The 56,776-nt window shown below is 73.6% G+C and carries 51 protein-coding genes (1 of these 51 running past the window's edge); 27 read left to right on the forward strand and 24 right to left on the reverse strand.

The features are described from left to right. The 8 genes from HF995_RS10475 to HF995_RS10510 all read right to left on the reverse strand — a co-directional run. Window positions 1-51: the start of a DNA glycosylase AlkZ-like family protein gene (locus HF995_RS10475; protein WP_168447750.1), read on the reverse strand. Its footprint begins 1,116 nt before the window's first position; the window shows 51 of its 1,167 coding nt (coding positions 1-51); it begins with the start codon at window positions 49-51; its stop codon lies beyond the left edge, outside the window. Window positions 52-107: 56 nt separating this feature from the next. Continuing rightward, entirely contained in the window at window positions 108-512 is a 405-nt protein-coding gene (locus HF995_RS10480; protein WP_168447751.1) for a FluC/FEX family fluoride channel, read from the reverse strand. Then, a complete protein-coding gene (locus tag HF995_RS10485) occupies window positions 509-922 on the reverse strand; it encodes a fluoride efflux transporter FluC (protein ID WP_168447752.1) in 414 nt (137 codons plus the stop codon). Before HF995_RS10485 ends, HF995_RS10480 begins: the two co-directional genes overlap by 4 nt. A 47-nt stretch (window positions 923-969) precedes the next feature. Next, entirely contained in the window at window positions 970-1,983 is a 1,014-nt protein-coding gene (locus HF995_RS10490; protein WP_168447920.1) for a LacI family DNA-binding transcriptional regulator, read from the reverse strand. Between the two features lie 166 nt (window positions 1,984-2,149). Further along, the gene (locus HF995_RS10495; RefSeq protein WP_168447753.1) at window positions 2,150-3,061 is read right to left on the reverse strand and encodes a carbohydrate ABC transporter permease; all 912 of its coding nucleotides are present in this window, start codon (window positions 3,059-3,061) and stop codon (window positions 2,150-2,152) included. Next, window positions 3,058-4,062, reverse strand: a complete 1,005-nt coding sequence (locus tag HF995_RS10500) for a carbohydrate ABC transporter permease (protein ID WP_168447754.1) — start codon at window positions 4,060-4,062, stop codon at window positions 3,058-3,060. The genes HF995_RS10495 and HF995_RS10500 overlap by 4 nt, the downstream gene beginning before the upstream one ends. A 137-nt stretch (window positions 4,063-4,199) precedes the next feature. Next, a complete protein-coding gene (locus HF995_RS10505) occupies window positions 4,200-5,522 on the reverse strand; it encodes an ABC transporter substrate-binding protein (RefSeq protein ID WP_350308843.1) in 1,323 nt (440 codons plus the stop codon). A gap of 314 nt (window positions 5,523-5,836) precedes the next feature. Next, a complete protein-coding gene (locus HF995_RS10510) occupies window positions 5,837-6,343 on the reverse strand; it encodes a DUF2505 domain-containing protein (RefSeq protein ID WP_168447756.1) in 507 nt (168 codons plus the stop codon). 105 nt (window positions 6,344-6,448) lie between these two features. On the opposite strand from HF995_RS10510, the gene HF995_RS10515 reads away from it, so the two are divergent. Continuing rightward, window positions 6,449-7,909 (forward strand): sensor histidine kinase, encoded by a 1,461-nt coding sequence (locus HF995_RS10515; RefSeq protein WP_168447921.1) that lies wholly within the window; start codon window positions 6,449-6,451, stop codon window positions 7,907-7,909. A gap of 45 nt (window positions 7,910-7,954) precedes the next feature. On the opposite strand, the gene HF995_RS10520 is transcribed toward HF995_RS10515, so the two are convergent. Then, entirely contained in the window at window positions 7,955-8,689 is a 735-nt protein-coding gene (locus HF995_RS10520; protein WP_168447757.1) for an alpha/beta fold hydrolase, read from the reverse strand. A gap of 87 nt (window positions 8,690-8,776) precedes the next feature. Between HF995_RS10520 and HF995_RS10525 the strand changes: the two genes are divergently transcribed. Continuing rightward, window positions 8,777-9,487 (forward strand): helix-turn-helix transcriptional regulator, encoded by a 711-nt coding sequence (locus HF995_RS10525; RefSeq protein WP_168447758.1) that lies wholly within the window; start codon window positions 8,777-8,779, stop codon window positions 9,485-9,487. A 101-nt stretch (window positions 9,488-9,588) separates the two neighbouring features. On the opposite strand, the gene HF995_RS10530 is transcribed toward HF995_RS10525, so the two are convergent. Further along, a complete protein-coding gene (locus HF995_RS10530; RefSeq protein WP_098458591.1) occupies window positions 9,589-9,837 on the reverse strand; it encodes a WhiB family transcriptional regulator in 249 nt (82 codons plus the stop codon). A 221-nt stretch (window positions 9,838-10,058) separates the two neighbouring features. On the opposite strand from HF995_RS10530, the gene HF995_RS10535 reads away from it, so the two are divergent. Continuing rightward, entirely contained in the window at window positions 10,059-10,484 is a 426-nt protein-coding gene (locus tag HF995_RS10535) for a hypothetical protein (protein WP_168447759.1), read from the forward strand. Between the two features lie 44 nt (window positions 10,485-10,528). Here HF995_RS10535 and HF995_RS10540 read toward each other — a convergent pair whose 3' ends face one another. The 5 genes from HF995_RS10540 to HF995_RS10560 form a co-directional block, all read right to left on the reverse strand. Further along, complete coding sequence (locus HF995_RS10540) at window positions 10,529-14,506, reverse strand: FtsK/SpoIIIE domain-containing protein (protein ID WP_168447760.1); 3,978 nt, start codon at window positions 14,504-14,506, stop codon at window positions 10,529-10,531. Between the two features lie 106 nt (window positions 14,507-14,612). After that, window positions 14,613-17,207: an ABC transporter permease gene (locus HF995_RS10545; RefSeq protein WP_168447761.1), complete on the reverse strand. Its 2,595-nt coding sequence runs from the start codon at window positions 17,205-17,207 to the stop codon at window positions 14,613-14,615. Then, a complete protein-coding gene (locus HF995_RS10550) occupies window positions 17,204-18,028 on the reverse strand; it encodes an ABC transporter ATP-binding protein (RefSeq protein WP_098458594.1) in 825 nt (274 codons plus the stop codon). The genes HF995_RS10545 and HF995_RS10550 overlap by 4 nt, the downstream gene beginning before the upstream one ends. A 175-nt stretch (window positions 18,029-18,203) precedes the next feature. Next, a complete protein-coding gene (locus HF995_RS10555) occupies window positions 18,204-18,920 on the reverse strand; it encodes a response regulator (RefSeq protein ID WP_168447762.1) in 717 nt (238 codons plus the stop codon). Beyond that, the gene (locus HF995_RS10560) at window positions 18,917-20,275 is read right to left on the reverse strand and encodes a sensor histidine kinase (RefSeq protein ID WP_350308844.1); all 1,359 of its coding nucleotides are present in this window, start codon (window positions 20,273-20,275) and stop codon (window positions 18,917-18,919) included. Before HF995_RS10560 ends, HF995_RS10555 begins: the two co-directional genes overlap by 4 nt. Window positions 20,276-20,461: 186 nt before the next feature. Here HF995_RS10560 and HF995_RS10565 point away from each other — a divergent pair, with 186 nt between their 5' ends. Both HF995_RS10565 and HF995_RS10570 read left to right on the forward strand, forming a co-directional pair. Next, window positions 20,462-21,145, forward strand: coding sequence for a response regulator transcription factor (locus HF995_RS10565; protein ID WP_168447763.1), 684 nt, complete (start codon window positions 20,462-20,464; stop codon window positions 21,143-21,145). A gap of 2 nt (window positions 21,146-21,147) precedes the next feature. After that, window positions 21,148-22,485 (forward strand): sensor histidine kinase, encoded by a 1,338-nt coding sequence (locus tag HF995_RS10570; protein WP_168447764.1) that lies wholly within the window; start codon window positions 21,148-21,150, stop codon window positions 22,483-22,485. A 12-nt stretch (window positions 22,486-22,497) separates the two neighbouring features. Here the strand turns inward: HF995_RS10570 and HF995_RS10575 are convergent, their stop codons facing one another. Beyond that, complete coding sequence (locus HF995_RS10575) at window positions 22,498-23,001, reverse strand: GtrA family protein (RefSeq protein ID WP_168447765.1); 504 nt, start codon at window positions 22,999-23,001, stop codon at window positions 22,498-22,500. Window positions 23,002-23,071: 70 nt separating this feature from the next. On the opposite strand from HF995_RS10575, the gene HF995_RS10580 reads away from it, so the two are divergent. After that, complete coding sequence (locus tag HF995_RS10580) at window positions 23,072-24,274, forward strand: 5-(carboxyamino)imidazole ribonucleotide synthase (RefSeq protein WP_350308845.1); 1,203 nt, start codon at window positions 23,072-23,074, stop codon at window positions 24,272-24,274. A 35-nt stretch (window positions 24,275-24,309) separates the two neighbouring features. Further along, a complete protein-coding gene (gene purE / locus HF995_RS10585) occupies window positions 24,310-24,843 on the forward strand; it encodes a 5-(carboxyamino)imidazole ribonucleotide mutase (RefSeq protein WP_168447767.1) in 534 nt (177 codons plus the stop codon). Window positions 24,844-24,885: 42 nt separating this feature from the next. Here purE and HF995_RS10590 read toward each other — a convergent pair whose 3' ends face one another. The 3 genes from HF995_RS10590 to HF995_RS10600 all read right to left on the reverse strand — a co-directional run bounded on the left by HF995_RS10590 (window position 24,886) and on the right by HF995_RS10600 (window position 27,538). Then, on the reverse strand, window positions 24,886-26,274 hold the full coding sequence (locus HF995_RS10590; protein ID WP_286189526.1) for an LCP family protein: 1,389 nt from the start codon (window positions 26,272-26,274) through the stop codon (window positions 24,886-24,888). A gap of 166 nt (window positions 26,275-26,440) precedes the next feature. Continuing rightward, complete coding sequence (locus HF995_RS10595) at window positions 26,441-26,854, reverse strand: DUF2304 domain-containing protein (protein WP_168447768.1); 414 nt, start codon at window positions 26,852-26,854, stop codon at window positions 26,441-26,443. A 6-nt stretch (window positions 26,855-26,860) separates the two neighbouring features. Next, window positions 26,861-27,538, reverse strand: a complete 678-nt coding sequence (locus HF995_RS10600) for a glycosyltransferase family 2 protein (protein WP_286189527.1) — start codon at window positions 27,536-27,538, stop codon at window positions 26,861-26,863. 163 nt (window positions 27,539-27,701) lie between these two features. Here HF995_RS10600 and HF995_RS10605 point away from each other — a divergent pair, with 163 nt between their 5' ends. From HF995_RS10605 to HF995_RS10650, 10 genes are all read left to right on the forward strand, one after another. After that, window positions 27,702-28,301, forward strand: coding sequence for an acyltransferase (locus HF995_RS10605; protein ID WP_168447770.1), 600 nt, complete (start codon window positions 27,702-27,704; stop codon window positions 28,299-28,301). Next, window positions 28,298-29,416, forward strand: a complete 1,119-nt coding sequence (locus HF995_RS10610) for a DegT/DnrJ/EryC1/StrS family aminotransferase (RefSeq protein WP_168447771.1) — start codon at window positions 28,298-28,300, stop codon at window positions 29,414-29,416. The genes HF995_RS10605 and HF995_RS10610 overlap by 4 nt, the downstream gene beginning before the upstream one ends. Then, on the forward strand, window positions 29,416-30,405 hold the full coding sequence (locus HF995_RS10615; RefSeq protein ID WP_168447772.1) for a Gfo/Idh/MocA family protein: 990 nt from the start codon (window positions 29,416-29,418) through the stop codon (window positions 30,403-30,405). Before HF995_RS10610 ends, HF995_RS10615 begins: the two co-directional genes overlap by 1 nt. After that, on the forward strand, window positions 30,402-31,676 hold the full coding sequence (locus tag HF995_RS10620; RefSeq protein WP_350308846.1) for a glycosyltransferase: 1,275 nt from the start codon (window positions 30,402-30,404) through the stop codon (window positions 31,674-31,676). The genes HF995_RS10615 and HF995_RS10620 overlap by 4 nt, the downstream gene beginning before the upstream one ends. Further along, window positions 31,673-33,487 carry an ABC transporter ATP-binding protein gene (locus tag HF995_RS10625; RefSeq protein WP_168447773.1) on the forward strand — a complete coding sequence of 605 codons (1,815 nt, stop codon included), beginning with the start codon at window positions 31,673-31,675 and terminating at the stop codon, window positions 33,485-33,487. Before HF995_RS10620 ends, HF995_RS10625 begins: the two co-directional genes overlap by 4 nt. Continuing rightward, the gene (locus HF995_RS10630) at window positions 33,477-34,628 is read left to right on the forward strand and encodes a glycosyltransferase family 2 protein (protein ID WP_168447774.1); all 1,152 of its coding nucleotides are present in this window, start codon (window positions 33,477-33,479) and stop codon (window positions 34,626-34,628) included. Before HF995_RS10625 ends, HF995_RS10630 begins: the two co-directional genes overlap by 11 nt. Window positions 34,629-34,641: 13 nt before the next feature. Then, window positions 34,642-35,889: a hypothetical protein gene (locus HF995_RS10635; RefSeq protein ID WP_168447775.1), complete on the forward strand. Its 1,248-nt coding sequence runs from the start codon at window positions 34,642-34,644 to the stop codon at window positions 35,887-35,889. Window positions 35,890-35,965: 76 nt separating this feature from the next. Continuing rightward, window positions 35,966-37,111 (forward strand): glycosyltransferase family protein, encoded by a 1,146-nt coding sequence (locus HF995_RS10640; protein WP_350308847.1) that lies wholly within the window; start codon window positions 35,966-35,968, stop codon window positions 37,109-37,111. Continuing rightward, the gene (locus HF995_RS10645; protein WP_168447777.1) at window positions 37,108-38,244 is read left to right on the forward strand and encodes a glycosyltransferase; all 1,137 of its coding nucleotides are present in this window, start codon (window positions 37,108-37,110) and stop codon (window positions 38,242-38,244) included. The genes HF995_RS10640 and HF995_RS10645 overlap by 4 nt, the downstream gene beginning before the upstream one ends. Window positions 38,245-38,285: 41 nt before the next feature. After that, window positions 38,286-38,591: a hypothetical protein gene (locus HF995_RS10650; protein ID WP_168447778.1), complete on the forward strand. Its 306-nt coding sequence runs from the start codon at window positions 38,286-38,288 to the stop codon at window positions 38,589-38,591. A gap of 7 nt (window positions 38,592-38,598) precedes the next feature. Here the strand turns inward: HF995_RS10650 and HF995_RS10655 are convergent, their stop codons facing one another. Together HF995_RS10655 and rocD are read right to left on the reverse strand one after the other, a co-directional pair. Next, window positions 38,599-39,450, reverse strand: coding sequence for a hypothetical protein (locus tag HF995_RS10655; protein WP_168447779.1), 852 nt, complete (start codon window positions 39,448-39,450; stop codon window positions 38,599-38,601). A gap of 165 nt (window positions 39,451-39,615) precedes the next feature. Beyond that, window positions 39,616-40,806, reverse strand: a complete 1,191-nt coding sequence (gene rocD / locus HF995_RS10660; protein ID WP_350308848.1) for an ornithine--oxo-acid transaminase — start codon at window positions 40,804-40,806, stop codon at window positions 39,616-39,618. Between the two features lie 150 nt (window positions 40,807-40,956). On the opposite strand from rocD, the gene HF995_RS10665 reads away from it, so the two are divergent. Together HF995_RS10665 and HF995_RS10670 are read left to right on the forward strand one after the other, a co-directional pair. Continuing rightward, window positions 40,957-41,196: a helix-turn-helix transcriptional regulator gene (locus tag HF995_RS10665; protein ID WP_245854807.1), complete on the forward strand. Its 240-nt coding sequence runs from the start codon at window positions 40,957-40,959 to the stop codon at window positions 41,194-41,196. Further along, window positions 41,193-42,455, forward strand: coding sequence for a HipA domain-containing protein (locus HF995_RS10670; RefSeq protein WP_168447781.1), 1,263 nt, complete (start codon window positions 41,193-41,195; stop codon window positions 42,453-42,455). The genes HF995_RS10665 and HF995_RS10670 overlap by 4 nt, the downstream gene beginning before the upstream one ends. Before the next feature lie 30 nt (window positions 42,456-42,485). On the opposite strand, the gene wecB is transcribed toward HF995_RS10670, so the two are convergent. Then, entirely contained in the window at window positions 42,486-43,577 is a 1,092-nt protein-coding gene (gene wecB / locus HF995_RS10675) for a non-hydrolyzing UDP-N-acetylglucosamine 2-epimerase (protein ID WP_168447782.1), read from the reverse strand. Between the two features lie 71 nt (window positions 43,578-43,648). Between wecB and HF995_RS14155 the strand changes: the two genes are divergently transcribed. The 4 genes from HF995_RS14155 to HF995_RS10695 all read left to right on the forward strand — a co-directional run bounded on the left by HF995_RS14155 (window position 43,649) and on the right by HF995_RS10695 (window position 49,429). Beyond that, on the forward strand, window positions 43,649-44,806 hold the full coding sequence (locus HF995_RS14155) for a glycosyltransferase (RefSeq protein WP_168447783.1): 1,158 nt from the start codon (window positions 43,649-43,651) through the stop codon (window positions 44,804-44,806). Next, window positions 44,803-45,969, forward strand: a complete 1,167-nt coding sequence (locus tag HF995_RS10685) for a glycosyltransferase (RefSeq protein WP_168447784.1) — start codon at window positions 44,803-44,805, stop codon at window positions 45,967-45,969. Before HF995_RS14155 ends, HF995_RS10685 begins: the two co-directional genes overlap by 4 nt. A gap of 83 nt (window positions 45,970-46,052) precedes the next feature. Further along, complete coding sequence (locus tag HF995_RS10690; RefSeq protein WP_168447785.1) at window positions 46,053-47,354, forward strand: nucleotide sugar dehydrogenase; 1,302 nt, start codon at window positions 46,053-46,055, stop codon at window positions 47,352-47,354. After that, window positions 47,351-49,429, forward strand: coding sequence for a DUF6541 family protein (locus HF995_RS10695; RefSeq protein ID WP_168447786.1), 2,079 nt, complete (start codon window positions 47,351-47,353; stop codon window positions 49,427-49,429). Before HF995_RS10690 ends, HF995_RS10695 begins: the two co-directional genes overlap by 4 nt. Before the next feature lie 27 nt (window positions 49,430-49,456). On the opposite strand, the gene HF995_RS10700 is transcribed toward HF995_RS10695, so the two are convergent. Next, complete coding sequence (locus HF995_RS10700; protein ID WP_168447787.1) at window positions 49,457-50,224, reverse strand: TIGR03089 family protein; 768 nt, start codon at window positions 50,222-50,224, stop codon at window positions 49,457-49,459. 108 nt (window positions 50,225-50,332) lie between these two features. Here HF995_RS10700 and HF995_RS10705 point away from each other — a divergent pair, with 108 nt between their 5' ends. The 3 genes from HF995_RS10705 to HF995_RS10715 are packed head-to-tail and all read left to right on the forward strand — an operon-like array spanning window position 50,333 to window position 55,792. Next, entirely contained in the window at window positions 50,333-50,659 is a 327-nt protein-coding gene (locus HF995_RS10705; RefSeq protein ID WP_286189564.1) for a WhiB family transcriptional regulator, read from the forward strand. Window positions 50,660-50,708: 49 nt separating this feature from the next. Continuing rightward, window positions 50,709-54,059, forward strand: coding sequence for a glycosyltransferase (locus tag HF995_RS10710; RefSeq protein WP_168447789.1), 3,351 nt, complete (start codon window positions 50,709-50,711; stop codon window positions 54,057-54,059). Next, entirely contained in the window at window positions 54,056-55,792 is a 1,737-nt protein-coding gene (locus HF995_RS10715; RefSeq protein ID WP_168447790.1) for a DUF5719 family protein, read from the forward strand. Before HF995_RS10710 ends, HF995_RS10715 begins: the two co-directional genes overlap by 4 nt. Window positions 55,793-55,799: 7 nt before the next feature. On the opposite strand, the gene HF995_RS10720 is transcribed toward HF995_RS10715, so the two are convergent. Beyond that, window positions 55,800-56,312, reverse strand: a complete 513-nt coding sequence (locus HF995_RS10720; RefSeq protein ID WP_168447791.1) for a metallopeptidase family protein — start codon at window positions 56,310-56,312, stop codon at window positions 55,800-55,802. A gap of 82 nt (window positions 56,313-56,394) precedes the next feature. Here HF995_RS10720 and HF995_RS10725 point away from each other — a divergent pair, with 82 nt between their 5' ends. Then, a complete protein-coding gene (locus HF995_RS10725; protein ID WP_168447792.1) occupies window positions 56,395-56,772 on the forward strand; it encodes a DUF3499 domain-containing protein in 378 nt (125 codons plus the stop codon). The last annotated feature ends 4 nt before the right edge of the window (window positions 56,773-56,776 follow it).

Here is a 56,776-nt window from a genome sequence, read left to right on the forward strand (position 1 = left end):
CGCGACGCGGAGCCTCATCACGTCCGCGCGCGTCAGGGTCAGTGTCCCCATGCACAACTCCTCGTCGAGTCGTCGGACCTGCACCATATCGCGCGCCCTGCGCGAGGTCACACGATGGTGCCGAGCCGATACCCGATCGTGGCGCAGGCGAGACCGAGGACGACGTGCGCGGCCAGCAGGAGGGCGAGCCGAGCCCGTGCGCGGTCCCGGACGAGGTCGACAACCTCGACGCCGAGCGTCGAGAACGTGGTCAGCCCGCCCGCGAGGCCCGTGCCCAGTGCGAGCAGGCCCGTGGTGCCGAGCGCGCCGACGTCGTACCGCCCCGCAGCCCAGCCCAGGAGGACGGTGCCGACCAGGTTGACCGCGAGCGTCGACCAGCCGGGGGAGAGGTACCAGCGCTCACCGCGCCGCGCGAGAGCGTGCGCGAGCACGACCGCCTGCACCCGCTCGGCGAGCGCCCGGAGCACTGCGCCGACGGCCGCTCCCGCGGCAACCACGAGCAGGGCCGTCACCGCGCCCGCCTCGCGATCCTCGACCCGGCGACGCTCCCAGCGGCGGCCGACGCAACACCGACGACGAACGACAGGCCCAGGTATGCGAGAGCCGTCCCGGCCGAGCCCGAGCGCTCGAGGCCGGCGACCGCATGCATGACGGCGGAGAACGTCGTGAACGCCCCGAGGAACCCGGTGCCGATCAGCGGCCGCCACCAGCGCGGGGCGAGGCCGGGACGCACCCACCCGGTCAGGAGGAGACCGAGGGCGAAGCAGCCGACGACGTTGATCGCCCATGTCGTCCACGGGAAGCCGCTCCCGTCGGCGAACGCCTGCGTCAGTCCGTAGCGTGCGCTGCCGCCGGCAGCGCCACCGAGAGCGACGAGGGCGAGCGACCAGCCGAGAGGCAGGTCAGGACGGGGGCGCAGCACGTCGCAAGGGTACGCCTGCCGCAGCGGAGGCGGAGACGCGGAGGCGCTCAGGCGCTCAGGCGCTTGACGAGGCGGGCCGGGAACACGACCGGCGGGACGTCGTCACGCACCGACGAGTGCGTGCCGCTCTCGAGGAGCGCGAGGAGCTGCTCGACCGCGCTCGAGGCCATCTCCACGACAGGGTTCCGCATGGTCGTCAGCGGGGGGATCGCGGTGGCCGCGAGGCCGAGGTCGTCGTAACCGATCACCGCGACGTCGTCGGGGATTGACTTGCCCGCCGCGCGCAGCACGCGCATCGCACCGATCGCGAGAGCGTCCGACGCCGCGAAGACAGCGTCGATGTCCGGGTGAGACTGCAGCAGGCGCGCCATCGCACGCTCACCCTCGGGGACCGAGAAGTCCACCTCGACGGACGCGTCCGTGCGCAGGCCCGCCTCGGTCAGCACCTCGAGCCAGCCCGTGCGCCGGTCGATGCCCGCAGCCATGTCCTGAGGGCCCGCGATGTGCGCCACGCGGCGCCGACCGAGCCCGAGGAGGTGCTGCGTGGCCATCCGGCCGGCCGAGACGTTGTCGACGTCCGTGTAGAACAGGCGGTCGGCGCTCTCGAACGGGCGGCCGACGAAGACTGCCGGGACCGGCGACGTCTCGAGGGTCTTCTCGAGCCCGTCCTCACGGTGGTGCGAGACGATGACCGCGCCGTCGACGTGTCCCGAGCGCAGGTACCGCGCCACGCTCGCGGCACCCTCACCCTGCCGGGCGATGAGCAGCACGAGCTGGAGGTCTGTGTGGGCGAGTGCCGCGCTCACGCCGCGCAGCGTCGCACCGATGAACGGGTCCGTGAGCAGACGCTCGTCGGGCTCAGGGACCACGAGCCCGATCGAGTCGGTGCGCCTCGTCACGAGGGACCGCGCCGCGCGGTTGGGGACGTACCCGAGCTGCCGCGCCGCGTCGTCGACCGCTGCCTGCGCCTCGGGGGAGACCCGGGCGCCGCCGTTGAGGGCGCGCGACGCCGTCGAGCGCGACACGCCCGCCGCCGCAGCGACCTCGTCGAGCGTGGGCATGGAGGAGTCGTTCGCCGTGACCAGAGTTCGAGTCGTCACTGGCTCCTGCTTCCGGTGCGGTCTCCGTCGAGCGGATGTCGACGGCAGGGTAGCGCGTCAGGCGCCCACCCTCAGAATCGGCCAGGTGCTGCGGGCGGTGCGGCAGGTGCCGCACCGCCCGGAGACCTCAGCCCTTGACGGCGCCGGCCATGATGCCGGCGACGAGCTGCTTGCCCGCGATCACGAAGACGATGAACAGCGGGAGGGTCGCCAGGAGCACGCCCGCCATGATGAGCGAGTAGTCCTGGAAGTACGACGCCTGCAGCTGACGCACCACCATGGGCAGCGTCGGGTTCTGGTTCGTCAGGATGATCGACGGCCAGAAATAGTTCGTCCACGAGCCGATCGCCGTGAACAGCGCGAGCATCGCCGCAGCCGGGCGAGCCGCGGGAAGCGCGACGTGCCAGAACGTGCGGATCATCGACGCGCCGTCGACGCGTGCCGCCTCGATCAGCTCGTACGGCAGGGCGTTCTCGAGGAACTGGGTCATCCAGAACACGCCGAACGCCGTGACGATGCCCGGCAGGATCACCGCGCGCAGGTCGCCGGACCAGCCGAGCTCCCGCATGACGATGAACAGCGGGACGACGCCGAGCTGGGTCGGGATCGCCATCGTCGCGATGACGAACACGAGCAGCGGGCCACGACCGCGGAAGCGGAGCTTCGCGAACGAGTAGCCGGCGAGTGTCGAGAACATCACGACGCTCGCGACCTGGACCACCGCGACGATGAACGAGTTCACCAGACCCTTCATCAGCGGGATGTCGCTGTCGAAGACGCGCTTGATGTTCTCAGCCAGGTGACCGTCCGGCACGAGGTCCGGCAGCGGCGACTGCGAGATGATCTCCTGCGTCGACGACGCGAGCAGGATGACGTAGTACAGCGGGTACGCCGAGATCAGGATGACCGCACCGAGCAGGAGGTACGTGACCCAGCCCGGGCGCTTGTTCGCGCCACCGACGTTGCGGTTGCGCTTGCGCGCGGCGGCCTTGGCTGCGCCGGGGCCGGCGCTCTGGGCGATGGTGGCGACGGAGCTCATCGCTTACCCCCGATCTTCTTGCGGGACTTCTTGACCATCTGGTCGGAGGCCGCGATGCGGTTGGACAGTGCGAAGTTGAGGATGCCGATGATCACGATCACGAGGAACAGCAGCAGCGCGACCGCGGAGGCGCGGCCCAGGTTCTTCTGGTTGCCCCAGCCCAGGTCGTAGAGGAAGAGCGTCACGGTCAGCCACTGGCCGTCGGCGCCGCCGCGGCCGGTCGAGTCGAACACGCGCGGCTCGTCGAAGATCTGCAGGCCACCGATCGTCGAGGTGATGACGACGAAGATGATCGTGGCCTTGAGCTGCGGCACGGTGATCGAGAAGAACTGGCGGACGCGGCCCGCGCCGTCGATCACTGCGGCCTCGTAGAGGTCGCGCGGGATGGCCTGCATCGCAGCGAGGAAGATGAGGGCGTTGTAGCCGGTCCAGCGGAAGTTGACCATGCTCGCGATCGCGAGGTGCGACGGGAGCACCTCGGCGTGCCACGCGATCGGGTCCATGCCGATGAGGCCGAGCAGCTCGTTGATCGCGCCGTACTGGTCGCCGAAGAGGCGGGAGAAGATGAGGCCGACGGCGACGGGGGCGACGATGTAGGGCAGCAGCACGCCCATGCGCCAGAACGTCTTCATCCGCAGGTTCGCGTCGAGGACGGCGGCGATGAGGATCGCCGCGATGACCTGCGGGACCGACGACAGCAGGAAGATCGAGATGGTGTTGCGCAGCGCCAGCCAGAAGTTGGGCTGCTCCATGACGGACGTGAAGTTCTCGAACCCGACGAAGTCGCCCTGCCCGCTCAGCAGGTTCCACTCGTGGAGGGAGACGTACCCCGTGTAGATGAGGGGGAACAGGCCCGTGATGGCGAACAGGATGAAGAACGGCGAGATGTAGAGGTAGGGCGAGACCTTGACGTCCCACCGGCCGATCTTCTGGCTGAACGCGACTCGCCGCGGGGGGCGCGCGGGCGCGTGCGCGGGCTTGTCTGGTGCGAGGACTGACATGGATTTCCTTCGGAGCGCGGGGGGCACGTCGGCGGGCGTGACGCTGATCAGCCCCGGATCGTGGGGTGCGTCGCCCCCGCCCGAGGGCGGGGGCGACGCGTGCGGCTAGGCCGCGGTGTGGCAGGTGAGACGACGGATCAGAGGCCGAGGGCCTTGAAGTCGCTCAGAGCCTTGTCCCACGACGCCGCAGCGTCCGTGTTCTGGTTGACGTCCACGCGGTCGATCGCGTCCTGGACCGTCTGGTGGATCGCGAAGTAGTTCTTGCCCTTGAACGGCTGCGGGACGCCGTCGATGGCCTTCGCGCGGGCGGAGAAGATGGCGCCGACGGGGGCGTCGTTGAAGAACTCGTTCTTGGCGTCGAGCAGGTCCTTCGAGGACTGCGCCTCGATCTGGCTCGGGAAGGTGCCGGCCGAGTTGAAGGCCTTGATCTGGACCTCGGGGGAGGTCAGCCACTGAGCGAGCTTCTTCGCCTCGTCGACGTTCTTGCCGGAGGCGGGGACGGTCAGGAAGGAACCGCCCCAGTTGCCGCCGCCACCGGGGAAGACGTCAGCGACGTCCCAGCCCTCGACGCCACCGGAACGCTCCTCGATCGGACCCGTCATCCACGCGGGGCACAGCATCGTCGCGAAGCCGTTCTTCTGGAACGCGGTGTCCCAGTCGCCCTGCCACTGCTTGAGGTGCGCGGACAGGTCCGGCGCGACGGCGAGGATCTGGTCGTACAGGCCCTTGACCGTGGTGTTCGACGCGAGGTCGGTGGGCTCACCGGTGGCCGGGTCCTCGTACGGGGCCTCGACCTGGCCGATCATGCCCTGGAGGATCGCGTTGGAGTCGTCGTACCAGGCGGAGTCGGACTTGGCGACGAACTGCTTGCCGACCTCGAAGTAGTGGGCCCAGTCGCCCTCGAGGAGCTTCGCAACCTCTTCGCGGTCGGTCGGCAGGCCGGCCTCCTTGAACAGGTCAGAGCGGTAGCAGACGGCCTCGGGGCCGATGTCGGTGCCGTAGCCGATGAGCTTGCCGGACGGCGTCTTGCCCTGGTTGAGCTTCCACTCGAGCCAGCGGCCGTCGACCGCGGCGTCGGTGAGGTCCGCGAAGGCGTCCTCGACCTGCGAGAGCTCCGGCATCCAGTCGATCTCGATGGCCTCGATGTCGGCGAGGCCGTCGCCGCCCGCGGCGATGCGGGTGGTCAGGTTGGCGCGCGCGTCCTTCGACTCGGCGGCCTTGGTGTGGACGACCTTGATGCCGGGGTTGGCGTCCATGTACTCCTTGAGGAGCTCGTCCGTGTAGCCGAAGTTGTTGAACGTAGCGACGGTCAGGGTGATGTCCTTCGCCCCGCCGGAAGTGCCGCCGCTCGCGCCCGGGGTCGCGGGCGTCTCCGTGTCGTTGCCGCCGCATGCCGAGGCGAGCAGCGAGATCGAGGCGATCCCCGCTACAGCGACCCACTTCTTGCTGTTCTTGCGCACTGTGACTCCTTCGTCCTGGCAGGCGTCGTCGCCGTGCCGTCCGCGTGCCTGCCCCTGATGGTCCGACACGATGTCCGGCGGCCCCGGTCCGGGTGAACCGAGGTGGAAGCGCTCCCACATGCAGACCTGCGCGGGTCTGACTCGAGTGTGGAAGCGTTCCCATGCCGCTGGTGTCATCGTGGCTTTGGTGTGGGAGCGCTGTCAAGGCGGGGTGTGACCGGTGCCTCGTCGTCTGTTGCCGAAACAGTGAAACTGCAGGTCAGAGCGTCGCGACGAGCGCTCGTGTTGCGGAATCGTTATGGATACGGAAGCGCTCAGGCGCTCTCGCGCGCCCCGCCGAGCCAGGCGCGGACACGCTCCTCCTCGGCGTCGAGGACCGACCTCAGGGTCGTTGCCGCGGCCTCCTCGACTGCCGCGCCGAACACGGGGAGGGATGCCGTGACGGTCCCCTCGTAGGTGACGGTGCAGCCCTCGGGAGTCTCCGCGAGCGAGACCGTGCCCGACATCCGCACAGGCGTGCCCGTGATCTCGACCGCGACCGTCCCGAACCAGCGGCCAGGCTTCGGCGGCTCCCACACCTCGACGTGGCGCACCTCGAGGCGTGAGCCCACGAACGCGCGCACCTGCACGGGGATCTGCGTCGTGGGCATCGTCCTGCGCAGCGTGATCCGCAACGAACCGTCCGCCGCAGGGTCGACGACGCTCCCCTCGACGGTCGTCGACTCGACCGACGCGCGGAACACGACGAACTCCTCGTCGCTCATGAGCGTCATGAGCTCGTCCGGACGGACGGGAAGGCTCTGCTCGACGGACAGCCGCACGGTCGCTCCTCGATGCTGGGTCTCGGTCAGCACCGAGCCTAGTGCGTAGATCCCTGCGGGGCACGGGGCACCGACCCGTCTCGTTAGGCTGGGCGCGTGTCCACGATGAGCGACCTGATCTCCCACCACGGCGACCTCGACCCGGCCGACGTCGACTGGCTCCACCTGCTCGTCGGCGACTGGCAGGTGATCTCCGACCTGGCGTTCGCCGACCTGGTCCTGTGGCTGCCGACCCGGGAGGGCGACTTCGTCGCGATCGCGCACTGCCGCCCCTCGACGGGGGCGACGGTGCACTACGACGACATCGTCGGGTCGCGGCCCCCGGCAGGACAGGTCGCGTGGCTGCGGCGCGCGCTCGACGAGGTGCGGTCCCAGCGCGAGCGTGAGCCCCGCTGGCTGGGCGCCTACGCCGTGCGCGAGGAGGCGGTGCCGGTCGTGCACCGCGGCCGCCCGCTCGCCGTCCTCGTCCGCCAGACCTACCTCGGCTCCGGCCGGACACCGAGCCGCCTCGAGCTCAACTATGTCGAGGCTGCCGACGGGCTGCTCGGCATGATCCCGCGCAGCGAGTTCCCCCACCCCGACTCGGCTGCAGGCCCCCGCCGTGGCGCGCCGCGCGTCGGCGACGGCCTCGTCCGCCTCAACTCTGAGGGCGAGGTGCTCTACGCGAGCCCCAACGCGCTCTCGTGCTTCCACCGGCTCGGCGTGCTCGGCCCGCTCGTCGGCGAGTCCCTCGTCGAGGTGACCGCCGAGCTCGTCGAGCAGAAGGCTCCCGTCGACGAGTCGATGCCGCTCGTGATGATGGGGCGTGCGCCGTGGCGCACGGAGCTCGAGTCCTCGACCGTGTGCCTCTCGGTGCGCTCGCTGCCGATCACCGAGGACGGCCGGCGCATGGGCGCCGTCCTCCTGTGCCGGGACGTCACCGAGGTCCGTCGTCGTGAGCGCGAGCTGCTCACCAAGGACGCGACGATCCGCGAGATCCACCACCGCGTGAAGAACAACCTGCAGACCGTCGCGGCGCTGCTGCGCCTGCAGGCCCGCCGCATGAACGTCCCGGAGGCGCGAGCCGCGCTCGAGGAGGCGATGCGGCGCGTCGACACGATCGCGCTCGTGCACAACTCGCTGTCGCAGACGATCGACGAAGAGGTCGAGTTCGACGACATGCTCGGCCGCGCGCTGCGGCTCGCCGCGGACATCGCGTCGGCGGACACCTACGTGCGCACGGTCTCGACCGGGTCGTTCGGCAAGGTCTCCGCCGAGGACGCGACGGCGCTCGCGCTGATCCTCACCGAGCTCGTGACCAACGCGGTCGAGCACGGGTTCGTCGGGCGGTCGTCGGGGACCGTGACGATCGACGCGCAGCGCGAGGGCGCGCACCTCGTGGTGCGCATCGCGGACGACGGCGTCGGGCTCGAGGGCGGCACCGCCCCGGGCTCGGGGCTCGGCACGCAGATCGTGCGGACGCTCGTCAGCAACGAGCTGCGCGGATCGATCGACTGGCACGGCCGCCCCGAGGGTGGGACCGAGGTCGTCGTGTCGGTCGACCTGCGCGGCGCACGGCAGGACTAGGCCGGACGGCGCGTTCACGCGCGAGCCGCCCGGCCGGAGCCTGCGTCAGGGGCAGGCTGCGACGTCCGCGACGACGCGGGCCAGGTCCGCGGGCCTGCTCCACATCGGCCAGTGGCCCGTCGGGAGGTCCACCACGTCCACGTTCGTCAGACGTCCCACCTCGGCGAACATCGGGTGCCCGCCGCTCGCGAGCTGGTGCACCTGCTCGCCGGAGATCGAGCAGCACACGAGGGTGGTCGGGACGTGGCGGCGGGCGTCGTCCGTCAGGGCGACGGGAGTGCGGATCGCGGCAGCAGGTTGCGGGACGGAGCGGGCCCGGAAGCGGGCGAGGGTGGCTGCGTCCAGCCCGTCGAGGCTCGCTTGCGCCCCGAGGACGTCGAACGGGGGCAGCGGCACCTCGGCCACCCCCTCGGGGAGGTCGGGAGCGGGGGTGGTGCCGGGCGTCACTGGGCCGCTGTCGACCCACACCACGTGGCTGATCGATCCCGGGTGGCGATCGAGGGCGACGCTCACCGGGGCGTTGGCCCCGCTGTGGGCCACGACGACGGGAGCCGTTCCTTCCTCGCCGGCGGCGCGGACCGCAGCCTCGATCGCGGCGACCTGGTCGTCGAGCGTCCGCCCGCACCGCTCCGGGTCGTCGCCGTCCAGGCCCGGAAGGGTCAACGGCACGGGTCGGTGACCCAGGGTGGTCAGCTCGGCTGCGACCTCGTCCCAGGCCCAGGCGCCGAGCCAGTGGCCGGCGATCAGCAGGATGGTCGGTGAGCTCGTGTGCGTCGTCATGGGTCGATGCTCGCAGCGCCCGGCGACAACGGTATGTCACCATCTCTGACATGATCATCGGACGCGGAGCATGAGGACGAGCACGCGGTGAAGCGGACGGAACGGCTGCACGCGCTGTCCGAGACCCTGCGCCGCAGCGGCCCGCGCGGATGCACGGCGCAGCGCCTCGCCACGGACCTCGGCGTCTCCGTCCGCACGATCAAGAGGGATCTCGCGGCTCTCGACGCCGCCGGTACGCCCGTCTGGTCGCGGCCGGGGCCGGGCGGCGGCTACGGGCTGGCCGCCCGCACCAGCCTCCCGCCCGTGAGTCTCTCGCCCGCGCAGGCGGTCGCGCTCCTCGCCGCGGTGTCCGCCGCGCGCGACGCCCCGTTCGCCGACCTGGCCGCGACCGGCGTCCGCAAGGTCCTCGACGTCCTCGACCCGGTGTCGCAGGCGCGGGCCGAGCAGCTGGCAGGACGCATCTGGGTGGACTCCGCCCCGGCGTCGCGCCGGACCTGGTCGGCGCTCGAGCAGGCGATGGCGGAGCGGCGGGTGGTACGGATCCGCTTCGTGGCGCGGGACGGCGCCGTCACCACGCGGGACGTCGATCCAGTCCTCTTCGCTCAGGCGGGCGGGAGCTGGTACCTGATCGGTTGGTGCCGCCTGCGGCGCGCGATGCGCTGGTTCCTCGTCGCGCGGATCGCGCGGGCGAGCGTGACGTCGACCCCGTGCGACGAGCATGCCGTCGCCGACGTCGGCGTCCCTCCGGCAGGCGCGCGGCCCGTGCACGAGGGACCGCACGTGCCAGGGGCCGTGTAGGGGACCCGGGGGAGGGCCGGGGCCTGCTCCGCAGACCCCGACGACGGACGAGGCCGGCCCCGCCATGCGGGACCGGCCTCGTCGGACGTCGTGCGGAGGGCTCAGCCAGCGCGGCGAGCGCGCGCCGTACGGCGCTTGAGCGCGCGGCGCTCGTCCTCGGACATGCCACCCCAGACGCCCGCGTCCTGACCGGACTCGAGCGCCCACTTGAGGCACGTGTCGACGACGTCGCAGCGACGGCAGACCGCCTTCGCGTCGTCGATCTGAAGGAGCGCCGGACCGGTGTTGCCGATGGGGAAGAAGAGCTCGGGGTCCTCGGTCAGACACGCGGCGCGGTGACGCCAATCCATGGGTACTCCTCGGGATGTGGACGCTCCTGGGCACAGTCCTGCCCGGGGATCCATCGGTGGGGGAAAGTTGCGGCGACGAAAAGTCGACCTCATCAAGGTTCACACCGCAACGCCCTGATGACAAGAGTGTGACGGTGACTATCTCGAAGAATGGCGTGAGGGTTTTGTCACAGGCCACAAGCCTTTACAGCCGCGCTCGTGCGTTCGCCTAGGGTGGTGGCGTGCATCGATCCCCGCTGGACGAGTCCCCTGCCCCCCCCGTCGTGCCGCAGGCGCTGCGCGTCGTGCTCGCGGCCGTGGTCGTCGAGGTCGTCGCTCTCGTCGCGGCTGGCGGGTTCACGCTCATCGAGCTCGTGCGAGGCAACGGCTCGGCCGGCATCAACATCTTCCTCGCCGCGTTCGCGTGGGCGCTCGCCGCGGTGCTCCTCGCAGCGGTGCGCGGTCTGCGGGACGGTCGGCGCTGGGGGCGGTCGCCCGTCATCACCTGGCAGCTCTTCCAGGCCGTCATCGCGATCACGTGGCTCCAGGCGGCGCTCAACCCGTTCGCTGTCGGGCTCCTCGTCCTCGCCCTGGGGATCGTCGTCGGGCTTCTCCTCCCGCCCGTCGTCGAGGCGACGACGCGCGACGCGCGCACGCCCGACGCCTGAGCACGCCCCACCCGGACGACCCACCCGCTGGGTTCGCGGCGTCCTCACGGCTCGACGAGCTGGACAGGCTCGACCAGGCGGCCGTGCACGAGAGCGCCGCGCCCGGGGGCGCCGGGACCAGGCTCGGTCGCACGGCCGAGCGGGCTGCCGAGCACGTCGACGCTGCCCGGCCGCCCCGGGTCCAGGACGATCCCCGTGCGGCGCGCCCGCGCGGTCGCGAGCGGCCCGCGCACGGCGCCGAGGGCGGCACCGGTCGTCGCCGTGAGGATCGCCCGCGTCACGGCGGGCACCGCCAGGAGACGCTCGAGCTCGACCGGGGCGCTCTGCGCGAGGAGCGGTACGTCGTCCACGACGACCACGAGGTCCTGAGCCTCACCTGCTGACGCCGCCTCCTCGATCTCCGCCGCGAGCCGGACGAGGTCGGACGGCGAGCCGTCGACCGCGTGGTGCGCCGCCCCGGAGGCGGCGAGCGGACCGTCGAGCGCGACGGTCACGACGCGCCCGGCTCCGTGCCGGGCGACGAGCAGCCCGGCCAGGTGGGCGGCCGCAGTCGAGCGACCCGCGCCGGGCGGGCCCACGACGAGCGCTCCGCGACCGACGTCGAGGAAGCGCACCCCGCCGTCGTCCCCACCCATCCCGACGGGGAGGTGCCACGGTCCGGGCGCCGGCCGGCCCTCGCGGTCTCGCCAGGCGGCGAGCGCGTCGTCGAGGTCGCGTCGGCGGACGCGCCCAGGGACGGGCGCGAGCCGCAAGGGCGGCGTGCGGGCGACCGTGTCACCGGCACGTGCCAGAGCAGCGTGGTCGTGGGAAGCCCCGAGGTCCGGGGAACCGTCGACGAGCGCAGGCCCCCCGAGCGGGGCGACCGCGGGGTTGGTTCGCGGTCCCGTGCCGGGCAGCAGCACCTGCGCGAGGAGCGGGCCGTCCGGCCCGAACCACACGGCGCGCCCCGGAGGGCCCCCGAGGCCTGCGAGGGCGGTCGGGACGCCGCGCGCGACGTCGGCGGCCTTGCTCCGGTCCCCGAGGACGACGCGCGAGCCGACGTGGGCGAGCAGCGTGCCCGGCAGGGCCCGCGCGGAGGCGAGCGCGAGGTGCACGACCGTGCTGCGCGCGAGCGCGACCAGAAGGTCCGGTCCTACGCCGCGGTCCACGAGCGCGAGCGCTGCGAGCACCGTCTCGAGGTCGTCGACGAGCAGGAGCGTCGGGTGCGCGTCCCGTGCACGCGCCAGGCGGTCGAGGAGGTCGGCTGCGCGGCGGGGGTCGCGCGCGTCGACGACCGTGCCGAGCCCCGGCGCCGGCGTGCCCGCGAGGACCTCGCCAAGGGTGTGCACGTGCCACCCGCGCGCGAGCGCCGCGAGTCCGAGCAGGCGCAGCGCGCTGCTCCGTCCGCTCCCAGGCCCGCCCTCGACCACGAGGTGCCCGTCGCGCGCGGGGTCCCACCGGACGAGCGTGCGCCGCTGCTCCGCGGGCACGTCAGCGAGCGCGACCGCGAGCCCGGGACGTGGGTCGCTGACGCCCTCGACGTCGCCGAGCGTGACGCGTGCGGGCAGGCCGGGGAGCCACGGACGCCGCGGGCGAGCCTGTCCCGTGGCTTCCGCCGCCGCGCGGGCGGCGGTGACGAGACCGCGCAGGACGTCGTCGGGCGAGGTGTGCAGCCCGAGCGCGCGTGCCGTGCGGGTGCCCCACGCGGGGATCCGTCGGGCGTCGGGCGTGTCCACGGGCGCTGCGCTCGCGGCGTGCGCCACCTGCACCGTGCGGGCGCCGCTGCGGCTCGTGACGACGACGGCGCGCCCCGGCGCGTGCGCGGGCAGGTCGGCGGCCTGGGGAGTGTCGACGACGTCGCGCGACTCGGCGGGGTCGTTGACGCGCAGCGCGACCCGCAGCCCGAGGTTCGCGCGCATGTCCGCGTTGACGGCGCCGCCCGGCCGCTGCGTCGCGAGCACGAGGTGCATGCCGAGCGAGCGGCCCTGCGCGGCGAGGCGCAGGAGGGACGGGACGAAGTCGGGGAGGTCCTGGGTCATCGAACGGAACTCGTCGACGACGACGAGCAGCCGGGGGACGAGCTCGTCTCCCGGCCGGGCGAGCGCGCGGTGCTCGTCGAGGGTCGTCGCGCCCGAGGCGGCGAACAGGGCCTCGCGGCGGCGCATCTCCGCCTGCAGCCCGGTGAGCGCCCGCGCGGCGAGGCCGCGTTCGAGGTCGGTGACGATCCCGACGACGTGCGGCAGCCCGGCGCACGCGCCGAACGACGCGCCGCCCTTGTAGTCGACGAGGGCCATCGCGAGGTCCGACGGCGGGTGGGTGAGCGCGAGGCCGCACACGAGCGTCTGGAGGAGCTCGGACTTGCCCGCACCCGTCGTCCCCGCGACGAGACCGTGCGGTCCGTCCCGGGTGAGGTCGAGCTCGAGGACCTCGGGCGGGCCGACCCGGCTGGCGGCGAGCCCGAGCGGGGTGCGCAGACCGCTCGGAGGGACGCTCCAGCGGTGTGCGACGGCGTGGGCGACGGCGCCTTGGTCGCTCGTGGCGGGCAGCCCGAGCAGGGCGGCGAGCGGCACGACGGCGGGGAGCGCGCCACCTGCCACGGCGCGGGAGGCGAGGTGCCGGGCGACGTCGTCGGCCCACGGGACGTCGACGCCGGGGCCGCCGACGCGGTCCGCGCACCACGCGGGGACGTCCGGCTCGTCGGCCACGAGGAGCAGGGACGCGGTGGGAGGGGCGCCGGCCCACCACCGGCTGAGGACGCCGTCGTCGAGGTCGCCGACCCGCACGACGACGAGCGCCAGGTCCTCGCCGTCGAGCGGTGACGCGCCCGTGACGAGGACATCGGGGCGGGTGATCGTGGCGCCGGGCACCCACCGGCACCAGGACCAGGCGCTCGCGGCGTCTGCGGTCGCGACGACGACGCGTCCGTGCGGGTGCGCCGCCGCCCATGCGCACACGTGCGCCCTGGCGCGCCGCTCGGCGCCGGGGCCGGTCGCGGCGGTCGCGCGCGGGGCCGTGCTGGCCGCGGTGCCGCGAGCGCCACCGTCGCCAGGGGTGCGCAGGAGTGCGTCGAGCAGGGTGGCTGGTCGGTCCCGCAGAGAGGTCCAGTCGACGCCGCCCAGGTCGACGTGGCCGCCTCCCGGCCGCGGCTCGGACGCACCCTGGGTCCCGTCGGTGCGGGCCTCCGGGAGCCCGCCGCCGGACGACCCTGCGGGCTGGGCCCGTCCGGAGAGCGCCGGGGGCTGCGTGGCCGACCGTGAGCGCACGAGGCTCTGCAGCCCGAGCGTGAGGGGCCCGGCGAGCGCGAGCAGCGCGTAGGCGGGACGTCCGGTCATCGTCGCGAGCGCGAGGCCCGTCAGGGCGGGGGCGACGAGGAGGGCCCACGGCGGGCCCTGGCGGTTCGGGTCGGTCGCCGGCACGCGCGACGTGACGACGGCGACGTGGCTCGCGCCGTCCGCCTGCCACACGAGGGCGCAGCCGGGCCGCAGCAGCAGGGGACGGCCGCTCCAGCGGCGCACGCGTCCGCGCGCCGTGCGGATGCGCACGGTGCGGGCGTTCTCCCGGGGGAGCGTGGGGCGTCGCCGCACGGTCATGCCGCGCGGGCCTGGGGCGGCCCGCAGCCGTGGCCCACCCAGGACCGTCGGGAGGGCGTCGGCCGCGAGGACGAGCCCGGCGTGCGGGCCGTCGACGACGTGCCACACGAGGGCGTCGTCGCGCGTGCGCCGCGCGAGGTCGACGGGACCGAGGCGGTGCGGACCGCGCCGCGCGTCCGTGCCGCTCGCCTCGATGCGCGCGCCGTCGAGCAGCGGCGCGTGCCCCGTGAGGGCGTCGGCGTCGAGCGGGGTGGCTCCGCAGCGGAGCGGCACGTGCAGGAGGTCGGAGCGGCCGAGGGTCCGCGCGAGCGTGGGCCGCAGGTCGGCCAGCCGGATCCCCGCGCGGACCTCGACGTCCTCGTCGGGTGCGAAGGTCAGGCGGACGTACGACGGCGAGGGCCCGGACCGCGGGGGAGCGGGACGGCCGATCGGCGAGAGCGGTGAGCGTGGCACGGGACCTAGCGTGCGTGCCGGTCCCGGGCGCGACGACGCCGGGCCTGCAGCCGGTGGACGAGGTCCACCGGTCCACAGGCCCGGCGTCGTGCGGTGACGGCGTCCGTCAGTCGACGGCGAGCGCCTCCACCGGGGAGGTGCGGGTCGCGCGGCGCGCCGGGAGGACCGACGCGACGAGCCCGGCGAGGACGGCGACGACCAGGACGAGCCCGAGGTCGCGCCACGGCACCGCGAGAGCGATGTCGCCGATCGTGCCCAGCGCGGCGGCCGAGCCGGCCCAGCCGTACACGGTGCCGAGCACCACGCCCAGGCCGGTGCCGACCAGGGCGATCAGCAGGCCTTCGACCGCGAGGGTCAGACGCAGCTGCTTGCGGGTCAGGCCGATCGCACGGAGCATCGCGTTCTCCCGTTGCCGCTCGAGGACCGACAGGGACAGCGTGTTGGTCACGCCGATGAGCGCGATGAACACGGCGACCGCGAGGAGGCCGACCACGACTGCGAGCAGCGCGTCGATCACCTGGTCGAACATCGCGCGCTCGACGACAGGACCTGTCGTCCACACACCGAGGTCGTCCACGACCTCCTGGATGTCAGCGACCGTGCTCCGGGGGTTCTCCGGGTCGGCGACCCGGACCAGGAGCGAGTTCGTCACGGCGCCCGGGTCGAGCTTGAGCAGCGTCGCGGTGGTGACGGCGATCTCGAGGCCGGCGGGCATGGACGGCACGACCTGGACGGTGAGGTCGGCGGTCGCACCGCCGGCACCCACGAGGGTGACCTTCTGCCCGTCCGTGACGTTCGAGCCGGACGCCCAGTTCTTGCTGATCACGAGCGAGTCGTCGGTGAACGGAGCGAGGTCCGTCGTGTCCCGCATGACCGTGGCTGCGGTCGCCGGGTCGATCGCGTCGATGATCGGCCGTCCCTCGCCGTCGCCCATCGCGACGTCGAACGGTACGTCGTCGCCCTTCGCCTCGACGAGGCCGCGGGTGATGGTGGCGGTCGCGGTGACGCCGTCGACGGCAGCGATCTGCGAGGTGACCCCGGCGTCGAGCTGGGTCTTGTTCTTGCCGTCCGCGCTGAGCTGGTGCCCGCCGAGCACGGCGACGTCGACCGAGTAGCGCTCGTCGAACGACGCGTTGAACGTCTGGCGTGCGCTCTCGGCACCCGTCGTCATCATGACGACGAGCGTGACGCCGATCAGCAGGGCCGTGCTCGTCGCCGCGGTGCGGCGCGGGTTGCGCAGCGTGTTCGCCGTGGCGAGGCGTGCGCTCGGGCCGGTCCTGGCGGCGAGGCTGCCGACCCAGGCGGTGACCTTGGGGATCCAGAACACGGACCCGACGGCGACGCCGACGAAGCTGAGAGCCCCGCCCGGGATGCCCACGAGGAGCCCGATCATCGGCTCCTTCATGAGGCCTGCGGCAGCACCGAGCCCGAGCATCACGAAGCCGATCACGGTCATGAGGGTCGCCGTGACGAGGCGACCGGTCGAGCCGCGTCGGACCGACGGGGCGTCCGCCGGGCGGAGCGCGGCGAGGGGCGCGACCCGGGTCGCGGCACGTGCGGGAGACGTCGCAGCGAGGACGGTGACGAGCAGGCCGGCGAGGAGCGGCACGGCGAACACGGCCACGGACACGGGAACGACGGTGGGCAGGGGCACGCCGACGTCGCGCGTCGAGAGCACGCTGAGCGTCACCTGGGCGGCGCCGAGGCCGAGCGCGATGCCGGAGAGCGACGCGAGCAGGCCGAGGATCGTCGCCTCGAGGAGGACGGACGTGCGCAGCTGCCGCTTGTTGGCGCCGACGCAGCGCAAGAGCGCGAGTGTCCGGGTGCGCTGTGCGACGAGGACCTGGAACGTGTTGGCGATGACAAGGCCCGCGACGATGAGTGCGAGCGCCGCGAACGCGAGGACGACGTACGTCACCGTGTGGGCGTCACCTGTGAGCTGCCGGGCGATCTCGCCTGCCTGCTCCTGGAGCGTGCGGGCCACGACCTGGCGGCCGTCGGTCGACAGGGTCGACTCGATCGTCTGGGCGACCTCGGCGCGGTCGGCGTCGTCGGTGAGCGTGAGCCCGACGGCATCGGCCGGCGGCTGCTCGCCCCCGTTGTAGGAGAGGAGCCAGCGGTCCACGTCGGCCTGGCTGGCCATGACGGCGCCGCCCTCCATCGCGAACGCACCGTTCGGGTCGTCGAGGATGCCGACGACGGTGAGCGTCTCGGCGCCGGTCGCGTCGGAGCCGTCCGTGGCGACGACGGGCGTCGTGACGGTGCCACCGACGGTCGCGCCGAGGCGGTTGGCCATGTCCACGGGCAGTGCGACCTGGCCGGGGCTCGTGGGCAGCGCGCCGCGGAGTACGACCTGGGCGTCGAGGCGCGGGTCGCTCGCGGTCGGGACGACGCGCGCCCAGATGTTGCGCTTGTCGGTCTCGATCTGGACGCCGAGCTGGGCGTGGACGGCCGTCGCCTTGACGCCGTCGACTGCCGCGACCTTGGCGACCTCGTCGGGAGTGAGGCGGTCACCGAGGCCGACGACGACGAGGTCGGACTTGGCGTACACGGCGGCGATCGCGTCGGTCGACGTGCGGGTGATCGTCTCGCCCGCGACGAGGGTCGCGGCGACGAAGGCGGTCCCGATCATGATGGCGACGCCGGCGGCGACCAGCCGGCCGACGCTCTTGCGCATCTGGGAGAGGGTGAGGCGGATCATCGGCGCTGCCCCCCTGCGGCAGCGTCGACGCCCTGGGGCGCGGTGGTGACGGTGTCGAGCGACCGGAGCGCGTCGAGCCCGGCGAGGACGGACTCGGGCGTCGGGTTCGAGATGTCGCCGGCGATGCGGCCGTCGGCGATGAGGATGACGCGGTCGGCGTACGCGGCGGCGGCCGGGTCGTGGGTGACCATGATGATCGTGCGGCCGAGCTCGCGCACGGACGTGCGCAGGAAGCTGAGGACCTCGGCGCCGGAGCGCGAGTCGAGGTTGCCGGTGGGCTCGTCGGCGAAGACGACGTCGGGCTTGGCGATGAGCGCGCGGGCGATCGCGACGCGCTGCTGCTGGCCGCCGGACAGCTCGGACGGCCGGTGGTCGAGGCGGTCCTGGAGCCCGAGCGTGTGGACGAGCGTGTCGAACCACTGCTTGTCGAGCTTGGTGCTGCCGAGGTCGAGCGGCAGGGTGATGTTCTGCTCGGCCGTGAACATGGGCAGGAGGTTGAACGACTGGAAGACGAAGCCGAGGCGCGTGCGGCGCAGGTTCGTCAGACCGTCGTCGTTGAGGCTCGTGATCTCGGTGTCGCCGAGGAACGCCTGGCCGGCCGACGCTGAGTCGAGGCCTGCGAGCAGGTGCATGAGGGTCGACTTGCCCGAGCCGGACGGGCCCATGATCGCGGTGAACTGACCGCCGGTGAAGTCGACGTCGACGTGGTCGAGCGCGACGACCTGGCTCGCCCCGGAACCGTAGATCTTGGTGAGGGACCGGGCGCGCACCGCGGCGTCGTGCGACAGTCCCGTCGCGCTGGGGGCGGGGGTGGTCTGCATGGGTCGTTCTCCCTGAGGATCGTCGTGCTGTGGTGGGTGCTCGCGGCGGCGAGCTCCCTGACACTGACGACGTTACGGATCCCCAGGTGGCGGCCGCGTCCCGCCTCGGGCGGGTCCTCGGTCGGGGCCTGTCATCCCGTGGTCGTACCCCCGCGTGCGGCGGCGGTACGACGGGTCAGGTACCTGGCCGGACGACGCCCGCCTCGTAGGCGACGACGACGGCCTGGACGCGGTCGCGGGCGCCGAGCTTGGCGAGGATGCGGCCGACGTGGGTCTTGACGGTCGCCTCGGCGACGAACAGCTCGCTGGCGATCTCGGTGTTGGAGCGGCCGCGCGCCATGAGCACGAGGACCTCGTGCTCGCGCTCGGTGAGCGTCGCGACCGCGTCGGCGGCGGCAGGGTCTGCGGCGGTCTCGGGGGTGAGCGCGGTGACCATGTGCTCGAGGAGCCGGCGGGTGCTCGACGGCGCGATGACGGCGTCGCCCTGGTGCACGGTGCGGATCGCGGCGAGCATCTCCTCGGGTGGGGCGTCCTTGAGGAGGAAGCCGCTCGCGCCTGCGCGGATCGCCTCCATGACGTACTCGTCGAGGTCGAACGTGGTCAGGACGATGATCTTGGGCTGCTGGTCGGCAGGAAGGCGCTCGTGCCAGGCGGCGGTGAGCTGTGCGGTCGCCGCGAGGCCGTCGAGCTGGGGCATGCGCACGTCCATGAGCACGACGTCGACGGGGTGGTCGGAGAGCAGGCGCACGGCTTGCGCGCCGTCGCCCGCCTCGATCTCGACGCGCAGGTCGGGCTGCGAGTCGATGACCATGCGGAAGCCGGCCCGGACGAGCTGCTGGTCGTCGACGAGGGCGACACGCACCTGGGTGGTGTCGGTCGAGGGGACGGTCACGGTGTGCTCCCGGGGGTGGGGACGCCAGCGGCGTCGGGGTAGGCCGGTGCGGCTCCTGGCCGCACGGTGACGGGCGGGACGGGGAGCTCGAGGTGGACGCGGAAGCCACCTCCGGGCCGGGGCCCGGCGGAGAGGCTCCCGCCGAACATGGTGGCACGTTCGCGCATGCCGACGAGGCCGTGCCCGGCGCCGTCGCTCGAGGCGGCGGCGCCGCGTCCGTCGTCGGTCACGTCGAGCGTGAGCTGGGTGGCGTCCCAGCGCAGGAGCACGGTGACCGACGCCGAGGGACCCGCGTGCTTGAGCACGTTCGTGAGCGACTCCTGGCACACGCGGTAGACGCTCAGGCCGACGCCGGGCGGGAGCTGCCGCGGGGTGCCCATGCGGACGTAGGACACGTCGACGCCGCTCGCGCGGACCTGCTCGACGAGGGTCTCGAGGTCGCCCGACGCGGGCTGCGGGGTGCGCTCGGCGCCGTCGGCGACCGGTGCGCCTGCGGGACCGGGCCGCTCGAGGCCGGGCTGCCCGCCGAGGCGACCAGAGGACGACGACGGGTCGTCGGCCCGCAGGACGCCGAGGAGGCGGCGCATGTCGGCGAGCGCGTCGCGCCCCGTCTCGGCGATCGTGCCGAGCGTGCGCGCGGCGGCGTCGGGGTCGGTCGCGGCGGCGTACCTGCCGCCGTCGGCCTGGGCGATGATCACGGAGAGCGAGTGCGCGACGATGTCGTGCATCTCGCGCGCGATGCGGGTGCGCTCGGCAGAGGTCGCGAGCTGTGCCTGCTGGTCGCGCTCCCGCTCGAGGCGGTCGGCGCGGTCGACGAGCGCTGCGATCGTGTCGCGCCGGGAGCGGCGCATGAGCCCGAACGCCCACGAGGTGACGAGCACCATCGACGACGTGAACATCACGATGAAGGCGGTGACGATGCCCTCGCCGGTGGGGTCGCCGCTGAGGAGCGCCGCGTTGGCGGACAGGATCGCGCAACCGACGAGGCCGCTCAGGAACGCGGTGAGGTAGGACCAGCGCGGGCCGTGGAGCGTCACCGAGTACAGGGCGACCGGGATGGCGACGACGCCGAAGGGCAGCGCGGCCGACGCGTCAGAGAGCGCGAGCGGGACGCCCGCGAGGTAGACGAGGACGACCGAGACCACGGGGTAGCGGCGCCGTACGGCGAGGGGGGCGAGCAGCGCGACGCTGTAGACGAGCTCGCGGCCGGCGTTGCCGTAGACGAGGACCGTGAAGAAGAGGACCGTCAGGGTGAGGATCGAGTCGATCCACAGCGCGTTGCGCTCGTGCCAGGGCACGCGTCGCACCGGGGCGGGTGCTGCCCGCCAGGGCGTGGGGTAGGTCGGGTCCGGCACGCGTCCAGCGTAGGTGCGCGCTGACGACGCGGCGTCATCCTGCGGGCCGACGTGGGGGCGCGGCTGGTACGTCCGGGGGTGCACGGCGTGACGTGCGCGACACGACGGCGGCGCGACGTGCGACAACCCGGGCTCTTTCCGCGAGCGAGGACTGGTCTTCAACGACTCATGACCTAACATGAACGAATGACCCATGTGCTGCTGGCTGAAGACGACCCGGCGATCGCAGAGCCTCTCGCGCGTGCGCTGACCCGCGAGGGATACAGCGTGGTCGTGCAGGGGACCGGCCAGGGAGCCATCGACGCTGCTCCTGGCGTGGACCTCGTCGTCCTCGACCTGGGCCTGCCCGACATGGACGGCCTCGACGTCGCCCGGGCGATCCGCTCGCAGGGCCTGACGACGCCCGTGCTGGTCCTCACGGCGCGCGCCGACGAGGTCGACCTCGTCGTCGGGCTCGACGCCGGCGCTGACGACTACGTGACCAAGCCCTTCCGGCTCGCCGAGCTCCTCGCGCGCGTCCGGGCGCTCCTGCGCCGCACGCACGGCGAGGTCGAGACGGACGAGGAGCTGCGCGCGCAGGACGTGCGCGTCGACGTGTCCGCGCACCGCGCGTTCCAGGGTGAGCACGAGCTGCACCTGACGACGAAGGAGTTCGAGCTGCTGCGCGTGCTCGTCGCGAACGCGGGCTCGGTCGTCGTGCGGGACTCGCTCATGCGTGAGGTGTGGGGCTCCGAGCTCGTGGGCTCGACCAAGACTCTCGACATGCACGTGTCGTGGCTGCGCCGCAAGCTCGGCGACGACGCGAACGCGCCGCGCTACATCTCGACGGTGCGGGGCATGGGCTTCCGCTTCGAGACCGGAGAGCACTGACCTTGCGTCGCCGGATGATCCTGGCCACCGTCTCGGCGGTGGCCGTCGCGGTCATCCTCCTCGGCTTCCCGCTGGCCTTCCTCGGCGCTCAGCTTGTCAAGGACAACGAGCTGCGCGAGCTGCAGATCCGCGCGACGAACATCGCGCGCGCGGTCGAGGGCCGGCTGGGCCGTGAGGACCCCGTCACTGCCGACGTCCTCGAGCCGTACGTCGGCGGCGAGGGCCGCCTCGGCGCCTACATCGAGGTCGTGCTGCCCACGGGCGAGCGCGTCACGGCGGGCGACGTCGTCGAGGGGCGGCGCCAGATGGTCGGTGCGCTCGGCTCGAGCAGCAACACGCTCGTCTACGTGTACGTCCCGTACTGGGACCTCTACCTGCGCTCCGTGCAGATCATCATGCTCGTCGTCGTCGCGGCGGTCGTCGCGCTCGGCGCGAGCATCCTCGTGGCGATCTGGCAGGCGAACCGCCTCTCGGCACCGCTGCTGTACCTCGCGGCGTCGGCCGAGCAGATCGGCTCGGGCCAGGTGCGGCCGCGCGTCGAGCCGTCCGGCGTCGAGGAGATCGACCTCGTCGCTGCCGAGCTCGTGCGCAGCTCGGACCGTCTCGCGCAGCGGCTCGCGGTCGAGCGGCAGTTCTCGTCGGACGCCTCTCACCAGCTGCGGACACCGCTGACGGCGCTGACGATGCGCATCGAGGAGATGGCGCTCGCGGCACCGGACAACGAGGAGATCCAGGAGGAGGCGCGCGTCTCGCTCGAGCAGGTCGAGCGTCTCGTCACCGTCGTCGACGACCTGCTCGCCCGGACGCGGCGCGCGCTCGGCGGCAACAACGAGGCGGTGCGGCTCGCCGACGTCGTCGGCCAGCAGGTCGAGGAGTGGGGCCCGACCTTCGAGGCGCTCGACCGCGAGCTCGTCGTCGACGTCGACCGGGCGACGATGGTGCTCGCGACGCCGGGAGGTCTCGCGCAGGTGATCGCGACGCTCGTCGAGAACTCCCTCAAGCACGGTGGCGGTACGACGACGGTGCGCTCGCGTGCGAGCGGTACGAGCGGCGCGGTCGTGATCGAGGTCTCGGACGAAGGGCCGGGCATCCCGGACGAGATCGCGCCGCACATCTTCGAGCGTGAGGTGACGTCGGGTGCTGGGACGGGCCTGGGCCTCGCGCTCGCGCGGGACCTCGCGGCCGCTGACGGCGGCCGGCTCGAGCTGTCGCAGCGTCGCCCGCCGGTGTTCTCGCTCTTCCTGTCGGGCGTGCCGAAGTCGCTCGACCCGTCGATCGTCCTGCCGGTCGGGTCGGTCGTGTCGTCGGGATGGAGCCGACGGCGGCGTCCGCCGACCTGACCGAGCCGTGGATCAGTGCGTCGGGGTGGCCGACGACGGGGCTGCCTGCTCCTGCACGGCGACGTCCGAGACCGCGCCGTCGCGCACGTTGGTGAACACGAAGGTGCGGTAGGCGACGTAGCGGAACGCCATGCCCAGCACGAGGCCCACGCCGTTGGCCGCGATGTTGTCCGCGAGCGGCGAGTCGAGCCGCAGCACGTAACGGCTCACACCGAGGCATGCGACCGCGATGAGCATGCCGCCGACGTTGACGATGACGAACGCGACGAGCTCGCGTCCGTGGGTGTCCTGGCGGCGCGCCGAGAACGTCCAGTAGCGGTTGCCGAGCCACGACACGAGGGTCGCGACCACGACGGAGATGACCTTGCTGGTCAGCGGCTTGTGCCCGAGCACCTGCCCGGGCCCGAACATGAGCAGGTTGAACAGGCCCATGTCCACGACGAACGCGACCGCGCCGACGGATCCGAAGCGGAAGAGCTCGAGCAGCCTGCTGACGACTGCGGAACGGGACACCATGGTGACCGAGCGTACGCCGTACCGCGGACGCCCCGGTGGTGCGACGGGCCGTCGTCTACCCTGGGTTCCCGTGAGCACACCGGTCGTCGCAGTCGTGGGTGGGGGCCAGCTGGCCCGGATGATGGCGCCTGCCGCCGGGGAGCTGGGCGTGCACCTGCGTGTCCTCGTCGAGGCGCCCGGCGCGTCAGCCGGGCAGGTGCTCGCGGACACGCCCGTGGGCGCAGCGTCCGACGCCGCAGCGGTGCGTGCGCTCGTCGCGGGCACGAGCGTCGACGGGTGGGACGCACCCCTCGGGCGTGCACGCGCCGACGTCCTGACGTTCGAGCACGAGCACGTGCCCGGCGAGATCCTCGCCGAGACCGTCGAGGCCGGTGTCCCGGTGCACCCGGGCGCGCACGCCCTCGTGCACGCGCAGGACAAGATCGTCATGCGCGAGCGCCTCACGGCGCTCGGCGTCCCGTGCCCCGCGTGGGCCGCGCTCCCGCGAGACCCGGAGGACGCCTCCGTCGCCCTCGCGGCCTTCCTCGCCGAGCACGCCGACGCGGCCGGCCAGGCCGTGCTCAAGACGTCGCGCGGCGGCTACGACGGCAAGGGTGTGCGGCTCGTGTCCTCGGCCGAGGAGGCCGCGGACTGGTTCGACGGCGTCGCCGCGGGCGGTCCTGCGCTCCTCGTCGAGGAGAAGGTGCCGTTCGCGCGCGAGCTCGCGGTCGTCGTCGCACGCCGCCCGTCGGGCGACGCGGTCACCTATCCGGTCGTCGAGTCCGTCCAGCGTGACGGCGTGTGCGCGGAGGTCGTCGCGCCCGCGCCCGACCTCGCCGACGCGCTCGCGCACGAGGCGCGAACGATCGCGCTGACGATCGCCGAGGGCCTCGACGTCACGGGCGTCCTCGCGGTCGAGATGTTCGAGGTCGACGGCCGCGTGCTCGTCAACGAGCTCGCGATGCGGCCTCACAACTCAGGCCACTGGACGATCGACGGCGCCGTGACGAGTCAGTTCGAGCAGCACCTGCGCGCGGTGCTCGACCTGCCGCTCGGGGACACGTCACCGCGTGCGCGGTGGACGGTCATGGCGAACGTCCTCGGCTCGGCGCACGCGGAGCTCGCGGACGCGCTGCCTGCGGTGCTCGCCGCGGACCCGGGCGCGCGCGTGAACCTGTACGGCAAGGACGTGCGCCCCGGCCGCAAGCTGGGGCACGTGAACGTCAGCGGGGACGACCTCGCGGACGTGCGGCGTCGGGCCCTCGCGGCCGCGGCGATACTGCGCGGCGAGTGACCGCGCGCACCGACCGAGATCGAGGAGACACAGCAATGAGCGCAGCACCGGTTGTCGGCATCGTCATGGGCTCGGACTCGGACTGGCCGGTCATGCGCGCGGCTGCCGACGCGCTCGCCGAGCTGGACATCCCCGTCGAGGTGGACGTCGTCTCGGCGCACCGCATGCCGACCGAGATGATCGACTACGGCCGTGACGCGTCGGCGCGGGGCCTGCGTGTGATCATCGCCGGAGCAGGCGGCGCCGCCCACCTCCCGGGCATGCTCGCCGCCGTGACCGAGCTCCCGGTCGTGGGGGTGCCTGTCCCGCTGAAGTACCTCGACGGGATGGACTCGCTCCTGTCGATCGTCCAGATGCCCGCAGGCGTCCCGGTCGCGACCGTGTCGATCGGGGGAGCGCGCAACGCGGGGCTGCTCGCGGCGCGCATCCTCGGGGCGGGCGAGGGCGAGGACGCGGAGGTGTTGCGCGCACGCCTGCGCGGGTTCCAGGAGGAGCTGCGGGACGTCGCCCAGGAGAAGGGGCAGCGGCTGCGCGAGGCGTATGCCGCGGGGGTCAGCGAGGAGGAGTGACCGGAGGGGAGCGACGTCGGCGGCGCTGGTCCGCCGGCCCGGTCACTTCGAGTCGCTGGACTTCTTTCCGTCGGACGTGGACTTCTCCTTGACGAGCCCGTCGGCGTCGTAGCGGCCGGGCTCGAGCGTCCCGGCGAGGATGCCCTTGAAGAACGCGGGGGCCTTGTCGGGTGCGAGCAGGACCGTGGAGCCGACGCCGCCGGGACGGTAGTCGAGCGACTCGATGGGCGGGGTGCCCGTGATGCCGCCCTCGCCCGACGCGGCGCGGAACGCGAGCGCGAGCTGGCCGAGGTTCATGATCCCCGTGCCGTCGCTCGCGCGGATCGCGCCGAGGCCCGAGTCGATGAGCGAGACCTGCTTGCCGGGGTTGACGAGCGTCCCCGCGTTCGCGGCCTTCTTCGTCACGGCGGAGATGAGCTGACGCTGTCGCTCGGCGCGGCCGATGTCGCCCTTCGGGTCGGAGTAGCGCATGCGGACGAAAGCGAGCGCCTTCTTGCCCTTGACCGTGTGGCAGCCGGCCTTCCACTTGAGCTTGGACTTCTTGTCGTCGACGTCGTAGTCGAGGCACAGCTCGACGCCGTCGACCGCGTCCACGAGGTCCTTCACCCCGCCGAGGCCGACCTCGACGTAGTGGTCGACCGTCAGGCCGGTGAGGTTCTCGACGGACGCGACGAGCAGCTCGGGGCCGCCCCACGCGTACGCGGCGTTGAGCTTCGCAGGGCCGCGGCCGGGGATCTCCGTGTACGCGTCGCGCGGGAGGCTGACGAGCGCTGTGGGGCCCGACTCGGGGACGTGGAGCAGCATGATCGTGTCGGTGCGGGCGCCCTCGGTGCCGTCGGCTGCGATCGCGCCGTCGTCACGCGCGTCGGAGCCCGCGAGGAGGTACGTCGTACCGGGGGTGCCGCTCGCGCCGGAGAGTGCGGCGACGTGGTCGATCTTCGAGCCTGCCCACATCACGAGGCCAACCGGCCACGCGATCATGAGGACGAGCAGGAGCGCGAGGGCGAGCGCGACGATGCGTCGCCGGCGCAGACGCCTCCGTGGCGGCCGGGGTCCACCGCCAGGCCCAGCGGCGTCGCCGCGCCCAGGGGGCCCGCCGGGCCCGCCGGAACCGGCCGGCGTGGACGTGGTCGCGCGCGCCGGCCGGACGGTACCGTGCGGTGACGAGCTGACGCGGGCGGGACGAGCCGACGGTGGCCGCGCAGCGGGCGAACCGGTGCGGGCCGGGGGCACGGACGAGGGCGGGCGCTGCTCGCCCGCGGGACGACGCGTCGTCGGGCGCGAGGGGACGTGCGAGACGGGCGCATGGTCACCGCCGACCGGGACCGCGTCCTGCGTCGAGCGCGGGCGTCCCGTCGGCGTGTTCTGGGGTGTGAAGCTGGGCGGCGGCTGACCGCCCGCGGACGGCATGCGGCGCGTCTCGTCGTTCATGCGCGCACCCCGCTCGTCGCCACCCGGGGGTTGCGAGCGGGCAGAGGGCAGGAGTCGGTGGTGCACGTCACGAGAAAGATCCTAAGGAAGCCCCTCGGAGGAGGCGGGCACCGGGGGCACCGATCGGGTGGAGTTGTTGTGGAGATGGCCCCGGGCGGCGGTCGCGTCAGCCGACCGGCCCCGCGCTGGTGTCCTCGTCGTCCTCGGCCTGCGCGTCCTGGCCCGGGGCGACGACTCCGCGCGTCTCGGCGTCCTCCGCACGCGCCTGGGCGAGCGTGAGCTCGCGGGCGAGCACCGTGATGCGTGACTGCAGCTGGTTCATCCGTCGGAACGTCGTCGCCATGAAGCTGAGGAACGCGATCACGAGTGCGTAGAGCAGCAGGTCCGCACCACGGCCGACGCCGATGAGGTTCGCGACCCGGGTGAGGATCTGCGGGAAGAGCACCGACGCCGCCGCCCCCGCCACGAAGAGCATCAGCAGGAGCCGACGGATCGCCTGGTGCCGCGCGTCCGCCGTCGAACGGTTCAGGACCAGGGCGACGCCGACGATCGCGGCGAGAAGGATGAGCTGGATCCACATGGTGGCCTACCGGAAGACGAGGTCGACGAGGATGTTGACCGAGTTGAGCAGCGACTGACCCTTGCCGCGCGAGTAGTCCGTGTACAGGACGTGCACCGGGTGCTCCCGCCACGGCAGGCCGGTGCGGCCGAGGTGCAGGACGATCTCGCTCGCGTGGGCCATGCGGTCCTGGCGCAGGTGGACGCCCCGCGCCGCGTCCGCGCGGATGACGCGCAAGCCGTTGTGGGCGTCGGTCAGCCGCAGCCCTGTCGACTGGTTGGTGAACCACACGGCGACCTTGAGCACGATCTTCTTGAGCAGCCCCGCATCCGTGCGGTCGTCGAGGAAGCGCGACCCGAAGACGATCGCGAGATCCTCGTGCCGGGCCCGCTCGACCATCGCGACGGCGTCGTCCACGCGGTGCTGGCCGTCCGCGTCGAAGGTCACGACATACGTGGCGCCCGCGCTGACGGCGTAGTCGAGGCCCGTCTGCAGCGACGCACCCTGGCCCAGGTTGATCGGGTGACGCAGGACGCGCGCACCTGCCGCGCGCGCGGCGCCGCCGGACCCGTCCGTCGACCCGTCGTCGACGCACACGACGTGCTCGAAGCGTTCGCGTGCCCCGCGCACGACGTCCCCGATCACGCTCGCCTCGTTGAACAAGGGGACCACGAGCCACGCGTCGCTGATCCGGGGGGTGGGCATGACGGCCATTCTTGCACCCGGACAGGTGACGATCGTCCCATCCGCCACGGTGCAGGGCGGTACTCTGGCCGAGGTCGGTGGCGAGGCGCGCCGCAGGCTGTGCGGGCCCGGGCCCGCCCCGCAGGTCCGCTCCTGCGCTCGCGACGACAGACGGAGAAACAGCATGGGTGTGCGCATCGCGGAGACTGCCGACGTCTCCCCGGACGCCACGATCGGAGACGGCTCGTCCGTCTGGCACCTCGCGCAGGTGCGCGAGCAGGTCGTCCTCGGCGAGGGCTGCATCGTGGGCCGTGGCGCATACATCGGCACCGGCGTCCAGGTGGGCGCCCACTGCAAGATCCAGAACTACGCGCTCGTCTACGAACCTGCGTCCCTCGCGGACGGCGTGTTCGTCGGGCCGGCAGCGGTGCTGACGAACGACACGTACCCCCGCGCGATCAACCCGGACGGGTCCCTCAAGGACGCGTCCGACTGGCACGCGGTCGGGGTCACGATCGGGCAGGGCGCGTCGATCGGTGCGCGCGCCGTGTGCGTCGCGCCCGTCACGGTCGGCGCGTGGGCGACGGTCGCCGCGGGCGCCGTCGTGACGAAGGATGTGCCGGCGCACGCCCTGATGGTCGGCGTCCCCGCGCGTCGTGTGGGCTGGGTCGGACGCGCGGGCGAGCCGCTCGTGGCCGACGGCGACGGCTGGCGCTGCCCGGCGACCGGCCAGCGCTACGAAGAGACTGACAACGGAACCCTCCGAGAGGTGGAGAACGCATGACCGAGTTCATCGCACCAGCCAAGCCGATCATCGGTGACGAGGAGCGTGCTGCGGTCGACCGTGTGATGCGCTCGGGCATGGTCGCCCAGGGGCCTGAGGTCGCGGCGTTCGAGCAGGAGTTCGCCGACCAGATGGTCGCCGGCCGCCGCTGCGTCGCGGTCAGCTCGGGCACGTCCGGTCTTCACCTCGGTCTGCTCGCTGCGGGGATCGGCCCGGGCGACGAGGTCATCGTGCCGTCGTTCACGTTCGCCGCGACCGGAAACTCGGTCGCGCTCACGGGTGCGACGCCGGTGTTCGTCGACATCGAGCCCGACACGTTCAACCTGTCGCCTGCCGCTGCCGCCGCTGCGATCACCGAGCGCACGCGCGCCATCATGCCGGTGCACCTCTACGGCCACCCGTTCGACGCGCCCGCCTTCCAGGAGCTCGCCGCCGAGCGCGGCCTGCAGCTGTTCGAGGACGCCGCGCAGGCGCACGGTGCGAGCCTCGGCGGCCAGAAGGTCGGCACGTTCGGCACGTTCGCGATGTTCAGCCTGTACCCGACGAAGAACATGACGTCGGGCGAGGGCGGCATGGTCTCGTGCGCGACCGACGACGTCGCCCGCCAGGTGCGTCTCCTGCGCAACCAGGGCATGGAGAAGCAGTACGCGAACGAGGTCATCGGCTTCAACACGCGCATGACCGACATCCACGCCGCGATCGGCCGCGTGCAGCTGACGAAGGTCGGCGCGTGGACCGAGCAGCGCCGCGCCAACGCAGCGTTCCTCGACGCCGGGCTCGCGACCGTCGCCGGTGTGGTCCCGCCGCCGGTGCGCGAGGGTGCCGAGCACGTCTACCACCAGTACACGATCCGCCTCGACGGCGCGTCGAGCGCCGAGCGGGACGCGTTCGTGGCGGCGCTCAAGGCCGAGCACAACGTCGGCTCGGGCGTGTACTACCCGATCCCGAACCACCGCCTCGCGAGCCTGGAGAAGTACGCGCCGGGCCTCGACCTCCCGGAGACCGAGCGCGCGGCACGCGAGGTCGTGTCGCTGCCCGTCCACCCGTCGCTGACGCAGGCCGACCTCGAGCGCATCGTCTCGGCCGTCGCCGCTGTCGTGAAGGCGGGTGCGTGATGGCTGCCGCGCTGCGGGCGGGGGTCATCGGGCTGGGGGCGATGGGTCGCCACCACGTGCGTGTCCTGCGTGAGATCGACGGCGTCGACGTCGTCGCCGTCGCCGACCCGGCGGGTGACCCGTACCGGGTCGCGGGCGCGCTCGACGTGCTGCCCGACGTCGAGGCGCTGATCGCTGCAGGGATCGACATGGCGGTCGTCGCGGTGCCGACGAAGTTCCACGAGCAGGTCGCGCTCACGCTCGCCGCCGCGGGCGTGCACACGCTCGTCGAGAAGCCGATCGCGGTCGACACGGACGCAGGTGCGCGGCTCGTCGCCGCGTTCGACGCTGCGGGCCTCGTCGGCGCCGTCGGTCACATCGAGCGGTTCAACCCGGCGATCCAGGAGGTGCGCCGTCGCATCGCGGACGGCCAGCTCGGCGAGGTGTACCAGATCTCGACGCGCCGCCAGGGGCCGTTCCCGGCGCGCATCTCCGACGTCGGCGTCATCAAGGACCTCGCGACGCACGACATCGACCTCACGGCGTGGGTCGCGCAGAGCAGCTACGAGTCGGTGGCCGCGCAGACGGCGTTCCGCTCGGGCCGCGAGCACGAGGACATGGTGCTCGTCACCGGCCGCCTCGCGGGCGGCATCAACGTCAACCACACGGTCAACTGGCTGTCCCCGATGAAGGAGCGCGTGACGATCGTCGCGGGCGAGCGGGGCACGCTCGTCGCCGACACGTCGACCGCGGACGTGACGTTCCACGAGAACGGCACGGTGCAGACCGAGTGGGACTCGATGGCGAACTTCCGCGGCGTGACCGAGGGGGACGTCATCCGGTACGCGATCGGCAAGCGCGAGCCGCTGCGCGCGGAGGCGGAGGCGTTCCGCGACGCGGTCCTCGGCCTCGAGAACCGCACGGTGTCGATGGCCGAGGGGCTCGCCACGCTGCGGGTCGCCGAGGCGATCGAGCGCTCGGCCGTCACGCAGGAGACCGTCCGCCTGTGACGGCGGCGTCTCGCCTGCGGGTCGCCCTCGTCACCCGCATCTTCGCGCCCGAGCCCGCTGCGGCGTCGTTCCGGCTCGAGGCGCTCGCCCGCGCCCTCGGGCGTGCCGACGCCCGGGTGACGGTCCTGACGACGACGGCGCGGCGTGACCTGCGCGTGGCGGCCGCCGCGGTCGACGAGGACCTGCGCGAGGCGCGGGTCGAGGTGGACCGCGCGCCCGTCGTGCGTGACCGCACGGGATACGTGCGCGGGTACCTGCCGTACCTGAGCTTTGACGTCCCGGCCCTCGTCCGCCTGCTCGCTGAGCTGCGCCCGGACGTCGTCATGTGCGAGCCGCCGCCGACGACGGGCGCGGTCGTGCGCGTCGCGTGCGCGCTGCGACGGCTGCCGTACGTCTACTACGCGGCTGACGTGTGGTCGGACGCGACGGCGGGCGACGGCGCGACGCCGGGGCTCGTCTCGCGCGTGCTCGCAGCGGTCGAGGGGTGGGCCATGCGGGGCGCGATCGGTGTCGTCGCGGTGTCGCCCGAGGTAGCCGAGCGGGTCGAGGCGCTCGTCGAGCGTCGTCCGCGCGCGGCGGCGCGACGCCGGCCCGAGGTCGTCGTCGTGCGCAACGGCGTGGACACGGACGTGTTCCGGCCGGGGCTGCCCTGCCCGGACGAGGCGCCCGGGCGATTCCTCGTCTACGCGGGCACGACGTCCGCATGGCAGGGCGCGGACGTGTTCGTGCGCGCGATGCCCGCTGTCCGTGCTGCTGTGCCGGACGCGGAGCTCGTGATCCTGGGGCAGGGGAGCGACTGGGACGATCTCGCGGCGCTCGGCGCCGAGCTGGCACCGGGGGCGGTGCACGTGCGCAGGCTCGTCCCGGCGGTCGAGGCTGCGGCGTGGCTGGGCGCGGCGAGCGGCGCGCTCGTGAGCGTGCGCCCCGGCGTCGGCTACGACATGGCGCTGCCCACGAAGACGTTCGCCGCGGCTGCGTGCGGCACTCCTGTCGTGTTCGCGGGCCCGGGGCCTGCGGTGCCGATCGTCCGGGAGAACGACCTGGGCCACGCTGTCGACCACGACGTCGCAGCCGTCGCCGACGCGATGGTCGCCGTGCTGCAGGCCGACGACGCCGCGCGGGCCGCCCAGCGCGAGCGGCTGGCCGCCTGGGCGCGGGACAACGCGAGCATCGCTCGCGTGGGTGAGGCTGTCGCCGCCCACGTGCGACGATGGCGCGACGGTGCGGCCACGGCCGCAAGGACGAAGCAGGACGGGGACGGCACGCCGTGAAGGTCATCTGGCGCACGTGGGCGCGGCTGATGCCGCTCCTGCCGGGCCGCGCGCGCCGGTTCCTGGTCTGGTACATGGTCGCGAGCGCGTGCTTGTCGCTGCTCGACGTCGCGGCGCTCGGCCTGCTGGCGCTCGCCCTCACGCCGATGCTCACGGGCTCGGGCGGGAGCGCGTCGCTCCCGCTCCTCGGCGAGGTCGGCAACGTCGCCGTGATCGGCGTCGTCTCGGGCCTCATCGTGGTCAAGGGGGTGCTCGCGGTCACGCTGCAGTGGGTCGCGACGCGTCGCTTCGCGACGTACGAGCTCGAGATCGGCGACCGGCTCTTCGACGCGTACATCCGCGCTCCGTGGACGGACCGGTTGTCCCGCTCGACGTCGCAGCTCGTGCGGCTCGCGGACGTCGGCATCGCGAACGCGACCGCGGGGTTCCTGCTGCCCGTCGCGGGCTTGCCGGCGCTCGCCGCGACGTTCGGCTCGGTGCTCGTCGTGCTCGTCGTCACGCAGCCCGTCACCGCTGCGATCACGCTCGTGTACCTGGGTCTCGTCGGCGCGGTGATGTATGCGTTCGTGTCGCGCCGCTCGATCCAGGCGGGGCTCGTCAACCGTGACTACTCGTTCAAGGTCGCGCGCCTCATGACGGAGATGGTCGGGGCGCTCAAGGAGATCACGCTGCGGGACAAGGCGGGGGAGGTTGCGGACGTCGTGCGCAGCAACCGTCGTCACACGGTCCGGGCGCGTGCGAACCTGTCGTTCCTGTCGGCCGTGCCGCGGTACGTGATCGAGTCCGCGATCGTCGGCGGGTTCGTCCTCGTGGGCGGGGCGGCGTACCTCATGGACGGGCCGGAGCAGGCGTTCGCGGCGCTCGCGATGTTTGGCGTGGCGGGGTTCCGCATGGTCCCGGCGATCACGAGCTTCCAGGCGGTCATCGCGACGACGGCCGCGAACATCCCCAACGTCGAGGCCGTCATCACGGACATCGAGGCGGCGGAGGGCTACCTGCGCCGCGCCGAGGAGACGGGTCGCGAGCCGCTCGCGAGGGAGCCGGAGCACCTGCGGCTGCGCGGCGTCGCGTTCGCGTACCCGGGCGGTGCCGAGCCGGCGGTGCGCGACGTCGACCTCGACCTGCCGATGGGCTCGTCGCTCGCGCTCGTGGGCGTCTCGGGAGCCGGCAAGTCGACCCTCGTCGACATCCTGCTCGGCCTGCTCGTGCCGTCGGAGGGCACGATCGACGTCGACGGTCAGCGGCTCGAGGACGTGCTCGCCGCGTGGCGGTCCCGGGTCGGCTACGTGCCGCAGGACGTGTCGCTGTTCGACGGGACGGTCGCGCAGAACGTCGCGCTCACGTGGACGCACGACATCGACCGCGACCGCGTGCGGGACTGCCTCGCGCGTGCGCAGCTGCTCGACGTCGTCGACGCGCGTGACGGGGGCCTCGACGCGCGCATCGGCGACCGCGGCATGGCGCTCTCTGGCGGGCAGCGGCAGCGCCTCGGCATCGCGCGCGCCCTGTACTCGGACCCGCTCGTGCTCGTCCTCGACGAGGCGACGAGCGCGCTCGACACGCAGACGGAGGCGAGCGTCGCGGCGGCGATCGCGGGGCTGCGCGGGCAGGTCACCCTGATCTCGGTCGCGCACCGGCTCTCGACGATCCGGCACTCGGACCAGGTCTGCTTCATGGCGGACGGGACGATCGCAGCGCGCGGCACGTTCGACGAGCTCGTCGCCCAGGTGCCCGACTTCCAGGTGCAGGCCGCGCTTGCGGGTCTCGTCGACGATGCTGAGCGGGTGGAGGGGGACGACGATGAGGACTGACCACGCTGTCGACGTCGTGATCGCGGTGCACTCCCCGACGCGGCCCGTCGAGCGTGCCGTGCGCAGCGCCCTCGCGGGCTCCGAGGACCTCGTGCGCGTGACCGTCGTGTGCCACGACGTGGGTGTCACGACGATCGAGGAGCGCCTCGACCTCGACCCCGCCGAGCGCGACCGCGTGCGGCTCCTCGGCTACCAGGACCACGTCCGCAGCCCGGCAAGCCCGTTCAACCACGGCCTCGACAACACGTCGGCTGCCTTCGTCGCGGTGCTCGGCTCGGACGACGTGCTCGAGCCCGGCGCGGTGCGTGCGTGGTTCGACGTCGCGCGGGAGCGCGGGTCGGACGTCGTGCTCGCTCCGCTGCGCGGGCCGGACGGCAAGCCGTTGCGCAACCCGCTCGTGCGCGCGGGCACCGGGCGCCCGGGCAGGCGGGCTGCGACGCCCCTCGACCCGGTCGCCGACCGCCTCGCGTACCGTTCCGCTCCGCTCGGTCTGCTGCGCCGCGCGACCGTCGACCGGCTCGGGCTGCGCTTCACGGAAGGGCTCGCGACGGGGGAGGACCTCGCGTTCTCCGTGCCGCTGTGGTTCTCCGGCGCACGTATCGACATGGTGCCGTCAGGTCCGGCGTACGTCGTCGGTGGTGGCGCGGACGACCGCGTTACCGAGGTGGTCCGGCCGGTCGCCGACGAGCTCGCTGCCCTCGACGACCTGCTCGTGCGAGTCCTGCGCGAGGGCGGGCTCGCGGACCGTATGCGGCCGTCGGAGCGTCGCGCGCTCGCGGTCAAGGTGCTGCGCATCCACGTGCTCGGCGCCCTGTCGCGGCGTCCGCGCCGCGAGGACTGGCGAGACGGCGACGCGTCCGTCCTGCGCGGCGCGGCGCGCGACTGGCTCGACCTCTCACCTGCTGCGCTGCACGCGTTCGCGCGCGGCGACCGGGACGCGCTCGACGTGCTCGCGGGCAGCGGGCCGGTCGGCCGCGCCGAGGATGCCGACGACGGCGCGCTCGCCGACGCGTTCGCCGCAGCCGCCCGCCGCCGCGCGAGGGCGGGCCGTGTCGCGACCCTCCTGCCGCGCGACCTGCCCGACGTCCTCGACCCCGAGAGCACGCTGCGCCGGTACGTGCGCTACCGGATGCCGTGGTGACAAGGACCCTGCTGTGACTCCCAAGATCCCCGCCCCCGTCTCGCGCCTCGCGGGCGCCGTCGTGCGCCGCATCCCCGAGCCGGTGCTGCACCGGGTGGCGCCGAGCCTACTGCCGTTCAGCCCGCAGGACGTGCCGCCGACCCCGCCCGTCCCCGCGACGCCGGTGCGCCTGTACCTCGGTCCGGCCAACTATGCGGGCCAGGGTTATGCGTGGGCGCGCGCGGCTGAGCGGTTGCCAGGGGTCGGCGCGATCAGCATGGCGGCCGAGCGTCCCGGCGGCTTCGGCTTCACGTCCGACTACCCGGTGCCGATCGCGGTGTACGGGTCGTCGCGTCGCTGGCAGCGTCGGCAGAAGGCGTACGTCGAACGGTTCACGCACGTCGTCGTCGAGGCGCAGCGCGCCCTGTTCGGCACGCTCATGGCGACCCCGAGCCAGCGCAACGGCGCGTACGCGGAGGCGCGCGCGCTCGCGGCGCACGGGGCGCGTGTCGCGATGCTGTGCCACGGGTCCGACATCCGCGTGCCGTCGCGCCACCTTGCGGGCGCGACGCCGTGGTCGCCGTTCGGCGACCCTGAGTGGGAGCTCGTCGGGCATCTCGAGCGGCAGACCCGTGCGGCTGAGGCAGCGCTCGTCGAGCTGCGCGCGGCGGGCATCCGGACGTTCGTCTCGACCCCTGACCTGCTGCTCGACCAGCCGGAGGCGACGTGGCTGCCGGTCGTCGTCGACCTGGAGGTGTGGCGCACGCAGGCGCCGCCGCTCGAGCGGGAGGTGCCGCTCGTGGTGCACGCGCCCTCGGCGTCGCGGCTCAAGGGAACCGAGCTCGTCGAGCCGGTGCTCACGGAGCTGGACCGGCGCGGATGGATCACATATCGCCGCGTCGAAGGGGTCACGTCGGCGCAGATGCCGGCGCTCTACCGGGACGCGGACATCGTGCTCGACCAGTTCGCCCTCGGCAGCTACGGCGTCGCGGCGTGCGAGGCGATGGCTGCCGGTCGGGTGGTGGTGTCGCACGTGACGCAGCAGTCTCGCGACGTGGTCCGGGCTGCGTGCGGGCTCGACCTGCCGATCCTCGAGGGGAACCCGGACACTCTCGAGGACGTGTTCACGGCCCTCCTCGACGACCGTGCGGGCGCGGGGGAACGGGCGGCGCGGCAGGGCCCCGAGCTCGTCCGCGTCCTGCACGACGGCGCGGAGTCGGCTCGCGTGCTCGCGCCGTTCCTCGGCGTCGAGGCGGCGGAGCCCGACACGGGCGAGCGCTGACGCGGCGTCTGCCTGGTCCCGTCGGCGCCCCGCGCGTGTGCGCGTCGTTCCCTGAGCACCTGGAAGGATGGAGGGCGTGAGTGCCTCGAACCGCCCGCGCCTGCTGATCCTGTCGTTCTCCCCGATCGCGTCGGACGCCCGTGTCCTCAAGCAGGTCGAGCTGTTCGCCGGCCGGTATGACGTGACGACGTGCGGTTACGGGCCCGCACCTGCGGGCGTCGTCGAGCACCTGCAGCTTCCCGACGACGCGACGATCGCGCTCGACGGGCGCCTCATCACGCTGCGCGCCTACCCGCTCGTGTACTCGCGCACGCCCGCCGTCGTCGCGGCGCGAGCCGCGCTCGCGGGGCGCACGTTCGACGTCGTGCTTGCGAACGACGTCGAGACGGTCCCGCTCGCGCTCAGCCTGCGCGCGCCCGTCCACGCGGACCTGCACGAGTACTCGCCGCGGCTGCACGACGACAACCCGGCGTGGGCGCGACGCATCGGCCCGTACGTGCGCTGGCTGTGCCGCCGCTATGTCAGCCGGGCGGCGTCGGCGACGACGGTCGGCGAGGGGCTCGCACGGGCGTACGAGTCCGAGGTCGGGGTGCGCGCGCAGGTCGTGACGAACGCTGCGCCGTACGCCGAGCGGACGCCCACCGAGGTCGTCTGCCCGTTGCGGCTCGTCCACTCGGGCGCCGCGCTGCGCAACCGCGACCTCATGGTGCTGCTCGACGCCGTCGCGCTCACGACGACGCCCGTCACGCTCGACCTGTACCTCATGCCGAACGACCCGGCGTACATCGCCGAGCTGCGTGCCCGCGCGGCGCAGATCGACGGCGTGCGCGTGCTCGACCCGGTGCCGTACGCGCAGCTCGGGGACACGCTCGCGGGGTACGACGTCGGCATCCACGTGCTGCCGCCGGTGAACTTCAACAACGCCCACGCGCTGCCCAACAAGCTGTTCGACTACGTGCAGGCGCGGCTCGCGCTCGTGGTGGGCCCGACGCCGGAGATGGCGGCCGCGGTCGAGCGGCACGGCATCGGGACGGTCGCGTCGGGCTTCGACGCGCGCTCGCTCGCGGACGTGCTCGACAGCCTCACGCCGGAGAAGGTCGCGGAGCAGCGGGCGGCGTCGCACGCGGTCGCGCGCGAGCTGAGCGCCGAGCAGCAGGTGCTCGTGTGGGAGCGCGCGATCGACGCGCTCGTCGCGACGTCCGCCGGCGGGGGCTCGCGATGACCGCCCGTCCGACCCTGCTGATCCTGTCGTTCTCGCCGATCGCGTCCGATGCGCGCGTGCTCAAGCAGGTGCGCATGCTCGCGCAGGACCACGACGTCACGACGTGCGGGTACGGCCCGGCGGTCGTGCTCGACGACGGTCGTGTGGTCGAGCACCTGCGCGTCGACGACGCGAACGAGCACTGGCGCAAGGCGCCCGTACCCCTCCTCGCGCGCCAGTTCGGGCGCGTGTACTGGGGCAATGCGGCAGTCGCGCAGGCGCGAGAGCTGCTCGCGGGCCGCACGTTCGACATCGTCCTCGCCGACGACGTCGACGCCGTCCCGCTCGCCCTGTCGGCCGAGCCGCGCTGGGGCGTGCACGCCGACCTGCACGAGTACGCCCCGAAGCAGAACACCGAGCTGCGCCGCTGGCGCTGGTTCGTCGCGCCGTACATGCGCTGGCTGTGCCGCCGCTTCGTCACGCGCTGCGCGTCGGTGACGACGGTCGCGCAGGGGATCGCGGACGAGTACGAGCGGCGGTTCGGCATCCGCGCGGGCGTCGTGACGAACGCGTCGCCCTACCAGGACCTCACGCCCGGCCCGGTGGGGTCACCCGTGCGCCTGGTCCACTCGGGCGTCGCGCTGCGCAATCGCAGCCTCGAGATCCTGGTCGATGCCGTCGCCGCCGCGACCGCCGACATCACCCTCGACCTGTTCCTCGTCCCGAACGACCCGGGCTACCTCGCGGAGCTGCGCGAGCGTGCGGCGGGCGAGCCGCGCGTGCGCATCCACGACCCGTTGCCTTACTCGGAGCTCGTCACGACGTTGAACGGGTTCGACGTGGGCCTGCACCTGCTGCCGCCCGTCAGCTTCAACAACGCGAACGCCCTGCCCAACAAGGTCTTCGACTACGTCCAGGCGCGGCTGGGCCTGATCGTCGGGCCGAGCCCCGAGATGACGCGCGTCGTGCGCGAGCACGGCGCCGGTGCGGTGACCGCGGACTTCACGCCCGCCGCGCTGACCGCGGTGCTCGACGCGCTCACCGCCGAGCAGGTCGAGGCGTGGAAGGCCGCGTCGCACGCGAGCGCGCGCGAGCTCTCCTCGGAGAGCCAGGTCGAGATCTGGCGCGAAGCGATCGAGGCGCTGCACCCGTAGGGGCCTCGTCTGCGCGCTGCGGGAAGGCTAGGTTGGCTGGCATGGAGCCGGTCCTGGTCGACGAGCGCGACACGACGTGGGAGAGCGACACGACGGACCTGCGCGTGTTCATCCATCGGCCCGGGTGGTTCGTCAGTGTGTACGACGTCGACGACGCGACGCTCGCCGAGGTCGAGGCGTGGGCACAGGGAGTCGAGGGCGCGGTCGGGTACCAGATCGCGCAGCGGGTCGTGCTGCCCGACGCAGGACCCGGGCTCGTCTGGCTCGTCGACCGGGCGCCCGCGCCGCCGGCTCGTGAGGGGCCCGACCCTACCCCCGCGATCGCCGTCGGCTTCGTCGAGGACTGACCCTGCCTCAGTCTGCCTCGAGGACCTCGGTGACCGCGTCCTTGACCGCCGTCGCGTCCACCGGTGCGCCCCAGGCTCCGTAGAGTCGCTCGGACGTGTTGCCGCCTCCGGTCGAGATCATGACCTCGGTCGCGCCCGGGACGTCCATGTAGAGGCTGACGTCGGCTGGCATGCCTGCGACGAGCTCGATGGGCTTCGTGGAGGTGATCTGCCACAGCGAGCGCTCAGCGCCGTCGAGCGCCGTGACCTCGTCACGTCCTTCGATGACCCATTCGTCGGAGAGCCGCACGAGCGCGGCCTGGAAGCCGGGCTGCACCTGAGGGCGCAGCGCTTCGACGTGGCTGGACGCCAGCTGTTCGTCGGGCGACCCTCCCGCGTCTGCCCGCACCCACCGGCCTTCGTCCTCGCTCGCGCCGCCGTCGGGGGTGACGACGACGCGGTCGCCGCCGTCTCGGCCCGTCAGGAGGGCGTAGGTGCCGTCCTCGGCGTGGAGCCACTGCGTCTCGACGCCAGGGTCGTCGGACGTGAGCCGCACGAGGCTGCTGCCGGTGCGCGCCGTGCGCTCGAAGTCCTCGAGGCACCGGCCCAGGTCGTCTCCGGTGATGCGGGAACCTTCGACGAGCTCGATCGCTGCACACGACGCAGGGAGGGCCGGGGCGGCGGGAGCCGTGGGCTCGCTCGGTGCCGCGGGCTCGGTGGAGCCTCCGGGGCCGTCAGCGGACGGTGTCGTGCTGGTCGCCGCCGCGGACGGCCTCTCGGATCCGCCGGCGGCGCAGCCGCTGGCGGTCGCGAGCGTGACGCCGAGGAGCAGCAGACCGCGCCCGAGGGCGGTGAGAGGGGGTCGAGACGGCGCGCGCACGTAAGTCTCCTCGCGTCGGGTCGGCGGGCTGCCCGACCTCGGCGCGGCCGGTGTCCTCACGGTATGAGGGTTTCGTCCGTCGCGCGCCCGCACGTCTCACGGACCGGGAAAGCGCCCGCTCGGCCGGCAGACCAGATGCACCACTAAGTCGTGCGTCCGGTCTGACTACCGGGGCGCGAGCGCCCGGAGCGCGTCGCCGAGGACATCGAGGCCGTGGTGCAGGTCGCCCGTGCGGATGGTGAGCGGGGGAGCGAGGCGGATGGTGGCGCCGTGGGTCTCCTTGGCGAGCACACCGCGACGCGCCATCTCCTCGCAGAGCGCGCGCCCGCCGTCGGGCCCGTGCGTGCCGTGCACGTCGACGCCTGCCCACAGCCCGACGGAACGCACGCTGTCGAGCAGGCCCTCGTCGACGAGGGCGTCGAGGCGCTCGCGCATCTGCGCGCCCAGCACGGTCGCGCGCCCCTGGAGGTCGCCCGGGCTCAACAGCTCCGCGACCGCGATACCGACGGCGCACGCGAGCGGGTTCCCGCCGAACGTCGACCCGTGCGTCCCGGGCGTGAGCACGCCGAGCACGTCCGTCCGGCCGACGACCGCGCTCACCGGCAGGATCCCGCCGCCGAGCGCCTTGCCGAGCGTCGTCAGGTCCGCGCGCACACCCGCGAGGTCCTGCGCGAGCGTCGTCCCCGTGCGTCCGAGCCCCGACTGCACCTCGTCGAGCACGAGCAGCACGCCCGCGTCGTCGCACGCCCGGCGCAGGCGCGGCAGGTAGCCCTCGGGCGGCACGATGACGCCCGACTCACCCTGCACCGGTTCGACGAGCACCGCGACGGTCGTGTCGTCGATCACGTCCGCGACCGCGTCGGCGTCGCCGTACGGCACGACGACGAACCCCGGCGTGTACGGACCGAACCCGTCGTGGGACTCGGGGTCAGTCGAGAACGACACGATCGTCGTCGTCCGACCGTGGAACGCACCGTCGGCGACGATGATCGTCGCCTGCCCGGGCGCGACGCCACGTACCTCGTAGCCCCACTTCCGCGCCGCCTTGATCGCGGTCTCGACCGCCTCGGCGCCTGTGTTCATCGGCAGGAGCATCTCGGTGCCTGTCAGCGAGGTGACCGCCTCTGCGAACGGCTCGAGCAGGTCGTGGTCGAACGCCCGCGACGTGAGCGTGACCCGGTCGAGCTGTGCGTGCGCCGCCTCGACGAGCGCCGGGTGCCGGTGTCCGAAGTTCAGCGCCGAGTACCCGGCGAGCAGGTCGAGGAAGCGCCTGCCGTGGACGTCCGTGACCCAGCTACCCTCGCCGCTCGTGAGCGTGACGGGCAGGGGAGCGTAGTTGCGTGCGAGCGCGGACACGTCGGCCTCCTCACCGAGGCGCGCCGTCGCGCCCCGTGCCTCGACTCTAGAGCCGGCCGCGTCTCGCCCGCCATGATGTCTACGTATGGCGACATTGACGCCATGTCGCCATACGTAGACATTGTGTTCGTGTCGCCATACGATGACATCATGTCCGATCCGACCTACCTCAACGCGCGCTCCGTCACCCGTCTCGGCACCGCCGTGACAGGCCTGCGCAAGCGCCGCGGATACACGCAGGCCGAGCTGGCGCGCAGGGCTGACGTCTCCCGCCAGTGGCTCGTCGCACTCGAGAACGGCCGGACCGAGGGCCTCGAGGTCGGGCGCCTGATGCGCCTGCTGGAGACCCTCGACGCGAGCCTCGTCATCCGGGACGAGGGAACGCTGTGACAGCCCCGACCCGCCTCGCCGTGACGCTCGCCGGCGAGCACGTCGCCGACGTCGAACGGATCCGCGGGCGTCTTCGCCTCACCTACACGGACGGCGCCGCCCGAGCCGGCACCACACCGCTGTCGCTCTCCTTGCCCCGCGAGCGAGGCGCCTTCACGGGCGACGTGGCCGAGACGTACCTCAGAGGACTGCTCCCCGAGAGCCCCGCCGCGATCGAGGCCCTGCGAGCGACGTACGGCGTCGACCCGAACGACCCCCTCGATGCCCTCGGCGCGATCGGCCGCGACTGCGCCGGAGCCGTGCAGTTCCGCCATCCCGACGAGGTGGACGGTCCCCGCGAGGGTGGCGATCTGCTCCCGGCCACGTCCTCCGACATCGAGGGGCGGCTCGCCTCGATGCGTTCGGGCAACGACTCGTCGTGGACCATGCCCGGCGAGCACTGGTCGCTCGGCGGCATGCAGGACAAGCTTGCGCTGCGACACGAGGACGGTCGGTGGTTCTGGGCGCACGGCGACGAGCCGACGACCCACATCGTCAAGCCCGGCGTCCGTGGCGCGAGGTCCCAGGCTCTCGTCGAGGACATCACGATGCGCGCGGCCGCGATGCTCGGGTGCAACGTCGCGGTGACGGCGTTCACCGACTTCAGGTCCGAGAGGGCAATCGTCATCGAGCGATTCGACCGAGCCCGCGTGGCCAACGGGCGCCTCGTGCGCACGCATGCGGAAGACGTGTGCCAGGCGCTCGGTGTCCGCGAGAAGTACGAAGAGCTCGGCGGCCCGTCGGCGGCGACCGTCGCACGCTTCTTGCGCGACGCCGCAGAGACGGCCCGAGAGGCGAGGGCAAACGTCGCGGGCTTCGTCGACGCCGTCGTGCTCAACACCGTCGTCGCAGCCCCCGACGCGCACGCACGCAACTACTCGGTCCTTCTCGACGGTGACTCGGTCCGGCTGGCGCCGTTGTACGACGTCGCGACAGCCCTTGCCTACGCACCGCACCAGGGGGAGGTGCGCCCTGTCGCCATGAGCATCGGCGGGTGCGCCGACGCGGCCCGCATCGACCGCGAGCACTGGAAGCGGTTCGCCGACGATGTCGGCGTCGCCGCCGAGACCGTCCTCGACCGCGTTGCCGAGGTGCGTGAGCGCGCGCCCCGCGCCTTCCTCGCCGCGCTCGACGAGATCGAGGACGACTGGGACGGTCAGGTCGCCGACGTCCGGTCGCGGCTGAAAGCCGGGCTCGACGCGCTCCCAGACCGGGGTTGACCTAGCGAGAGTCGCGCGGCGCAGCGAGCGTCAGGCCAGCAAGGCCGCGATCACACGCCCTGCGGCGTGCCCGTCGCCGTACGGCGTCGAGTCCGTGTCCGCAGGGTGCGGGCGCACGACGGCGTCACGCACGGCCGCGGAGCCTGCCTCGCCTGTCGGGTCCGTCACGAGGACGTTCCAGCCGAGCTCGACCGTCTCGACCCACTCGGTCTCCGTGCGCAGGGTCGTGCACGGCACACGCAGCAGGAACGCCTCCTTCTGCAGGCCGCCCGAGTCGGTGACGACGCCCGCGCTCGCGGACACCGCCGCGACGAGGTCGGGATACGCGAGGGGAGCGTGCGTCCGCAGCGAGCCGCCCTCGAGCGCGAGCCCCGCGTCCGCAGCCTTCGCGACGAGACGCGGGTGCGCGAGCAGCAGCACCGGCCGGTCGAGGCTGCGCAGCGCGTCGAGGATCCCGCCGAGGCGGGCGACGTCGTCCGTGTTCTCCGCGCGGTGGATCGTCGCGACGTAGTACCCGCCTGCGGTGAGGCCCGCCTCGGCGAGGAGAGCCGGACCGCCGTCCGTGCCGCCGTCGGCCAGGGCCTTGTCACGCGTCGCGTACAGGACGTCCGTCATGACGTCCCCGACGAGGACCGAGCGGGCCGCGAGGCCCTCCTCCGCGAGGTGCTTCATCGCGACCTCGGTCGGCGCGAGGCACAGGTCCGCCGCGTGGTCCGTCATGACGCGGTTGTGCTCCTCGGGCATGGCCCGGTTGAACGAGCGCAGGCCGGCCTCGAGGTGAGCGACCGGCACGTGCAGCTTCACTGCCGACAGCGCGCCCGCGATCGTCGAGTTCGTGTCGCCGTACACGAGCACCCAGTCCGGGCGGTGCTCCAGCAGCACGTCGTCCATCCCGGCGAGGATCGCACCCGTCTGGGCGCCGTGCCCGCCCGAGCCCACGCCCAGGTGCACGTCCGGTGCCGGGATGCCCAGGTCCTCGAAGAACACGTCGGAGAGCATCGGGTCGTAGTGCTGCCCCGTGTGCACGATGACGTGCTCGACGCCGGCCGCCGCAGCGGCGTGCGCGATCGGTGCGAGCTTGACGAACTGAGGACGGGCGCCGACGACGGACAGGATCTTCACGCCGCTCACCCTACCGAGGCCTCGCGTCGCCGCAGGCAGGGAACCTGGCGCCGGGCCGCTAACCTGGGCAGGTGAAGATCCTCGTGGCCACGACCTGGTTCCCGACGCCGGGATCGCCCGCGACCGGCTCGTTCGTCGCGAAGGACGTCGCCGCGCTCTCCGAGAACAACGACGTGCGCGTCCTTCACCTCGTCGCCCCACGCCTCGCTGAAGGCGCCCCGACGCAGACCGAGGTCGGCGGCGTCCCGGTCGAGCGTGTCGTCATGGAGCCCAGCGCGGTGCGGCAGCACGCTGCTGCGCGCGCGGCGATCCTCGAGCGTGCGAGCGACGCCGACGTGCTGCACACGATGGCGTTCTCGACGCTCCTGCCGTTCGTCCGGCACGACCGGCCGCAGGTGCCCTGGGTGCACACCGAGCACTGGCACGGCGTCACGACGCGCGTCGACCTCCCGCTCGTCATGCGCCTCGCGACCCCGCTCCTGCTCCCGGTCCTGCGCAAGCCCGACGTCGTCACCGCCGTGTCCAAGATGGCGACCGCCCCGATCCGCGACCTGCGCGGTGACCGCCCCACGTCCGTCGTGCCGTGCATCGCGGCGACGCCCGCCGTCGTCCCGCCGCGCCGCGTGCGCGCCGGCACCACCGCCGAGGGCGCGCCGCTGCGGCTCGTGTCCGTCGGCGCGATGGTCCCCGGCAAGGACCCCGTCCTCATGGTCGAGACGCTCGGCGAGCTGCGCCGCCGCGGTGTCAACGCGTCGCTCACGTGGGTGGGTGACGGCCCGCTCCGCGGCGACGCGCTCGCGGCCGCCGACCGGCTGCGCGTCCGCGACCACCTCACGATCACCGGGCAGGTCGAGCCCGACGTCGTGTTCGCGCAGCTCGCCGCCGCTGACGTGTTCGTCCTGCCGACCCGCTCCGAGACGTTCGGCGTCGCGATCGCCGAGGCGCTCGCGCACGGCCGTCCCGTCGTCGTCGGCGCCGAGGGCGCGCAGCGCGAGTACGTGCGCGGCGAGGTCGGCACGTTCGTCGAGGGACGCGCGCCCTCCGACTGGGCAGACGCCGTGCTGCACGTCGACGAGGAGACTCAGGGGCTCTCCGCCGCGCAGATCGCAGCGTCGATCGGGCGCGCGTTCTCCCCGCAGTCGGTCGTCGCCGGGTTCGAGCGGGCCTACCGCGACGCGATCGTCACGGCGGCGCGCGAGCACGGCATCGTAGGACGCAGGCGCGGATGAGCGGCGGCACGCTCGGCGGGGAGCAGCCGGTCGTGGACGTCGTCGTCGCCGTCCACTCGGAGCACCGCCCGATCGAGCGCGCCGTCGCCTCGGCCCTGACCGGGAAGGTCCCGGTCCGGGTGACGGTCGTGTGCCACGAGGTCGACCCCGGCCTCGTCGAGGCGCGGCTGCAGCACGTGAGCCGGACGTCCGCCGCGGGCCCGCACAGCATGTGGCTCGTCTGCTTCTCCGACGGCGTCCGCAGCCCTGCGGGTCCCTTCAACCATGGCCTCGACTGTGCGCAGGCGCCGTTCGTCGCGCTCCTCGGGTCCGACGACGTCCTCGAACCAGGCGCGATCGACTCGTGGGTGCGACTGCAGCGCCAGACGGGCGCGGACGCGGTCGTCCCGAGGCTGCGTCACGGCGCTCTCGGCGCGCCGGGCGCGCCTCCGGGCCCCGGGCCTGCCGTCCCGACGCCGCCCGCGCGGCCCTTCCGCACGCGTCGCCTCGACCTCGTGCGGGACCGCCTCGCGTACCGCAGCGCACCGCTCGGGCTGCTGCGCCGCGAGACCGTCGAGCGGCTCGGGCTCGCGATGACGCCCGGCATGCCGGTCGGCGAGGACACCTGGTTCGGGCTCGGCCTGTGGACGGGCGCGGACGCCGTCGCGTACGACCGTCGGGGCCCGGCGTACGTCATCGGCGCCGACGCCGCGGACCGCGTCACCTTCACCGCCAAGCCCGTCGAGGACGAGCTCGCGTGCGTGCACGACGCCGTCGCGCGCCCCACGCTCGAGGCGCTCCCGCGCCCGGCCCGGCGAGCCGTCGCCGCCAAGCTCACACGCATCAACCTCTTCGCTGCCGTCCACAACCGGGGCACCGCCCACGTCTGGACGCGCGGTGACCTCGCAGGCCTGCGCGCGGCTGCCCTCGCGCTCGCGGACTTCGCACCCGGCTACGAGCGCGTCCTGTCGGTCGCCGAGCGCGACCTGCTCGACGCGGTGCGCGCCCCGGAACCGTCGGACGACGACATCGCGCAGCGCGGCGCGGACCTCGCGCGCCTCTCCGTGCGACGCCGACGCCACGGCACCTTCGTGACCCTGCGGACGCGCGACCCGCGCGCCCTCCTCGCCCGAGAGGCGCCGCTGCGCCTCATGACGGCGTCGGTCCTCAGCACGCGTCTGTGAGGTCGCGCGGTCGTATGCTCGGGGGCGGAAAGCGCCGACCAGGTCGACGCCCCACCCCCGACACGCAGATCTCTAGGAGCCCCATGCGCATCGCAGTACTCGCCCTCGGCAAGATCGGCCTGCCGCTCGCCGTGCAGTTCGCCGACGCCGGGCACGACGTCGTCGGGGTCGACGTCAACGCGCGGACGGTCGAGCTCGTCAACGCGGGGACCGAGCCGTTCCCCGGCGAGACGGACCTCGCCGAGAAGCTCGCCGCGACCGTCGCGGCGGGGCGTCTGCGCGCGACGACCGACTACGCCGACGCTGTCCCGGGCGCCGACGCGGTCGTGCTCGTGGTGCCGTTGTTCGTCGACGAGGAGACCGCCGAGCCCGACTTCGCGTGGATGGACGCCGCGACCCGCGCGCTCGGCGAGCACCTGACGCCTGGCACGCTCGTCTCCTACGAGACGACCCTCCCGGTGGGCACGACGCGGGGCCGCTGGAAGCCGATGCTCGAGGAGACGTCGGGCCTCGTCGAGGGCCGCGACTTCCACGTCGTCTTCTCGCCCGAACGCGTCCTGACGGGCCGCGTCTTCGCGGACCTGCGCAAGTACCCCAAGCTCGTCGGCGGGCTCAGCGCCGAGGGTGCCGACCGCGCGACCGCGTTCTACGAGGCCGTCCTCACGTTCGACGAGCGCGACGACCTCGCGCGCCCGAACGGCGTGTGGGACCTCGGCTCCGCCGAGGCCGCCGAGATGGCGAAGCTCGCCGAGACGACCTACCGCGACGTCAACATCGCGCTCGCCAACCAGTTCGGGGCGTTCGCCGAGAAGGTCGGCATCGACATCTACCAGGTGATCGAGGCCTGCAACTCGCAGCCCTACTCGCACCTGCACCGCCCGGGCATCGCCGTCGGCGGTCACTGCATCCCCGTGTACCCGCGCCTCTACCTGTCGGTCGACCCGGACGCGTCCGTCGTCCGTGAGGCGCGCGCGGTCAACGCCGCGACGCCCGCCCGGGTGGTCGCCCGCGCGGAGGAGCTGCTCGGCTCGCTCGACGGTCTCACGGTCGCAGTGCTCGGTGCGTCCTACCGCGGCGGCGTCAAGGAGACGGCCTTCTCGGGGGTGTTCCCGGTCGTCGCGGCGCTCGAGTCGCGCGGCGCGAGGGTCGTCGTCCACGACCCGATGTTCACCGACGAGGAGCTCGAGAGGATCGGGCTCGTCCCGTTCCACCTCGGTGGCTCCGCCGAGGTCGCGATCGTCCAGGCCGACCACCGGGACTACGCGCAGCTCGCCCCGGCCGACGTGCAGGGCGTGCGCCTGCTCGTCGACGGCCGCCGCGTGACCGACGCAGCCCTGTGGCAGGGCGTCCCGCGTCTCGTGATCGGCACGGGGGCGCCTGCATGAGCTGGTGGGAGCTCCTCCCGGGGCTCCTGACCATGACTGTCGCCGTCGTCGTGCCGGGTGCGCTCGTGCTGCGCGCGGCGGGCGTGCGCGGGATCCTCGCGCTCGGGGGCGGCGCGGCCGTGTCGGTCGCGCTCTACGGCACGACGGCGATCGTGCTCGACCGTCTCGGTGTCGCGTGGTCGTGGCCGCCCGTCCTCGTCGCGCTCACCGCCGCCGTCGGCCTCGCCGCGCTCCTCGGAGGGTGGGGACGTCGCACGCGCCGTGTGCGCGGCTCGGCCCCCGACGGCCTCGCGGACCCCGATCTCCGGCTCGACCGGCGCGGAGCGGCCTGGGTCGGCGGGGCCGTCGCGGTCTCGGCGCTCCTGCTCGCGCTCCCGATCGCGCGCGGCATGGTGGCCCCGGATGCGCTCATGCAGCACTGGGACGGCGTCTACCACGTCAGCGGGGTCCAGGCGATCCTCGACACCGGCAACGCGTCGTCGCTCGGCGCGATGGCGCCGCTGTACGGGGCGGTGTCGCCGACCGTCTACTACCCGGCGGCGTGGCACGGCATCGTCGCGCTCGCTCCGGGCTTCGCGAGCGTCGCCGCCGCCGCGAACGCGTCGACCTTCGTGTTCGGCGTCGTCGTGTGGCTCCTGGGCATGGCCGCCCTCGGCCGCACCTTGCTCGGCGGGGACCCGCGGCGCACCGCGCTCGTCGTCGTGCTCGGGGCAGGCTTCAGCGCGTTCCCGGTCGTGATCCTCTCGACGCTCGCCCAGTGGCCGTTCGGTGCGGGGATCGCGTTGATCCCCGGTGTCCTCGCGCTCATGGTCGCGGCGCTGCGGGGGCACCCGGGCGTCGCGCCGATCACGGCGCCCGGGCGGCTCGTGCCGACCGGCGTCGTGCTCCTCACCGCGCTCGCCGGCGTCGCGCTCGCGCACGCGTCGGCGCTGTTCTCCGCGCTCCTCCTGCTCGTACCCGGAGTGGTCGCGCTGCTCGCGCGCGGGCTCGCGCGCCGCTGGCGCACGGGCGAGCCTGCCCGACGCCGCCGCGTGGCTGTCGGGACGTCCGTCGCTGCGGTCGCGCTCGTCGTGGGCGGTGCGGTGCTGCTCGCGAACCCGGTCGTGCGCAACGTGCTCGCGTACGAGCGCGACGTCGACACGCCCTTCCACCTCGCTGTGCTGCACACGGTCCTCGGGCAGCCGCTCGGGTGGCCCACCGTCGGGAACCTGCCGGTCGCCCTGCTGACGATCGTCGGCATCGTCGCGGTCGTGCGGGCGTCGCTGCGTCGGGCGCGCACGGGTGCGCCCGACGCGCCGCGGGACGCGGCCGTCGTCGGTCAAGCGAGCATCTGGATCGTCGTCGCGTACGTGCTCGTCGTGGCGCTGACGGCGCTCGCGTCCGGGCCTCCGAACGTGCTGAGGCTCCTCACCGGGCTCTGGTACACGCAGGCGGCGCGTGTGGGTGCCGTGCTTCCCGTCGTCGCGGCGCCCCTCGCGGCGGTCGGCGCGCTCGCGTGCGCCCGCTTCATGGGGACGCGCGCGACGCGGACGGACGGTCCGGTCGCCCGGCGCCTGCGGGGTGTCCCTGTCGTGGCGGCCGCGTCCGGGCTCGTCGTCGCGCTCGTCGTCGTGACGGTCGGGTGGTTCGTGCCCGCGCGCACGGGCCGGTTCGAGCAGGCCTACGTCCCCGAGAAGATCGTGTGGGGCACGATGGTCCGCGCCGAGGAGGTCGAGCTGCTGCGCCGCATGCCGCAGACGACGCCTGCGGACGCGGTCGTGCTGGGCGACCCGCGTAACGGCGCAGCCTTCACCTACTCCGTCGCGCACCGCCGGGCGGTCTTCCCGCAGCTCGCCGTGCAGAACCTGTCCGCAGACCAGCGTCTCCTGCGCGAGCGGTTCGCCGACCTGGACGCGGAGGTGTGTGCGGCGGTCGAGCGGCTCGGGGTCACGCACTTCTACCTCGACACGGCCGGCGTCGCGGACGGTGCGAAGGTCGACGTCGACGCGGTCGGGCTGCTGCGTGCGCCCGCGTCGGGCGTCGAGGTCGTCGACACGGCGGGCACGACGACCCTCTACCGCGTCACCGGCTGCTAGCGACCCGCACGTCCTGCGGGCGGCACGTCACGCAGCGGTGATGCGCTCGCTCGCGACGAGCCGCGCGAGCGCGTCCTCGGAGGAGTGCCGTCCGGACGCCTCGGCGCCGAGGAGGACGACCGAGCCGTCCTGCGCCCACACCCCGAGGGCAGCCCGCAGCGTCGGGGCGGCTCCGGCGTCGGCTCGCAGGAGAGCACGCGCCCCGGCGGGCGCGCTGGTCCCGGAGACGGCCCACGTGACGAGGTCCGCGTGGGTGACCGCGGGCGCGTCGTCGGCCACGAGAGCGTCGGCGTCCGGGTCGGTCGGCGGGACGTACCCGACGACGTCGCCGTAGGTCATCGTGTCGGCGGCGGCGTCGAGGGTGCCCGCCGGGAGCGGGGCGCCGAACGACCGGGCGAGCCCCGGCAGCGCGACGGCGACGACGTCCGTTCCCGGGGGGATCGCGCCCGCGTCGACCCATGCGGCCGGGCGGGTCGTGACGAGCGCGCGGGAGCCCGCTGCGGTGCCGGGCTGCGGCTCTCCGGCGGGGGAGAGGCGCACGGTCGCACCCGTGCCCCACGTCGCGAGCGCCCACACGAGCGTGCGCCAGTGGGCGGGCAGGTCGAGGACGACCGTCTCGCCGGCGGCGGCGTCGAGCTCTTCGACGAGCAGGTTGGTCGTCTTGGCGACCCAGTTGGCGAGCACCGCGCCCGAGAGCTCGATCCGTTCCGGGCCGTCGCCGTACCAGGTCAGGCGCGGTCGGCCGGGTTCGCGCTGGAGGAGGGCGAGGACGTCGGAGGGCGTCGTGGGGCTCATGGTCCGAGCCTACGAGAGGGTCCCGCTAACACACACCGGCTTGACTTCGGTGGATGACACGCGTGTAATTTCCCTAGTGCAACTAGGCGAACGATGAGGGGCGCACCCATGTGGAACCTGCTCGATGACGAGGGGCCTTTCCCCTCTGACGCATCGCGGCGCCCGGAACCCGCCGGCGCCGTCCTCCCGCTCTTTGGTGGAGACACCGACGAGGCGGTGATGGGCTGGCAGGAGCGTGCCCTGTGCGCCCAGACCGACCCCGAGGCGTTCTTCCCCGAGAAGGGCGGCTCGACCCGCGAGGCCAAGAAGGTCTGCACCGGGTGCGAGGTGCGTGCCGAGTGCCTCTCCTACGCCCTCGAGAACGACGAGCGCTTCGGCATCTGGGGCGGCCTGTCCGAGCGCGAGCGCCGCAAGCTCAAGCGCCAGGTCGTGTGACCTGCACGTCCACGCTGCTGCGAGCAGCAGGGCGCAGGATGACCTCAGGATGACCCACCCCACGCAGCACCCCGCGCCCCACGTCTCGACGCTCGACGTCACGGCGATCGTCGTGACCCGAGGCGCCACCCCCTTCCTCCCGACCACGCTCGCCGCGGTGGGGTCGTCGACGCTCGCCCCTCGCCGCCTTGTCGTCGTCGACGTCGTTCCCCGCGAGAAGGACCGGGCAGAGCTGCCCGACCGGCTCGGGCCCGACAGCGTCGCAGTCACCGCACTGCACGCGCCCGACGCCGACACGTTCGGCGAGGCGGTCTCCGCCGCGATCGCGCACCTCACGGCCGTCCCCGTCCCCGACACCGGTCGACGCCAGCGACGCCCTGGCCCCGCACAGCACGCGCCCGCTCCCGACATGGCGCTGGACGGCTGGCTCTGGCTGCTGCACGACGACTCGCCGCCCGAGCCCGGCGCGCTCGACGCCCTCGTCCGCGCGGTCGAGAACAAGCCGTCCGTGGTCATCGCAGGAGCCAAGCAGCGAGACCTCGACAACCCCACCCGGCTCCTCGAGGTGGGCCTGACCACCTCGCCGACCGGCGAGCGGATGACCGGCATCGAGGACGGCGAGGTCGACCAGGGCCAGCACGACGGAGCCGAGGACGTCCTCGGGGTCGGCCTCGCCGGTGCCCTCGTCAACCTCGACGCGTGGCGCACGCTCGGCGGCACCGACCCCGCTTACGGGCGGTACGGTGACGGGCTCGAGATGTGCCGCCGAGCACGCCTCGCGGGGCGCCGCGTGATCGTCGTCCCCCAGGCGGCCGTGCGGCACGCGCGGGCGAGCCTCACCGACCGCCGCGACCTCGACCCCGAGCACGTTCCCGAGCCCGAGCGCACCTTCGGGGCCCGCCGCCGCTCCACGCTCCACTACCGACTCGTCGGCGCTGCGCCCGCAGCCGTCCCGCTGCACATGCTCGCGATCCTCCTCGCCGCACCGTTCCTCGCGATGGCCCACCTCGCGGCGAAGCGTCCGCGCCGGGCTCGCGCAGAGCTCACCGCGGCAGTCCGCTCCGTCCTGCGCCCCGTCGCCCTCGCCCGGTCGCGCCGCCGTGCCCGTCTCACCGCGGCCCTCCCTCGCCGCGCGATCACACCGTTGCGCGCGACGTGGCGCGACGTCGCCTCCGAGCGTCGGGACCGTCGCCTCTCGCAGGCCGCACGCCGCCGTGCAGCGATGACAGCCGACCCGTTCGCCCGCGCCGAGCGACGTCGCGACCTCGCACGCCGGACGGGCGCGCTCGTCAGCACCGTCCTCCTGCTCGCCGTCGCGACCGTGTGGTGGCTCGGCCCCGCGATCGGGCCGCTCGCCGACGGCGGCCGCTTCGTGTCCGCCAACCTCCTGCCGGCAGGCGTGTCGCTCTCCGGGCTGTGGCACGACGTCGCCGACGGCTGGCTCCGCACCGGGACGGGCGCGCCGGGCGCCTCCGACCCCCTCCTCGTGACCTTGCTGCCCGCGACCGCCGTCGCGCACCTGCTCGGCGGCGACCTGCAGAGCGTCGTCAACGTCCTGCTCCTGCTCTCGCCCGTGCTCGCCGGCACGGGCGCCTGGTTCGCCGCGGGGACCGCCACGAAGTCCCTCGTGCTGCGCACGGTCGCCGCGCTCGCCTGGGTCGCGGCCCCGAGCCTCGCGGTCGGGCTCGTCGACGGTCGCTTCGGCGCGGTGCTCGCGCACGTGGCGCTGCCGTGGGTCGCGTGGGGCGCGCTGCGCGGTGTCGGGCTCGGTGCCCGCGCGCCGCTCGCACCCGCCGCGGCAGGCGCCGACGTCGTGCTCGCACCGGGCGGTTCCCTCCCCGCGGCCGCGCTCGGCGGCCTCGCCGCCGCCGCAGCGGTCGGTGGGGCGCCGCACCTCGCGCTCCCGCTTCTGTTGTCGCTCCTGATCCTCGCGGCCCTCCTGCCCCGACCCCGGGGCCAGCGCGGCTACCGACGCAACCTCGGGCTCGTCGCGGTCCCCGTGCTCCTCGTGATCGCGCCGCTCGTCGCGGAGCTGTTGCGCTCGGGTCCGCGCGCGCACTGGCGCGTCCTGCTCACCGACCCCGGGGTCGCGACGGCGTCGTCGACCGTGCCCGCCTGGCAACAGCTCCTCGGGTGGCCGGTACCGGCCGAGGAGTGGTTCCCCCGCTGGACGGGGATCGCATGGTTCGACGCCGCGCTGCCGTTCGCGGTCGGGACGCTCGTGGTGCTCGCGGCCGTGTCCGCGCTGACCCGGTCCGGGCTGCGGGCCCGCGCCGTGCGTGGCGCGTGGCTCGTCGCGGCCCTCGCGCTCGCGGCCGCGGCCGCAGCGGGGCTCCTCGTCGTCGGGCAGGGTGCCGACGGCGGCGTGCGCACGTGGACCGGGGGAGCGGTCTCGCTCGTCCTCCTCGCGCTCGGCGGTGCCGCGCTCGTCGGGCTCGACGGCGTCACGGTGCGCGCCGCCCAGCACTCGTTCGGCTGGCGCCAGCTCGGGCTCGGTGTCGGTGTCGCCGCCATCGTCGCGGCCTCCGGTGCGACGATCGCTCACGCCGGGCTCTCCGCCGACCTCACGGCGTCGTCGGGCCACGGGCTGCGTGTGCTCGACCGCGACGTCGTGCCTGCCGTGGGCCGCCAGATCCAGGACGCGCCCCGAGCCGGACGGGTCCTCGTGCTCGACGCGGGCGACGAGATCACCTACCAGCTCTTGCGCGGCAACGGACCCCTCCTGACCGAGTCGTCCGTCGTGCTCACCGAACGTGCCCTGCACGCCGTCGACGCCGAGCGGCCGCTCGGCCAGGCCGTGGCCGCCCTCGTGGGCGTCTCTGGCGAGGAGGCTGCCCCGCTCGCCGACCTCGGTGTCGCGGCCGTCGTCGTGTCCCCGGCCGGGACGCCTGCGCAACGCGAGTCGCTCGTCGCGACGCTCGGCACGTCAGCGGCCCTCGAGCAGGTCGCCGAGGGTGACTACGGCACGATCTGGCGCGTCTCGGCAGGACAGCCGTCCGCCGACGGCACGCCCGCGGTCGTGTCGTGGGCGCGCGTCGTCGACGCCCAGGGCGCTGCCACGGTCGTGCCCGCGGACGGCACGTCGATCGACGTCGACCTGTCCGCGACCAGCCAGCCGGCCGCCGCCGGGACCTGGGCGGCCGAGCCGGGCCGCCGCGTGCTCGTCCTCGCCGAGTCCGCCGACCCAGGGTGGCGCGCGACGCTCGACGGCAGGCCGCTCACCCCTGTCGAGGGCGATCGGTGGGAGCAGGCGTTCGAGCTTCCCGCCGACGCCGACGGGCGGCTCGTCGTGCGCTTCGAGTCCACGGGGAGCGGGTGGTGGCGCGCGACGCTCGTCGGTTTCGCCGTCGTGTACGCCCTGCTGCTGATCCCCGTCCGGAGGAAGGTGACGGTCCGATGACCGACGACGAGCGCACCGACGACGCGGTGGACGCCGAGCCGACCGCAACGGACGAGTCCGGGCCCGAGCCCGCCCGTGGGGCCGAGGCTCCCGCACCTCGTCGAGCCGTCGGGGCGGCCGTCCTGCGCGGCTTCACCGGGGTGCTCGTCGTCGGGCTCACCGTGGGCGTCGCCTACGGCGCGGGCCTCGTCGCCCCGGAGGAGACGACGGCCGCGCCGGCGACCACCGTCGACCTCGTCCCCGCGACGACGCCCCTCGTCTGCGCCGGTCCCACCCAGCTCGTCACGACCGACGCCGCGACCGACCCGGGGTTCGACCCGGCACCCGTCGGTACGACGTCGCTCGTCACGGGCGCCGTCCTCCCGCCGACGACGATCGCCGACCCCGTCCTGCGCACGCTCGACGAGGGAACGGTCGGTGCTCCCGTCGCCGCGGGCGCGGGTGCGTCTGTCTTCGGCGTCGCCGTCGCGAGCGGTACCGCGGTCTGGTCGGTCCCGGCCGCCGACGGCTCGGTGCACACGGCGGCGACCGCGTCGTCGGTCACCGCGGCAGGCGACCTGCGCGGCCTGGCCGCGACGGGCTGCCAGGCTCCGGCGATCGACCACTGGCTCGTCGCGGGCGGCACGGAGGTCGGGTCGAGCACGCGGCTCGTCGTGCAGAACCCGTCCCGCACCCCCGCCACCGTCGAGATCGAGGTGTTCGGCCCGGCCGGACGCGTCGACCTGGCGGGCCCGGCGATCCTCCCCGTCCCGGCCGGCGGCGCGACGACGACCCTCCTCGAGGGAGTCGCCGCCGGCCAGCGTCGTGTCGCGGTCCACGTCCGCGCGTCGGGCGCGCTCGTCGCGACGCACCTGCAGGTGTCGGCGCTCGACGGCGTGCGCCCGCTCGGCGTCGACCTCGTCGGCGCAGGTGCGGAGCCTTCGACGCGCCAGGTGCTCGCAGGCGTGGTGACGCCCGGCTCCGCCGTCGGCGACGACGGTCCGGTCGTCCGGCTGCTCGCACCCGAGCAGGCGACGACGGCGCGCCTCGCGATCTACGGGCCTGCGGGCCGCGTGCTGCTGCCGGGTGCCGACGACGCGACGCTCGAGGCGGGCGCCGTCACCGACGTCAGCCTCGCCGGCCTCCCCGCCGGCTCGTACGACGTCCTCGTCGAGTCCGACGCACCGGTCGTCGCCGCGGCGTCGACCAGGACGCCGGGGACGGAGGGCGACGACGTCGCGACGCTCACCTCCCAGGACCCGGGCACGGCGCCGGTGCAGGCCGCAGCGGCGCTGCCGTCCGGCCTGCGGCCGACCGTCGTCCTCGGTGCGGTCCCCGAGTCGGTCGACGCGGTTCCCGGCGCGCTCGTCGCAGGTCTCGACGCGACGACCCCGCCCGCCAGCGAGGACGCCGCCGCTGCGGCTGGTGTGCGTGCGCAGGTCGTCGCGCTCGACCGCGCCGGGAACGTGGTGTACGACCAGGTCGTCGAGCTGCCCGCCGGTGCCACGCGCGACCTCCCGGTCGGGGCGACCCTGCCGGGGGTCGACGTCGCGTCGGTGCTCGTGCGTGAGGTCGACACCTCGGGTGCACCGGTCGCCGGGGCGACGACACGTCTCGTGTGGTCGGTGCGGCTGACGGCCGACGCCCAGGACGGGACGGTCGACGGTCTCGTCGCGTCGCTCAGCCCGACGCCGCTGCGCAGCGCGGGCACGGAGATCATCCTGCGCGAAGGGCTGCGCGCAGGGCTCGACTGACCCCCGCTCAGGGACCTTCGACGAACCCGGGGTCGATCTCCTCGGGGCTGCGCCCGAGCATGTGCGCGACCTGCTCGACGACGACCGTCCGCACGATCTCGGCGATCTCCTCGCGGTCGACGGCACGCTCCTCGACCGGGCGCCGGTAGACGACGATGCGGTGCGCGAGCGGCCCGTCCGCGGGGAAGTAGCGGCCCATCGGCACACCGCGGCTGTGCTCCCACGGCGCCGGGTCCGACGGCGGCACGTCCTCGACCGCGAACTCGGTCCCCACGAGCTGCTTCGCCCAGGAGCGCTCGAGCCGCTCGACGGTCGCGAGGACCAGCTCGTCGAACCGCTCGGCCCGGGTGCGCGCCGCAGGCAGGTGCGGCGGGATGAGGGGGCCGCGCAGGCCGCGTCCGCGGCGGTCGCGACGGCGCACGCCCGCAGGGGGCACGGGGAGGCTGGGCCACCCCGAGCTGTACGCGGCCGGGAGGTCGCCCTCGGGTGCCTGCGGCGTGCGGCGGCGTCTGTCGGGCATGGCTCCAGGATAGGCGTCGCGCACGGGCGTCGCGGCGTGGGAGGTCATCAGAGGGTCTCAGGACGACGTAGCATCGACCATTGTGAGAAGCGTCCGTCAGTGTTCCCGAACCGCGTGCCTGCGCCCCGCCGTGGCGACGCTGACGTACGTGTACTCCGACTCGACCGCGGTCCTCGGCCCGCTCGCCACGAACGCCGAGCCGCACAGCTATGACCTGTGCGGCGAGCACGCGGAGCGGTTGACCGCCCCGCGCGGCTGGGAGGTCGTGCGGCTCGAGACCGACTTCGTCGAGGCTGGCCCCTCGCCCGACGACCTGCTCGCGCTCGCGGACGCCGTCCGTGAGGCCGGCCGGACCACGCCGCCGTCGCCGCGTGGCCGCCACATGGCGCTGCCGGAGCCCGTCCAGGTGGGCGAGGTCGCCCGCAAGGGGCACCTTCGCGTGCTGCGCGGAGAAGGCTGAGCGG

The organism is Sanguibacter hominis ATCC BAA-789, assembly GCF_012396185.1.
Classification (GTDB): Bacteria; Actinomycetota; Actinomycetes; order Actinomycetales; family Cellulomonadaceae; genus Flavimobilis; species Flavimobilis hominis.

Excerpts from the sequence above, each read along its gene's own strand:
- HF995_RS10490 (WP_168447920.1), bottom strand. The coding sequence starts at position 1,983 with ATGCCCACGCTCGACGAGGTCGCTGCGGCGGCGGGCGTGTCGCGCTCG.
- HF995_RS10495 (WP_168447753.1), bottom strand. The coding sequence starts at position 3,061 with ATGAGCTCCGTCGCCACCATCGCCCAGAGCGCCGGCCCCGGCGCAGCC.
- HF995_RS10500 (WP_168447754.1), bottom strand. The coding sequence starts at position 4,062 with ATGTCAGTCCTCGCACCAGACAAGCCCGCGCACGCGCCCGCGCGCCCC.
- HF995_RS10515 (WP_168447921.1), top strand. The coding sequence starts at position 6,449 with ATGAGCGACCTGATCTCCCACCACGGCGACCTCGACCCGGCCGACGTC.
- HF995_RS10520 (WP_168447757.1), bottom strand. The coding sequence starts at position 8,689 with ATGACGACGCACACGAGCTCACCGACCATCCTGCTGATCGCCGGCCAC.
- HF995_RS10530 (WP_098458591.1), bottom strand. The coding sequence starts at position 9,837 with ATGGATTGGCGTCACCGCGCCGCGTGTCTGACCGAGGACCCCGAGCTC.
- HF995_RS10545 (WP_168447761.1), bottom strand. The coding sequence starts at position 17,207 with ATGATCCGCCTCACCCTCTCCCAGATGCGCAAGAGCGTCGGCCGGCTG.
- HF995_RS10550 (WP_098458594.1), bottom strand. The coding sequence starts at position 18,028 with ATGCAGACCACCCCCGCCCCCAGCGCGACGGGACTGTCGCACGACGCC.
- HF995_RS10565 (WP_168447763.1), top strand. The coding sequence starts at position 20,462 with ATGACCCATGTGCTGCTGGCTGAAGACGACCCGGCGATCGCAGAGCCT.
- HF995_RS10575 (WP_168447765.1), bottom strand. The coding sequence starts at position 23,001 with ATGGTGTCCCGTTCCGCAGTCGTCAGCAGGCTGCTCGAGCTCTTCCGC.
- purE (WP_168447767.1), top strand. The coding sequence starts at position 24,310 with ATGAGCGCAGCACCGGTTGTCGGCATCGTCATGGGCTCGGACTCGGAC.
- HF995_RS10590 (WP_286189526.1), bottom strand. The coding sequence starts at position 26,274 with ATGAACGACGAGACGCGCCGCATGCCGTCCGCGGGCGGTCAGCCGCCG.
- HF995_RS10595 (WP_168447768.1), bottom strand. The coding sequence starts at position 26,854 with ATGTGGATCCAGCTCATCCTTCTCGCCGCGATCGTCGGCGTCGCCCTG.
- HF995_RS10600 (WP_286189527.1), bottom strand. The coding sequence starts at position 27,538 with ATGCCCACCCCCCGGATCAGCGACGCGTGGCTCGTGGTCCCCTTGTTC.
- HF995_RS10605 (WP_168447770.1), top strand. The coding sequence starts at position 27,702 with ATGGGTGTGCGCATCGCGGAGACTGCCGACGTCTCCCCGGACGCCACG.
- HF995_RS10610 (WP_168447771.1), top strand. The coding sequence starts at position 28,298 with ATGACCGAGTTCATCGCACCAGCCAAGCCGATCATCGGTGACGAGGAG.
- HF995_RS10615 (WP_168447772.1), top strand. The coding sequence starts at position 29,416 with ATGGCTGCCGCGCTGCGGGCGGGGGTCATCGGGCTGGGGGCGATGGGT.
- HF995_RS10630 (WP_168447774.1), top strand. The coding sequence starts at position 33,477 with ATGAGGACTGACCACGCTGTCGACGTCGTGATCGCGGTGCACTCCCCG.
- HF995_RS10645 (WP_168447777.1), top strand. The coding sequence starts at position 37,108 with ATGACCGCCCGTCCGACCCTGCTGATCCTGTCGTTCTCGCCGATCGCG.
- HF995_RS10650 (WP_168447778.1), top strand. The coding sequence starts at position 38,286 with ATGGAGCCGGTCCTGGTCGACGAGCGCGACACGACGTGGGAGAGCGAC.
- HF995_RS10665 (WP_245854807.1), top strand. The coding sequence starts at position 40,957 with ATGTCCGATCCGACCTACCTCAACGCGCGCTCCGTCACCCGTCTCGGC.
- HF995_RS10685 (WP_168447784.1), top strand. The coding sequence starts at position 44,803 with ATGAGCGGCGGCACGCTCGGCGGGGAGCAGCCGGTCGTGGACGTCGTC.
- HF995_RS10690 (WP_168447785.1), top strand. The coding sequence starts at position 46,053 with ATGCGCATCGCAGTACTCGCCCTCGGCAAGATCGGCCTGCCGCTCGCC.
- HF995_RS10695 (WP_168447786.1), top strand. The coding sequence starts at position 47,351 with ATGAGCTGGTGGGAGCTCCTCCCGGGGCTCCTGACCATGACTGTCGCC.
- HF995_RS10700 (WP_168447787.1), bottom strand. The coding sequence starts at position 50,224 with ATGAGCCCCACGACGCCCTCCGACGTCCTCGCCCTCCTCCAGCGCGAA.
- HF995_RS10705 (WP_286189564.1), top strand. The coding sequence starts at position 50,333 with ATGTGGAACCTGCTCGATGACGAGGGGCCTTTCCCCTCTGACGCATCG.
- HF995_RS10710 (WP_168447789.1), top strand. The coding sequence starts at position 50,709 with ATGACCCACCCCACGCAGCACCCCGCGCCCCACGTCTCGACGCTCGAC.
- HF995_RS10715 (WP_168447790.1), top strand. The coding sequence starts at position 54,056 with ATGACCGACGACGAGCGCACCGACGACGCGGTGGACGCCGAGCCGACC.
- HF995_RS10720 (WP_168447791.1), bottom strand. The coding sequence starts at position 56,312 with ATGCCCGACAGACGCCGCCGCACGCCGCAGGCACCCGAGGGCGACCTC.